Annotated in this window: 66 protein-coding genes and 2 pseudogenes (1 of these 68 cut by a window edge); 37 read left to right on the top strand and 31 right to left on the bottom strand. The window is 62.2% G+C overall.

The genetic code is table 11. The features are described 5' to 3' along the window. Window positions 1-670, top strand: the 3' portion of a protein-coding gene (locus AC1D1N_RS27095; RefSeq protein WP_436259407.1) for a Crp/Fnr family transcriptional regulator. The gene continues 50 nt to the left of window position 1, outside the view; 670 of the gene's 720 nt are visible here — the last part of the coding sequence; its start codon lies off the left edge, out of view; the stop codon is at window positions 668-670. Window positions 671-696: 26 nt separating this feature from the next. Here the strand turns inward: AC1D1N_RS27095 and AC1D1N_RS27090 are convergent, their stop codons facing one another. Both AC1D1N_RS27090 and AC1D1N_RS27085 read right to left on the bottom strand, forming a co-directional pair. Beyond that, window positions 697-990, bottom strand: coding sequence for a DUF982 domain-containing protein (locus tag AC1D1N_RS27090; protein ID WP_477352143.1), 294 nt, complete (start codon window positions 988-990; stop codon window positions 697-699). Window positions 991-1,175: 185 nt separating this feature from the next. Next, complete coding sequence (locus tag AC1D1N_RS27085) at window positions 1,176-1,352, bottom strand: hypothetical protein (protein WP_185970293.1); 177 nt, start codon at window positions 1,350-1,352, stop codon at window positions 1,176-1,178. A gap of 190 nt (window positions 1,353-1,542) precedes the next feature. Between AC1D1N_RS27085 and AC1D1N_RS27080 the strand changes: the two genes are divergently transcribed. Both AC1D1N_RS27080 and AC1D1N_RS27075 read left to right on the top strand, forming a co-directional pair. Then, window positions 1,543-2,508, top strand: coding sequence for an SDR family oxidoreductase (locus tag AC1D1N_RS27080; RefSeq protein WP_477352141.1), 966 nt, complete (start codon window positions 1,543-1,545; stop codon window positions 2,506-2,508). A gap of 102 nt (window positions 2,509-2,610) precedes the next feature. Next, window positions 2,611-2,811 (top strand): hypothetical protein, encoded by a 201-nt coding sequence (locus AC1D1N_RS27075; RefSeq protein ID WP_477352139.1) that lies wholly within the window; start codon window positions 2,611-2,613, stop codon window positions 2,809-2,811. On the opposite strand, the gene AC1D1N_RS27070 is transcribed toward AC1D1N_RS27075, so the two are convergent. Beyond that, a complete protein-coding gene (locus tag AC1D1N_RS27070; RefSeq protein WP_477352137.1) occupies window positions 2,800-3,411 on the bottom strand; it encodes an RBBP9/YdeN family alpha/beta hydrolase in 612 nt (203 codons plus the stop codon). The two genes, AC1D1N_RS27075 and AC1D1N_RS27070, sit on opposite strands and share 12 nt — an antisense overlap. A gap of 112 nt (window positions 3,412-3,523) precedes the next feature. On the opposite strand from AC1D1N_RS27070, the gene AC1D1N_RS27065 reads away from it, so the two are divergent. Then, the gene (locus AC1D1N_RS27065) at window positions 3,524-3,997 is read left to right on the top strand and encodes an Lrp/AsnC family transcriptional regulator (protein WP_352593134.1); all 474 of its coding nucleotides are present in this window, start codon (window positions 3,524-3,526) and stop codon (window positions 3,995-3,997) included. A gap of 118 nt (window positions 3,998-4,115) precedes the next feature. Further along, complete coding sequence (locus tag AC1D1N_RS27060) at window positions 4,116-4,529, top strand: DoxX family protein (RefSeq protein ID WP_477352135.1); 414 nt, start codon at window positions 4,116-4,118, stop codon at window positions 4,527-4,529. Between the two features lie 12 nt (window positions 4,530-4,541). On the opposite strand, the gene AC1D1N_RS27055 is transcribed toward AC1D1N_RS27060, so the two are convergent. The 4 genes from AC1D1N_RS27055 to AC1D1N_RS27040 form a co-directional block, all read right to left on the bottom strand. Continuing rightward, complete coding sequence (locus AC1D1N_RS27055) at window positions 4,542-4,847, bottom strand: hypothetical protein (RefSeq protein ID WP_112566876.1); 306 nt, start codon at window positions 4,845-4,847, stop codon at window positions 4,542-4,544. A 134-nt stretch (window positions 4,848-4,981) separates the two neighbouring features. Then, complete coding sequence (locus tag AC1D1N_RS27050) at window positions 4,982-5,251, bottom strand: hypothetical protein (RefSeq protein WP_192249196.1); 270 nt, start codon at window positions 5,249-5,251, stop codon at window positions 4,982-4,984. A gap of 223 nt (window positions 5,252-5,474) precedes the next feature. After that, complete coding sequence (locus AC1D1N_RS27045; protein ID WP_477352133.1) at window positions 5,475-5,669, bottom strand: hypothetical protein; 195 nt, start codon at window positions 5,667-5,669, stop codon at window positions 5,475-5,477. A 34-nt stretch (window positions 5,670-5,703) separates the two neighbouring features. Next, entirely contained in the window at window positions 5,704-6,144 is a 441-nt protein-coding gene (locus tag AC1D1N_RS27040) for a Ros/MucR family transcriptional regulator (RefSeq protein WP_477344758.1), read from the bottom strand. Between the two features lie 505 nt (window positions 6,145-6,649). Here AC1D1N_RS27040 and AC1D1N_RS27035 point away from each other — a divergent pair. The 7 genes from AC1D1N_RS27035 (at window position 6,650) to AC1D1N_RS27005 (ending at window position 11,590) form a co-directional block, all read left to right on the top strand. Then, window positions 6,650-7,066, top strand: coding sequence for a hypothetical protein (locus AC1D1N_RS27035; protein ID WP_477352131.1), 417 nt, complete (start codon window positions 6,650-6,652; stop codon window positions 7,064-7,066). Continuing rightward, complete coding sequence (locus tag AC1D1N_RS27030) at window positions 7,059-7,433, top strand: hypothetical protein (RefSeq protein ID WP_477352129.1); 375 nt, start codon at window positions 7,059-7,061, stop codon at window positions 7,431-7,433. The genes AC1D1N_RS27035 and AC1D1N_RS27030 overlap by 8 nt, the downstream gene beginning before the upstream one ends. Further along, on the top strand, window positions 7,360-8,127 hold the full coding sequence (locus tag AC1D1N_RS27025) for a terminase large subunit domain-containing protein (RefSeq protein WP_477352170.1): 768 nt from the start codon (window positions 7,360-7,362) through the stop codon (window positions 8,125-8,127). The genes AC1D1N_RS27030 and AC1D1N_RS27025 overlap by 74 nt, the downstream gene beginning before the upstream one ends. Window positions 8,128-8,259: 132 nt before the next feature. Then, complete coding sequence (locus AC1D1N_RS27020; protein ID WP_436259418.1) at window positions 8,260-8,406, top strand: hypothetical protein; 147 nt, start codon at window positions 8,260-8,262, stop codon at window positions 8,404-8,406. Continuing rightward, the gene (locus AC1D1N_RS27015; protein WP_477352126.1) at window positions 8,400-8,660 is read left to right on the top strand and encodes a hypothetical protein; all 261 of its coding nucleotides are present in this window, start codon (window positions 8,400-8,402) and stop codon (window positions 8,658-8,660) included. Before AC1D1N_RS27020 ends, AC1D1N_RS27015 begins: the two co-directional genes overlap by 7 nt. Before the next feature lie 409 nt (window positions 8,661-9,069). After that, on the top strand, window positions 9,070-10,677 hold the full coding sequence (locus tag AC1D1N_RS27010) for a phage terminase large subunit family protein (protein ID WP_477352125.1): 1,608 nt from the start codon (window positions 9,070-9,072) through the stop codon (window positions 10,675-10,677). A gap of 76 nt (window positions 10,678-10,753) precedes the next feature. After that, window positions 10,754-11,590: an FkbM family methyltransferase gene (locus AC1D1N_RS27005; protein ID WP_477352123.1), complete on the top strand. Its 837-nt coding sequence runs from the start codon at window positions 10,754-10,756 to the stop codon at window positions 11,588-11,590. 150 nt (window positions 11,591-11,740) lie between these two features. On the opposite strand, the gene AC1D1N_RS27000 is transcribed toward AC1D1N_RS27005, so the two are convergent. Then, on the bottom strand, window positions 11,741-12,589 hold the full coding sequence (locus AC1D1N_RS27000; protein ID WP_477352121.1) for a hypothetical protein: 849 nt from the start codon (window positions 12,587-12,589) through the stop codon (window positions 11,741-11,743). Further along, the gene (locus AC1D1N_RS26995; protein WP_477352119.1) at window positions 12,544-12,693 is read right to left on the bottom strand and encodes a DUF6471 domain-containing protein; all 150 of its coding nucleotides are present in this window, start codon (window positions 12,691-12,693) and stop codon (window positions 12,544-12,546) included. Before AC1D1N_RS26995 ends, AC1D1N_RS27000 begins: the two co-directional genes overlap by 46 nt. Here AC1D1N_RS26995 and AC1D1N_RS26990 point away from each other — a divergent pair. Continuing rightward, a pseudogene (locus tag AC1D1N_RS26990) lies at window positions 12,638-13,176 on the top strand (transposase). The gene AC1D1N_RS26995 and the pseudogene AC1D1N_RS26990 sit on opposite strands and share 56 nt — an antisense overlap. A 6-nt stretch (window positions 13,177-13,182) precedes the next feature. On the opposite strand, the gene AC1D1N_RS26985 reads toward AC1D1N_RS26990, so the two are convergent. The 3 genes from AC1D1N_RS26985 to AC1D1N_RS26975 form a co-directional block, all read right to left on the bottom strand. After that, a complete protein-coding gene (locus tag AC1D1N_RS26985; RefSeq protein ID WP_477352117.1) occupies window positions 13,183-13,596 on the bottom strand; it encodes a hypothetical protein in 414 nt (137 codons plus the stop codon). After that, window positions 13,562-14,053: a Panacea domain-containing protein gene (locus tag AC1D1N_RS26980; RefSeq protein ID WP_477352115.1), complete on the bottom strand. Its 492-nt coding sequence runs from the start codon at window positions 14,051-14,053 to the stop codon at window positions 13,562-13,564. Before AC1D1N_RS26980 ends, AC1D1N_RS26985 begins: the two co-directional genes overlap by 35 nt. 161 nt (window positions 14,054-14,214) lie before the next feature. Then, window positions 14,215-14,520 carry a hypothetical protein gene (locus AC1D1N_RS26975; RefSeq protein WP_477352113.1) on the bottom strand — a complete coding sequence of 102 codons (306 nt, stop codon included), beginning with the start codon at window positions 14,518-14,520 and terminating at the stop codon, window positions 14,215-14,217. Between the two features lie 628 nt (window positions 14,521-15,148). Between AC1D1N_RS26975 and AC1D1N_RS26970 the strand changes: the two genes are divergently transcribed. The 8 genes from AC1D1N_RS26970 to waaF all read left to right on the top strand — a co-directional run bounded on the left by AC1D1N_RS26970 (window position 15,149) and on the right by waaF (window position 19,861). Continuing rightward, on the top strand, window positions 15,149-15,850 hold the full coding sequence (locus AC1D1N_RS26970) for a glycoside hydrolase family 108 protein (RefSeq protein WP_477352112.1): 702 nt from the start codon (window positions 15,149-15,151) through the stop codon (window positions 15,848-15,850). Beyond that, window positions 15,847-16,050 (top strand): hypothetical protein, encoded by a 204-nt coding sequence (locus AC1D1N_RS26965; protein WP_477352110.1) that lies wholly within the window; start codon window positions 15,847-15,849, stop codon window positions 16,048-16,050. Before AC1D1N_RS26970 ends, AC1D1N_RS26965 begins: the two co-directional genes overlap by 4 nt. Before the next feature lie 96 nt (window positions 16,051-16,146). Beyond that, the gene (locus tag AC1D1N_RS26960; protein WP_477352108.1) at window positions 16,147-16,386 is read left to right on the top strand and encodes an ABC transporter permease; all 240 of its coding nucleotides are present in this window, start codon (window positions 16,147-16,149) and stop codon (window positions 16,384-16,386) included. Further along, window positions 16,371-16,562 (top strand): hypothetical protein, encoded by a 192-nt coding sequence (locus tag AC1D1N_RS26955; protein WP_477352106.1) that lies wholly within the window; start codon window positions 16,371-16,373, stop codon window positions 16,560-16,562. Before AC1D1N_RS26960 ends, AC1D1N_RS26955 begins: the two co-directional genes overlap by 16 nt. Before the next feature lie 4 nt (window positions 16,563-16,566). Beyond that, complete coding sequence (locus tag AC1D1N_RS26950; protein ID WP_477352104.1) at window positions 16,567-16,890, top strand: hypothetical protein; 324 nt, start codon at window positions 16,567-16,569, stop codon at window positions 16,888-16,890. A 68-nt stretch (window positions 16,891-16,958) separates the two neighbouring features. Next, entirely contained in the window at window positions 16,959-17,477 is a 519-nt protein-coding gene (gene msrA / locus AC1D1N_RS26945) for a peptide-methionine (S)-S-oxide reductase MsrA (RefSeq protein ID WP_192251480.1), read from the top strand. A gap of 510 nt (window positions 17,478-17,987) precedes the next feature. Further along, entirely contained in the window at window positions 17,988-18,842 is an 855-nt protein-coding gene (locus AC1D1N_RS26940; protein ID WP_477352102.1) for a glycosyltransferase, read from the top strand. Continuing rightward, the gene (gene waaF, locus AC1D1N_RS26935; protein WP_477352100.1) at window positions 18,839-19,861 is read left to right on the top strand and encodes a lipopolysaccharide heptosyltransferase II; all 1,023 of its coding nucleotides are present in this window, start codon (window positions 18,839-18,841) and stop codon (window positions 19,859-19,861) included. Before AC1D1N_RS26940 ends, waaF begins: the two co-directional genes overlap by 4 nt. 74 nt (window positions 19,862-19,935) lie before the next feature. Here the strand turns inward: waaF and AC1D1N_RS26930 are convergent, their stop codons facing one another. Next, window positions 19,936-20,130, bottom strand: a complete 195-nt coding sequence (locus AC1D1N_RS26930; protein WP_112562371.1) for a hypothetical protein — start codon at window positions 20,128-20,130, stop codon at window positions 19,936-19,938. 168 nt (window positions 20,131-20,298) lie between these two features. On the opposite strand from AC1D1N_RS26930, the gene AC1D1N_RS26925 reads away from it, so the two are divergent. Further along, a complete protein-coding gene (locus AC1D1N_RS26925; RefSeq protein ID WP_162712175.1) occupies window positions 20,299-20,568 on the top strand; it encodes a hypothetical protein in 270 nt (89 codons plus the stop codon). Here AC1D1N_RS26925 and AC1D1N_RS26920 read toward each other — a convergent pair. The 5 genes from AC1D1N_RS26920 to AC1D1N_RS26900 form a co-directional block, all read right to left on the bottom strand. Beyond that, a complete protein-coding gene (locus AC1D1N_RS26920) occupies window positions 20,565-21,125 on the bottom strand; it encodes a hypothetical protein (protein ID WP_477352098.1) in 561 nt (186 codons plus the stop codon). The two genes, AC1D1N_RS26925 and AC1D1N_RS26920, sit on opposite strands and share 4 nt — an antisense overlap. A 394-nt stretch (window positions 21,126-21,519) precedes the next feature. After that, window positions 21,520-21,999 carry a GFA family protein gene (locus tag AC1D1N_RS26915; protein ID WP_477352096.1) on the bottom strand — a complete coding sequence of 160 codons (480 nt, stop codon included), beginning with the start codon at window positions 21,997-21,999 and terminating at the stop codon, window positions 21,520-21,522. A gap of 149 nt (window positions 22,000-22,148) precedes the next feature. Beyond that, the gene (locus AC1D1N_RS26910) at window positions 22,149-22,355 is read right to left on the bottom strand and encodes a hypothetical protein (RefSeq protein WP_436259431.1); all 207 of its coding nucleotides are present in this window, start codon (window positions 22,353-22,355) and stop codon (window positions 22,149-22,151) included. A gap of 100 nt (window positions 22,356-22,455) precedes the next feature. Continuing rightward, the gene (locus tag AC1D1N_RS26905; protein ID WP_023694668.1) at window positions 22,456-22,623 is read right to left on the bottom strand and encodes a Thivi_2564 family membrane protein; all 168 of its coding nucleotides are present in this window, start codon (window positions 22,621-22,623) and stop codon (window positions 22,456-22,458) included. A gap of 156 nt (window positions 22,624-22,779) precedes the next feature. After that, window positions 22,780-23,076 carry a hypothetical protein gene (locus AC1D1N_RS26900; protein WP_477352093.1) on the bottom strand — a complete coding sequence of 99 codons (297 nt, stop codon included), beginning with the start codon at window positions 23,074-23,076 and terminating at the stop codon, window positions 22,780-22,782. Between AC1D1N_RS26900 and AC1D1N_RS26895 the strand changes: the two genes are divergently transcribed. Next, window positions 23,075-24,757, top strand: a complete 1,683-nt coding sequence (locus AC1D1N_RS26895; RefSeq protein ID WP_477352091.1) for a sensor histidine kinase — start codon at window positions 23,075-23,077, stop codon at window positions 24,755-24,757. The genes AC1D1N_RS26900 and AC1D1N_RS26895 overlap by 2 nt on opposite strands. A gap of 60 nt (window positions 24,758-24,817) precedes the next feature. Here AC1D1N_RS26895 and AC1D1N_RS26890 read toward each other — a convergent pair whose 3' ends face one another. After that, entirely contained in the window at window positions 24,818-25,105 is a 288-nt protein-coding gene (locus AC1D1N_RS26890) for a hypothetical protein (RefSeq protein WP_477352089.1), read from the bottom strand. Window positions 25,106-25,378: 273 nt separating this feature from the next. Here AC1D1N_RS26890 and AC1D1N_RS26885 point away from each other — a divergent pair, with 273 nt between their 5' ends. Together AC1D1N_RS26885 and AC1D1N_RS26880 are read left to right on the top strand one after the other, a co-directional pair. Then, window positions 25,379-25,624 (top strand): hypothetical protein, encoded by a 246-nt coding sequence (locus AC1D1N_RS26885; protein WP_112562378.1) that lies wholly within the window; start codon window positions 25,379-25,381, stop codon window positions 25,622-25,624. Between the two features lie 658 nt (window positions 25,625-26,282). Beyond that, window positions 26,283-27,510, top strand: a pseudogene (locus AC1D1N_RS26880) (anion transporter). Here AC1D1N_RS26880 and AC1D1N_RS26875 read toward each other — a convergent pair. Further along, window positions 27,507-28,097 (bottom strand): TetR/AcrR family transcriptional regulator, encoded by a 591-nt coding sequence (locus AC1D1N_RS26875; RefSeq protein WP_352559536.1) that lies wholly within the window; start codon window positions 28,095-28,097, stop codon window positions 27,507-27,509. The pseudogene AC1D1N_RS26880 and the gene AC1D1N_RS26875 sit on opposite strands and share 4 nt — an antisense overlap. 85 nt (window positions 28,098-28,182) lie before the next feature. Here AC1D1N_RS26875 and AC1D1N_RS26870 point away from each other — a divergent pair, with 85 nt between their 5' ends. Then, on the top strand, window positions 28,183-29,082 hold the full coding sequence (locus AC1D1N_RS26870) for a crotonase/enoyl-CoA hydratase family protein (protein WP_477352087.1): 900 nt from the start codon (window positions 28,183-28,185) through the stop codon (window positions 29,080-29,082). 56 nt (window positions 29,083-29,138) lie between these two features. Here AC1D1N_RS26870 and AC1D1N_RS26865 read toward each other — a convergent pair whose 3' ends face one another. Together AC1D1N_RS26865 and AC1D1N_RS26860 are read right to left on the bottom strand one after the other, a co-directional pair. Next, on the bottom strand, window positions 29,139-30,212 hold the full coding sequence (locus AC1D1N_RS26865) for an HPP family protein (protein WP_477352085.1): 1,074 nt from the start codon (window positions 30,210-30,212) through the stop codon (window positions 29,139-29,141). Window positions 30,213-30,436: 224 nt separating this feature from the next. Next, window positions 30,437-31,606: a cystathionine beta-lyase gene (locus tag AC1D1N_RS26860; protein ID WP_477352083.1), complete on the bottom strand. Its 1,170-nt coding sequence runs from the start codon at window positions 31,604-31,606 to the stop codon at window positions 30,437-30,439. 473 nt (window positions 31,607-32,079) lie between these two features. On the opposite strand from AC1D1N_RS26860, the gene AC1D1N_RS26855 reads away from it, so the two are divergent. The 5 genes from AC1D1N_RS26855 (at window position 32,080) to AC1D1N_RS26835 (ending at window position 37,113) form a co-directional block, all read left to right on the top strand. Continuing rightward, window positions 32,080-33,108: an amino acid ABC transporter substrate-binding protein gene (locus tag AC1D1N_RS26855; protein ID WP_352590233.1), complete on the top strand. Its 1,029-nt coding sequence runs from the start codon at window positions 32,080-32,082 to the stop codon at window positions 33,106-33,108. Between the two features lie 62 nt (window positions 33,109-33,170). Further along, the gene (locus AC1D1N_RS26850; RefSeq protein ID WP_436259438.1) at window positions 33,171-34,358 is read left to right on the top strand and encodes an amino acid ABC transporter permease; all 1,188 of its coding nucleotides are present in this window, start codon (window positions 33,171-33,173) and stop codon (window positions 34,356-34,358) included. A gap of 4 nt (window positions 34,359-34,362) precedes the next feature. Beyond that, entirely contained in the window at window positions 34,363-35,520 is a 1,158-nt protein-coding gene (locus AC1D1N_RS26845; RefSeq protein WP_436259439.1) for an amino acid ABC transporter permease, read from the top strand. Window positions 35,521-35,541: 21 nt separating this feature from the next. After that, window positions 35,542-36,345 carry an amino acid ABC transporter ATP-binding protein gene (locus AC1D1N_RS26840; protein ID WP_023671483.1) on the top strand — a complete coding sequence of 268 codons (804 nt, stop codon included), beginning with the start codon at window positions 35,542-35,544 and terminating at the stop codon, window positions 36,343-36,345. 102 nt (window positions 36,346-36,447) lie between these two features. Beyond that, window positions 36,448-37,113, top strand: coding sequence for a TIGR02117 family protein (locus AC1D1N_RS26835; protein WP_477352080.1), 666 nt, complete (start codon window positions 36,448-36,450; stop codon window positions 37,111-37,113). A 28-nt stretch (window positions 37,114-37,141) separates the two neighbouring features. On the opposite strand, the gene AC1D1N_RS26830 is transcribed toward AC1D1N_RS26835, so the two are convergent. Together AC1D1N_RS26830 and AC1D1N_RS26825 are read right to left on the bottom strand one after the other, a co-directional pair. Beyond that, window positions 37,142-38,365 carry an FAD-dependent monooxygenase gene (locus tag AC1D1N_RS26830; protein WP_477352078.1) on the bottom strand — a complete coding sequence of 408 codons (1,224 nt, stop codon included), beginning with the start codon at window positions 38,363-38,365 and terminating at the stop codon, window positions 37,142-37,144. 19 nt (window positions 38,366-38,384) lie between these two features. Further along, entirely contained in the window at window positions 38,385-38,630 is a 246-nt protein-coding gene (locus tag AC1D1N_RS26825; RefSeq protein WP_436259442.1) for a zinc-finger domain-containing protein, read from the bottom strand. 236 nt (window positions 38,631-38,866) lie between these two features. Between AC1D1N_RS26825 and AC1D1N_RS26820 the strand changes: the two genes are divergently transcribed. Together AC1D1N_RS26820 and ppx are read left to right on the top strand one after the other, a co-directional pair. Continuing rightward, window positions 38,867-41,068, top strand: a complete 2,202-nt coding sequence (locus AC1D1N_RS26820; RefSeq protein ID WP_477344700.1) for an RNA degradosome polyphosphate kinase — start codon at window positions 38,867-38,869, stop codon at window positions 41,066-41,068. Further along, on the top strand, window positions 41,068-42,600 hold the full coding sequence (gene ppx / locus AC1D1N_RS26815) for an exopolyphosphatase (protein ID WP_477352076.1): 1,533 nt from the start codon (window positions 41,068-41,070) through the stop codon (window positions 42,598-42,600). Before AC1D1N_RS26820 ends, ppx begins: the two co-directional genes overlap by 1 nt. 11 nt (window positions 42,601-42,611) lie before the next feature. Here ppx and AC1D1N_RS26810 read toward each other — a convergent pair whose 3' ends face one another. The 5 genes from AC1D1N_RS26810 to betI form a co-directional block, all read right to left on the bottom strand. Beyond that, a complete protein-coding gene (locus AC1D1N_RS26810; protein WP_436259445.1) occupies window positions 42,612-43,025 on the bottom strand; it encodes a DoxX family protein in 414 nt (137 codons plus the stop codon). Window positions 43,026-43,166: 141 nt separating this feature from the next. Further along, on the bottom strand, window positions 43,167-43,589 hold the full coding sequence (locus tag AC1D1N_RS26805; protein ID WP_477352074.1) for a DoxX family protein: 423 nt from the start codon (window positions 43,587-43,589) through the stop codon (window positions 43,167-43,169). Window positions 43,590-43,820: 231 nt separating this feature from the next. Then, a complete protein-coding gene (fumC, locus tag AC1D1N_RS26800; protein WP_477352072.1) occupies window positions 43,821-45,218 on the bottom strand; it encodes a class II fumarate hydratase in 1,398 nt (465 codons plus the stop codon). 271 nt (window positions 45,219-45,489) lie between these two features. Next, a complete protein-coding gene (locus AC1D1N_RS26795) occupies window positions 45,490-46,266 on the bottom strand; it encodes an SDR family NAD(P)-dependent oxidoreductase (RefSeq protein WP_477352070.1) in 777 nt (258 codons plus the stop codon). Window positions 46,267-46,376: 110 nt separating this feature from the next. Continuing rightward, window positions 46,377-46,979, bottom strand: a complete 603-nt coding sequence (gene betI / locus AC1D1N_RS26790) for a choline-binding transcriptional repressor BetI (RefSeq protein ID WP_162712182.1) — start codon at window positions 46,977-46,979, stop codon at window positions 46,377-46,379. A 111-nt stretch (window positions 46,980-47,090) separates the two neighbouring features. On the opposite strand from betI, the gene choX reads away from it, so the two are divergent. Both choX and AC1D1N_RS26780 read left to right on the top strand, forming a co-directional pair. After that, window positions 47,091-48,029, top strand: a complete 939-nt coding sequence (gene choX / locus AC1D1N_RS26785; protein WP_477352068.1) for a choline ABC transporter substrate-binding protein — start codon at window positions 47,091-47,093, stop codon at window positions 48,027-48,029. Beyond that, on the top strand, window positions 48,026-48,877 hold the full coding sequence (locus AC1D1N_RS26780) for an alpha/beta fold hydrolase (protein WP_477352066.1): 852 nt from the start codon (window positions 48,026-48,028) through the stop codon (window positions 48,875-48,877). The genes choX and AC1D1N_RS26780 overlap by 4 nt, the downstream gene beginning before the upstream one ends. Before the next feature lie 9 nt (window positions 48,878-48,886). On the opposite strand, the gene AC1D1N_RS26775 is transcribed toward AC1D1N_RS26780, so the two are convergent. Next, on the bottom strand, window positions 48,887-49,666 hold the full coding sequence (locus AC1D1N_RS26775; RefSeq protein WP_477352064.1) for an NIPSNAP family protein: 780 nt from the start codon (window positions 49,664-49,666) through the stop codon (window positions 48,887-48,889). An 83-nt stretch (window positions 49,667-49,749) separates the two neighbouring features. Between AC1D1N_RS26775 and AC1D1N_RS26770 the strand changes: the two genes are divergently transcribed. Beyond that, window positions 49,750-50,436, top strand: a complete 687-nt coding sequence (locus AC1D1N_RS26770; protein WP_477352062.1) for a TetR/AcrR family transcriptional regulator — start codon at window positions 49,750-49,752, stop codon at window positions 50,434-50,436. Window positions 50,437-50,454: 18 nt separating this feature from the next. Here AC1D1N_RS26770 and AC1D1N_RS26765 read toward each other — a convergent pair whose 3' ends face one another. Beyond that, window positions 50,455-51,048 carry a hypothetical protein gene (locus tag AC1D1N_RS26765; protein ID WP_477352060.1) on the bottom strand — a complete coding sequence of 198 codons (594 nt, stop codon included), beginning with the start codon at window positions 51,046-51,048 and terminating at the stop codon, window positions 50,455-50,457. 124 nt (window positions 51,049-51,172) lie between these two features. Here AC1D1N_RS26765 and AC1D1N_RS26760 point away from each other — a divergent pair, with 124 nt between their 5' ends. After that, a complete protein-coding gene (locus tag AC1D1N_RS26760) occupies window positions 51,173-52,291 on the top strand; it encodes a metallophosphoesterase (protein ID WP_477352058.1) in 1,119 nt (372 codons plus the stop codon). Window positions 52,292-52,317: the final 26 nt, after the last annotated feature.

Here is a 52,317-nt window from a genome sequence, read left to right as displayed (position 1 = left end):
AGAGGAGAAGGGGCTGCTCGCCGGCGCCATGACCGTCGAGCTGGATTTTGCGACGGGCCAGGACATCGTCTCGGAGGGATCGAGACCCGGCTACAGCACGCTCATCATCGAAGGTCTGGCGGCGCGCTACAAGGTGCTGGAGGATGGCGGCCGGCAATTCACCTCGTTGCAGGTGCCTGGCGATTTTGTCGACCTGCACGCCTTTCTGCTCAAGACCATGGACCATGGCATCATCGCGCTCTCGCCATGCCGGGTCATCGCCGCCGACCACAGCCGGCTGCGCGCCATCACCGAACAGGCGCCTCATCTCACCCGGTTGCTGTGGCTGGACACACTCGTCGACGGCGCCATCCACCGTGAATGGATCGTGGCCATGGGCAGGCGATCCAAGACCTCGCATCTGGCGCATCTGGTGTGCGAGCTGTTCGTCCGGCTTCAAGTGGTCAAGCAGACCAATGGCATGAGTTTCCGTCTGCCTTTGTCGCAGGCCGAACTGGCTGACGTGCTGGGGCTGTCGATCGTTCACATGAACCGGGTCATCGGCGCGCTGCGCAGGCTCGGCGTAATCGGTTGGGCAAACCACATGGTGACGATCCTGGACTGGCAGCGGCTTGTCGAGATCGCCGAGTTCGACCCGACCTATCTCAGCATGAACCGCGAGCCGAGATAGGTCATCGGCGAAGGGACGACGGCCTTTTAGTGATGCCCGCCCAGCGACGCCAATTCGTCGAGCATGGCAAGGGCGGCACTTGGCTTCGCCGGCTTCAGCAAGCCCTGTTGAGCGGCGGCATTCTTGAAAGCGGCAAAGGCGACGGCCGGGCGGCAAATTCCGTTCAGCGCATCATCCACCAGCCTGACGGCCGCCTTGTAGGCCTGAGCGTCCTTGTTCTTCCACTTTCCGTGCAGCGCCCTGTTGGCGTCGGCAATCGACGACACCGTCATCGTACTGCCGTCCACGAATTTGATCGTCAGGGGAAGAAATCGGCTCATGAGAAATTCACCATCCGAACCATTCCCGCGTCCGCCACAAAAGCCCGGCGAAAGGCGCGACCAGGAAGGCAGCGGCGCCCAGAACCAGGACGGGGTTGTTTGTTGGTATCGATTTCATGGATAGCCTCCGTGAATCGGGATCGCCATAAACGAGGAAATCGCGAAGTGGTTGCAGCTTGCGAAGGCTACATGTTGCTGGCCGGCCGGATCGGTTGGCGTGGCCGGTAGGGCGGTCGCGACTGCGACTTCAAGGGGATGTCGGCGAGCGAGTTGCGGATTGGTCTGAACAGTATTGGCGGCGATGCGGCGCGCCGGCGCAGCAGTGCGGCCGACAGTTTGGCAACCAGATTTCGAACCTCCATGGACTCCTCCCTAGAGTTTTAGAGTCCCCCTTTCGCACTCACCTAGCACCTGACGCCTGTGCCTCGCATTTAACTTTGATGTAGTCCGGACGAATGCGACCGCTTGTGCGCAATGCCTGCCGTCAACCTTTTTGCCCGGCCAACCTTTTTGCTCGGAGCGCGTTGTCCTCCGACACGGAAGGAGAATCCCATGCTGACCAAAACCTCGAAGGCGGTGCGCAAGCAGCGCAGCGTGCAACGCAAGGTCGACGCCGACGACCGCAACAAGGCGAAAGCCAAACCTGACGCCGCCATGCAGGCCGGCGCCCGGCTCTATCCCGAGCCGCCTTTTCCGAAGCAGCACCATCCCAAGCCCGGCGAGGAAGGCGAGATCAAGCCGGCGCCGCTTTATGATGCGCCGTTCTGGCAGGGCTCGAGGAAGCTCGACGGCAAGGTGGCGCTGATCACCGGCGGCGATTCCGGCATCGGCCGCGCCGTGGCAGTCTTGTTTGCGCGCGAAGGCGCCGACGTCGCCATCGTCTATCTCAGCGAAGACAGGGATGCCGAAGTGACCAGGCAGGCGGTCGAGGCCGAGGGCCGGCGCTGCCTGGCGCTGCGCGGCGATGTCGCCAGCCGCGCCTTCTGCCGCCGCGCGGTGGAGCGCACGGTCAAGCAACTCGGCAAGCTGGACGTGCTGGTCAACAACGCCGCCTTCCAGGTCCACGCGGCCGATTTCGCCGACCTCACCGAGGAGCATTTCGACACCACGCTGAAGACCAACCTCTACGGCTATTTCCACATGGCTCAGGAGGCGGTGGCGCATATGAAGCCGGGCTCGGCCATCGTCAACACCGGCTCGGTCACCGGCATAGACGGCTCGAAGGAACTGGTCGACTATTCGATGACCAAGGGCGGCATCCACGCCTTCACCCGCGCGCTGTCTGGCAATCTGATCGGCAAGGGCATCCGCGTCAACGCGGTGGCGCCGGGGCCGGTGTGGACGCCGCTCAACCCGTCCGACAAACAGGCGGCCGATGTTTCGCAGTTCGGCGCCAAGACGCCGATGAAGCGCCCGGCCCAGCCCGAAGAGATCGCACCGGCCTATGTGTTCCTGGCCTCGCCGCAATGCTCAAGCTACATCACCGGCGAAATCCTGCCGATCGTAGGCGGCTATTGAAGGGCAGGGCTGGCCCGGCTCTTTCGGAGCGCAAGATACGCGTCCGAGCAGCGCCGTCGCAGACGCTGCTGCAACCGGATGAGTTTTCGTGCATTCTTGTGCATGGCCACGACGCTTCGCTCCGACACCCCGGCAAAATGCTGCTCCTATTGCGGTTCGCGCGACCACGACTACGAGGATTGCCCGAAGCGCAAGGCCGACGCCGAGCGGCAGCGGGAAGAGCAGCAGGAGCAGCACGAGCAGCAGGAGCGGGAGAAGCAGCAGGGGCAGGGCTCTTCGCGTGAGAGATTTCTAGCCAGCTGAACTCAGGACATTGTGCGCAGACGAGCGGCCGCCGGCGTCAGCCGATGCTCGACCATCGCCCTTCAAGTCGATGCTTCCGACGAAAGCCATCAGCAGTGCCATTCCCGCAGGCCAGTCGCCAAGACCGCTGTCGCTGTTGATGTGGCCGAGCGGCCCGGCGATGTGCAGCGCGCTGCCCCATTGCCCGGCCTTCGCGACGGCATAGCCATGCGGGTCGTAAGGGTCGTCAGTACTGGCAACGACCAGCGAGGGAAAGCGGAGCGGCCCGCGCGGCGTGTCGGCGAAGGGAACTGCGTAAGCGGGATAGGCGGGCGATGCCGGATCGGGAACCGCAACCAGGAACGCACCGCCGACCTGGCGGCTCGACGCTGCCTGCCAATGCGCCACCAGCAGGCAGCTGAGGCTGTGGGCGATGAGCATCGGCGGCGTTGTTGCCTGTGACACCGCGGTTTCCAGCGCTGCCACCCAGTCGTCGAAATCCGGCAGGTCCCAGCTCGCCGGGCTGAAGCGGCGCATCGCCGGGTTGGCCTGCTGCCAGCGTGTCTGCCAATGGGCCTCGCCCGATCCGCCGCTGCCCGGCAAGATGATGAAGTCGGTCATGGAATGTCCTGTCTCCTGGTGAACGATGGCGTCAATTCTAGGTCTTCTCCTCGTCCGCGGAATGAGAGATCATCGGAAAGCGGCGAAGAATTCCGATGGATTGAAGGTGCTCATGGCAAACGGCGATTACCGGCCACGGCTCGACCCCACCGACATGGCGATCATCGAGATCATGCAGGAGGATGGCCGCATCGGCATTTCCGAACTCGGCCGCCGCGTCGGCCTGTCCCAGCCCGCGACGTCGGAACGGGTCAAGCGGCTGGAGGAGCGGGGCATCATCGCCGGCTACCGGGCGGCGATCGATCCCGCCGCCCTTGGTCTCGGCACCATGGCCATGATCCGCCTGCGCACCACGCACGAGCACATCCAGACCTGCCTGAAGAAATTCGCTGCCATGCCGGAGGTGGTCGAGGTGCTGCGGGTGACCGGCGAGGACTGCTTTCTGGTCAAGGTCGTCGTCCCGTCGCCGCCCGACCTCGAAAGCATCGTCGACGCCATCGGCCGCTACGGCGCGGTGACGACCAATGTGGTGCTGCGGGCAGAGCCGCCGAAGCGGTTGGGACGGGAGCTGATGGCGAAGCTCTGAGCGGGATTCCCAGGCGCCGCCAAGAGGTCTCGTTTTACCAGCCAAGAATTTTTGCGGGATGATGTCGGATCGGCGGCGTGCCGCCCGTCCTTGGAGCGAAACCCCTCAGGAGGACATTATGGAAACCGTTCAATCGCCGTGGCAGACTGCGGCCATTCTCATCGCTCGCCTCATCCTGGCCGCCATGTTCGCAATGGGGGCGGCCTTCAAGTTCATGGACATGGGCATGACCGCCGGCTACATCGCCGCCGCCGGCTTTCCGTTCCCGCTGTTTCTGGCCTGGTGCGCCGCGATCCTCGAAACGCTGCTGGTGATTGCCCTCCTGACCGGCGCGTTCTTCACGCCGGCGGCCCTGGTCGCCGCCGTCTACGTGGTCTTCCTCGGCTTTGCCTTCCACGGTCCGTCGCACTGGGCCGGCAACCAGGCCGAGTTCGGCGCCTTCATGTCGCATTTCCCGTTCGCCGCCGGCCTGCTGTTCGCCGCCGTACACGGACCGGGCACCGTGCTCGCCTCCAAGCTCGGCCGAGGGTGAGGCCGGCAAGTCTCACATCTGGTCGTTGTAGGGCTCCTTCATCTGGCCGACCATGCGGGCCAGTTTCGAGAAGGAAGGCATGTCCGTCTCCGGCTGGCACTGATTGGCCAGTTGCAGCAACCGGATCGGGAAGTTGACCGCGTCGCGGCTGGACTCCGACATGCCGCCGGACCGTTCCTCGCCGGTTTCGATGGCCTCGGCCTTGCGCAAGGCGATGTCGATGTCCTCGACCGACAGCACGCCCTTGCGGACCAGAACCTGGTTGATCGAGGCGACGGCCATCAGCAGGCCTTCGAGTTGCAGGTTGGCGACATTCATGGCGTTTGCTCCCATTGGCTAAAGCAATTCCAGGAAAAGTGTGAAGCGGTTTTCCGTCCGGAATTGCGTCAACAAAACTCCAGCGTCAACGCATGAGCGCCTGTTCCGATCCAGAGGGAGGCGTAGTCCTGGTCCTACTCTTCCATCCACCGACGGCCGTATTCGGCCCACAGCGCCTTGACCTCCCTGCTGCCGAGGCGCGGGGCCGAGCCGTCGCCAAAGGCGATCGAGACGGCGCTGATGTCGTAATGGGGGTGGGCGTCGATGACGAAGCGGATCGCCTCGCCAAGCGGCCTCCTGCCGATGACCGGATCGGCCTGGCCCCGGCCGACGCTGCGGACGCCCGAAACAGTGGCTGGCGCATGCCGCATCCTGAACACGGATGCCATGGCTGGTTTGTCCATGCTGCATTCTCCCCGAGTCGGAGCGGGATGATTCCATAAGCGCCAGCTAATGACCAGCCGGTCGATGCCTGTCGAAGGCTGCGCCCTGCGATCCGCCGCGATTGCCGGGTGAGGGCAGTTATGCTATGATTTGCCTATGGTGCTGATTTGCGCCAGCGACCCGCCGCCGAGGCGGGTTTTTCGTTTCGGGCGATATCCCGCAGCCGGCTGACAGTCATCACGCTCAGGCCAGCGGATCCTCCGCCGGCGGCCTTGCGGGCAGGCCGAGCCTTGTCCGCTCGCTATCGGCAAAATCCTCGGCCGCTTCCTGGGCTTCGAACAGGCGCTGGGTCACCGTGCCGTTCTCGGCAACCAGCACCGCCCATTGGCGGCGATGGACGCTTTCGACACGAACGTCATTGGGCTCGTCGGCCACCATGATCGACCTCCCGGACGGCGCAGAGGGCGTCGCGCTACGCCTTGGTCTTGCGCTTGGCCGGCGCCTTGGCGGCGGGTGCCTCTGTCCTGATGCCGAGCCCGAATTCCTTTGCCAGCTCAGATCGCTTGGCGGCGTAGCTGGGCGCCGTCATCGGATAGTCGCCGGGCAGGTCCCATTTGGTGCGATAGGCCTCCGGCGTCATGCCATGGGCGGAGCCAAGGTGGCGCCGCAGCGACCTGAATTTTTTGCCGTCCTCGAGGCAGTAAATGAAATTCGGCGTCACCGAGCGCTTGCGATTGACGGCAGGCTCCGGTGCCGGTTGCGGCGGAGCAACGGGATTGTCCACGGCCGCGAGCGCCGAGTTGACGCTCTCGATCAACGCCGGCAAGCCTTCCGGAGGCACTGAATTGTTGCTCACGAAGGCCGCGACGATGTCGGCGGTCAAATTTATATTTCGGATTTTGTCGTCAGACATGGCTTCTCGCGCCCCCTTGATGCCAAAGTACAAATTATCAGACAAACTTCCCCTACGGCATGGCACTTTAGCACATATGCATATGAATTGACGATAAATATGGTAGCGCTAACACCGCTGGGTCCTTGACCGGTATAGGAATTGTTTCTTATTTCCTATTGACGGATGAGGGCAGCTATCGTATCATTTCTCCATGGTGCTGATTTGCGCCAGCAACCCGCCGCCGAGGCGGGTTTTGTTTTTCAGGCAATCTGTTGCCAGAACCGAATGCCGGCGGGACAGCGCCCCCCTCTGTCCTGCCGGACATCTCCCCCACAAGTGGGGAGATCGGCCGTCACCCATGGTAGCGCCAATCTCGACCGTCGGGCCCAATCTCAGTTGCTGGAGATCGAGGCAGGGCGGACGAACTGCTGATCTCCCCCCTCGTGGGGGAGATGTCCGGCGGGACAGAGGGGGGCGCGAAGGAACGCTATCCTCGGTTCATTCTGCAATTTCGCGAGGGCCCATGTCCAACCGCTATGCCACCATCATCATCGACGATGACGGCCGCGAGCTCGTCAGCGCCATCGGCCTGTTCGAAGGCACTGCCCCGCAGGCGCGTATCGGCCGCGTCGAGCCGGTCGTGCCGGGCGTGCTGATCGGCATGATCCGCGGCGGTCCCGTCGACGCGATCGGCGGCTTCGGCTTTCCGCGCGGCACGCACGACGGAAGCGCGATCGGCCTTGTCAGGGCAAGCTTGAAAGGTGCGCCTGCCGAAAGGGGCGAAGCGCCGGCCGATGCTGCTGATGCGGCCAACCGCAAGACCACCCGGAAACCGGCGAAGGCAAAACGGCGCAAGGCCGGCAAAATCAAGCGGGCGAGACCGGCAAAGCAGGTTGCCGCCAGCAAGGCTGAGCCCGCCGGGATCCCGGATCATGGCTGACCGGACGGCGCCGCGTGCGCGCCCTGGCCGCAAGGCGCCAGCCGCCGCTGCCACAACGAAGCGGACGAAGAAGACGCTTGGCGACGATTTCCTCAACGCCGTGCGCGCCGATTTTCGTGCCCACGGCGCCGGTGTGATTGCCGCGGTCAGGGCCGACAAGCCCGACCAGTATCTGAAGATCGTGCAATCGGTTCTGCCCAAGGATTTACATGTCTCCCTCGACCATCTGGAAACCCTGAGCGATGACGAGATCCGCCGCCGTATCCGCGGCCTCGAAGCCGTCCTCGGTCCGTTTGGCGACCAGCCGGGCGGCGCGCCGCCACTATCTGGCGCTGCTGCAGGAACTGGACCGAAGACGCAGGACTAACCTGCTTGCATCTTACACGCCGTATGAACGCCAGGCGGAGTTTCACGCCGCCGGTGCCAAAAACCGCGAGCGGCTGTTCATGGCCGGCAACCAGCTCGGCAAGACCAGGGCCGGCGGCGCCGAATGGGCCATGCATCTCACCGGCCGCTATCCCTCGTGGTGGCAAGGCAAGACCTTCGACACCGCCGTGCGGCTATGGGCGGCCGGCGTGACCGGCGAGGGCACGCGCGACAACCCGCAGCGCGTGCTGGTCGGCCCGCCGCAGCAGCAGGCCGCCTGGGGCACCGGCATGATCCCCGCCGACGCCATTGTGCACACCACCATGGGCCGCGGCGCGCCGGGCGCGCTCGACAGCATCGTGGTGCGCTGGGGCGGTGGCGGCGACGTGCAAGCCGATGAGTCCGTGCTGTCTTTCAAGAGCTATGAGAAAGGCCGTGAAAAGTGGCAGGGCGAAACGCTGCACGGCGTCTGGTTCGACGAGGAGCCGCCGCTGGATATCTACTCCGAAGGATTGACGCGAACCAATGCGACGGGCGGGATAACGATCGTCACCTTTACGCCGCTGCTTGGGATGAGTGACGTGGTGCTGCGGTTCTTGGACGCGCAGGCGGTGGCCTCTCGGGACTTGGGTTCCTCGCCCCCGCCCTGGCGGGGGAGAGGTGGCCGCGAAGCGGACGGAGAGGGGGCTTCGTAGAGCTTTGGCCTGGAGGTGGGTTCAACTACGCTTTACCTTGCTACGTCTGCGCCATCCCCCTCTCCGTCTCGGCTTCGCCGAGCCACCTCTCCCCCACATTCGTGGGGGCGAGGAACCCAGTTCGGGGAAGACATGAAGCCGTCCGACATGGACGATGGCAACGTGCTGGTGAGCTACAATCATCCGGCCTTCAATGTCGTGCTTTCCGATGTTGCGAAAGCGCATTGGCAAGAGATCGAGGCCCGCCACCAGGATGGCTGGCGACGGGCGAGGTGCTGATCACGCCGCTGGGGCAGAAAGTGTTCGACGAGCTGGGCAAAAAAGCGCTGCTTGGCAGGTGCTACATGTTCATGGACGCGCAGGCCAAAGGTGATCCGTATCAAACGCCAGGCTGTCTGATCGCGGGCTGGCAAGCTTTCCCGGGCGCCGGTGCTGCCGCAGCCACGCCCGGTATCTGCCTCAACGCGGAAGAAGTAGAGAGATCTTTACACGAGGTGCAAAGAAGCAACGCAAATACAGCTGATTGGTTATGACGTAGGTACCTTCGCAGATATGGTATTGGCCGTCTGGGGATTCCTGCACGCGGCCCGGTGGGATGATGAAATTATCCGGCAAATAGATGTAACCACCGTCGATCCTGGACCGCACCGAAGACTGAGGTATGGCGCGACAATCAGAACCACCGCAACACTTGAATTTCGTCTGTGGGTCAACCCTGTCTTCGTACCAGTCGTGGGCACTGGCGGCTGTCGCGGTGGCGATACACATCGCCGTGAAGATGAATCTTCTCATGGCATTCCTCAAGCATCCGGCAGGCGCTGCTTGCTGGAGCGCGTATGTATATTAGCGTCCCGTTGAGAATACCATTGGCCGCCGGCTGACAGACGCAGATCCGGCAAGATTGGTTTGACCCTTCCTGGCCATCAATGACCGAGGTGAGGCATGTCACGTCACGTCACCTTCATGACCATCGACGATGCCGAACACTATTCGCCGGACGAGCGCGCCGCGATCATTGCCGCCTATCCCGAGCACGAGCGCGAAGCCCGCGCGCGCGGCATTCCGGTGCTGGGCTCCGGCCGCATCTTTCCGCTTGCCGAAGAGCTGATCGCCTGCGAGCCGTTCCGGCTGCCGCGCTACTGGCCGCGGATCGGCGCGCTCGATTTCGGCTGGGACCATCCGTCGGCCGCCGTCGAGCTCGCCTGGGATACGGAGGCCGATGTCGTGTATGTCACGAAGGCGGCGCGGGCCTCGCAGCAGACGCCGGCGATGCAGGTGCTGGCGCTGAAGCCGTGGGGCGAGTGGCTGCCGTGGGCCTGGCCGCGCGACGGCCGCCGCGAGACGCTGGAAGGGGCGGGCACCGCGCTCGCCAGGCAATACGAGGCACATGGGCTGAATATGCTCACCGGTCACGCCCGCTTGGCCGACGGCTCGGTCTCGGTCGAGGCCGGGCTGATGGAGATGCTCGACCGCATGCAGTCCGGCCGCTTCAAGGTGTTTTCGACGCTGCTGTCCTGGTTTGACGAATTCCGCCTCTACCACCGCAAGGACGGCCAGGTGGTCAAACTGCGCGACGATCTGATGGCGGCGACGCGTTATCGCAAGCTGACGCTCGCCTATGTCAGCGGCGCAGGCACCTTACCGACGACAGCCAATGGCATCTGGCTGATGTTCGACCGCGCCGGCGACAGGGGCGCCGACGGGACAGGGACGGGGGATTTTTCGGGGCCTGCGTCTTCGGTGACCGACAACATCGTCACCTTCGCCGGCACGACGGGCAAGGTGGGGAAGGATAGCGGCATCAAGGCATCCGACCTGATCGCCGGTCCGGCCTCGGCGATCGCCGACAACATCGCCACCTTCAACGGTACGACGGGTAAGCTGGCCAAGGACAGCGGTGTTGCAGTGTCGAGCCTGGCGCCAAAGGCCAGCCCGACATTTACCGGGACACCGGCCGCGCCTACGGCGGCGCCTGGCACCAACACGACGCAGCTTGCGACGACGGGGTTTGTCGCTGCGGCCGTTGCCGCTCTGTCAACAGTGTATCAGTCGGCTTCGGCCGTGCTCACGGCTCTGGCCGGCATCGGCACGGCAGTTGCCGGCGACATCATCTATGCAAGCGGTGCGGGAACATGGGCGCGCAAGGCCAAGGGGTCGGATGGGCAGATCCTTCAGCTAGCAAGCGGTCTGCCGGCGTGGACAACGATGCCGTTCACGAAGTCGTTTGAGAGCACTCCGCAAACTATTGCATCGGGGGGCTCGATCACATTGGCTCACAACCTGGGGGCTCAGCCAAAACTTTATCTATGCTTTCTTGTGTGCACAACGGCTGAGGGTGGATATTCGATTAACGATGAAGTCCCCCTAGTCATTGGACCCCAGGAAACCAGCACACAGCGAGGCCTTAGTGTCGTGCCAGACACCACCAATCTTGTTGTCCGTGTGGGCTCTCAAGCGGGCAGCGCATTCCAAATCTTCCGTAAGGATACCGGCGCTTACGCTAACATTACAAATACCAGTTGGAGGCTTGTTGTGAGGGCCTGGGCCTAAACCTCAAAGAGGCGACACGCAGAACCGAGCAGCGGGGAGACTTGCAAAACCAAATGTTGCAGCCAATAAGCGGCGTATGAAATTTCTCCTGCCAATCGAAACAGCGGCGCACCGCGTCCGAGCTAAAATATTCGCAAGGCTGATGTCATTTGGTTGGTTCCGCTCCCTCAGCCTTCTGACGATGAAAGAGGACATCCTGCTGCTCACCAGGCAGTTCGGGGACCACAAGCTAATTTTTTCGCCACACGAGACCATTGGCCGGGATTTGTTCCGAAAGGGTCACTACCAGCGTGACCTAGCGACCAGGGTTTTGGAATTGATCGGGACGCCACCCGGAAGCACCCTGCTGGAAATCGGCGCCAACATCGGAACGCACAGCGTTTATCTGATGCTCAGTGGCAAGTTCGAGCGCGCAATTTGCATTGAGCCAGACCCGCGCAATTTCAAGCTTCTGCAGCAAAATCTGGAGATGAACGACCTCTCCGGCGCGGTGACGGCCTTGCAGTATGCCGCCGGTGACAGGGAGGGGTCGATCGATCTCTACTTCGAGGATGCCAATTTCGGCGCGAGTACCGTCATCAAGCCGGAGGGAAAGCAGCGCTCGGTCCAGGTACCGCTTCGCCGCGTCGATGGCATCCTTTCGGAAGCCGGCACCAGCCCGGATGACATCGGCCTGGTGTGGATGGACATCGAAGGCGCGGAGCCGGAAGCCTTGAGTTCGATGGCCGATTTGGTGCAGCGTCAGGTTCCCATCCTAATGGAATACAGCCCGCAACGATATGACCCGGCAAAGACCCAGAAAATAATCGAGCTGGCCAGCGCGTACCGGCGGTGCATCGTCTTCGGCAGATCCGAAAGTGAAATGGATATTCGCGGCGTAACTGAGCAGCGCGACGTTCTACTGCTGCCGTAAGGTAAACGCCTTGACGCTGCGCGCCTAGGTAGACCGCGAGCGCTTGTGGCGCCAAATGTCCGGTCAAGCAAACGCACCAAACCCCGGAAACCAAGGGGCGGCGCGGTGATCGCGCGGGCGGCACTGGCCGCGTTGGCAGTGACAGTCTTGCTAGGTGGACTCGTTCCCTTCCTTGCAGAGGAGAAAGGAGTCCGTGTCCTTCACCCCTTCAGGGTTGACGTGGAGTTGAAGTCGATACCGGGTTTCACGATGCTCGCCGAATGCGTCCAGATACGTAATCCGGCCAAAAACGAAGAGTGTCACCGCTCGCTTGGCGAGACCTTCGCGAAGTCCAGTAATAGAGTTGAAGGAGATATGGGTGGTTGTAGTCGTCTCCTGACCTGGCCCGAGATCGGTACCCCGTTCAATCTCTTTTGGAACCTTCTCCTTGAAGGACGGCGGGCCGAGCAAATTAAAGCTCAAGTTCAAATTGTTGATCACATGCCGAGCCGGACTTTGCCCAAAATTCTTGTAAATCACATTCACTGCTGGGGCGTATTCGTCATCGGCATGTTCAAGCTCGACACGGACGAGATGCACGTAGGCTCGCACTTGCCGCTCACCGATTCGGCGAGTTTCGATGACGGTATCCTGAGTAGCAAGAAGGGTGCGCCAAATGAGGAAGGCGCCAAAGCCGGTGAAGGCTACGGTAGCCCATGCGGCCCAATGCATCCCACGGGTCGACTCAGCCATGCTTTGCTGGGCTGCAAGATCACACCAATCAGGCTGCCGTTTATTGGAGTCGTCGCCATCGCTAGTTTCTTGATCGCCGGCCGGGGATGCGACGTTGGCGGACGGCGCGGCGTCGGATTGGTTTTGCTTGGCGCATTTATTGGCGTATTCGGTACTTTGCTCTATTCGGGTATATTGTGAATGATAGACAGCGCCCGCTAGCAGCGCGAAGATGATCGTCGCTACCCAGCCAAATGTAATGTAGCCGTGCCGATTGCTGTCATACATTGAAGGAGAAACGCCGCTGTAAACTTGCCCCTCGCAAGTTTGTTGCGAATGTTTACCTCTTTTTCCTCGACTCCAATAGCCGCCAGTTTTTCGACCAGTTGCATAGAGGACCGCAAGGACCGTCGCGTGAAGGCGAACCAGTCAGACCGTCGCCGCGTTGTAATCGCCCTGCGCGAGAGCGCTGGCCGCACCCTGACGTTCGTCCGCAACCGCGAAGCCGAAGGCGTCGATATCGCCCGCGCTCGTATGCTGGCTGGTTCCAAGCTGTTTGCCGATGAGGCGAGCCACTGGGACGTGTTGGAAGGCGAGTTCGCTTCGACCGCATCAACCACTCGGAAAGCTACAGCGACGGCCACGGCAAGCATACCAACATGGTGGAAAGCTATTTCAGCCGCCTTCGCCCCATGGTTGCTGGTCAGCACCACCACGTGTCACACCGCTACCTCTACCAGTACGCCAATCATGCCGCATGGCTGGAAGATCATCGTCGCCGGTCAAATGGCGGCAACGCCTTTGCCCTGCTTGGTGGCGCGCTCAATCATTCGGTGTCGCGCGTTTGGAAAGGCTATTGGCAGCGGGCCGAATAGTCCGTGTTAGCCCTTGAGAATTGCGTGATTGCGGTCAAGCCAGACGAGGTAGAAATGACCGGACAGAAAAAACCCGTGAACGCGGGATTTTGCACCAACGTCTAGCCCGTACATTTTAACGTCTGGGCTGACTTCGGCTGGTAGCTGCTTGGTCTTACCTTGGTGAGCATGGCAAGTTAGCGTGGTCCCCGTTATCTGGGCTTCCGTGCGACCAGCCATCTTTTCGACCCAGCCCGAAAAAGCCTTCAGGTCGCCTTTGACCCATTCTGAGAAACATTCATGCCGTTTCTGGAAATATCTAAGGCTCACACCAATCCGCTGGTTGGAATGATCCACCAGCGGCACAGCGGCATTGATTGGCTTGGGTTCGCCAGCCGCCTTGCTTTCAATGCGAAAGTGATTTGACTTCTTTTTTGCCAAGACGAGCCGCGTAGTAATTGCGCATCAACAACTTGCTTATCGGCTTTTCACACTTTGCCTCTGGAGCAAGATCCCCACGAGTTATCTTCCAAGGGTCTTCTTCATGAGTCAAGCGTTCAAGCTTCTTTGCGCTGAACTGAGCATATTCCGCGTGAACTGCCTTCAAGAACGGCTCTATGGATGAGGGGACCGTTCTTGCCTTTTCTGGCGGCAATGGATCATAGCCACAATCGCGATATTTCGCGAAAACTGGGCGACAGACAGGCCCATGCGCCCACGCTTCAAAGTTCTCTTTTATCAAGGGTCGATTGTAGTTAGCGAGAAACCACGCGTCAGCGTAGTAGACTAGCTTCTGAACTTTTAGATGAGTAATGACCTCGCCTGCGGCCCTGTCAGCTTGGTTTATGAACCAAGCCGCCAACCCCGTAGGGGTCACATAGTGCCCTTTTTCGATCATATCATCTTCGCTCTTTCTTCGGCACTTCAGCCGAAGAAGCTCCCCCGAGCTTCGAATCGGCACAGTATGCCTAATGTGCTATACGCACAATACGAGGCTTTTGTGCGGCGCACAATGAATTGCCCGCACTCTCCTGACACGGTTTACAATGCGCTGTGAGATTAAAGGAACCGTTCACGCCTCCGTCTGCGCCGCACCTTCGCGGTATTGATGCACTGCCTGACCCGCTCGACTAGCGACGGTTCCCAGCCCTTCATTGCGACAATGCGCTGGGCCGTCTCCTTGTTGGCCTTGCTGCCTTCTGCCTCGCACTTCAGAATCAGCCGGTAAAGCTCGCCCTTGCGGAAGCGGCTGGGCTGGCGTCGCAATGGCGTGATCTGTGCCGGGTCGCCCTTGTAGCCTAGGATAAGCAGCACCGCGTCTATGTGCTGAAGCTCGTCAGCCAGGCTCGCACCGTTGAACCGCATAGCGCCGGATATCTCCGCGCGCTTGGCAACCAGCGTGTTAATGGCGTGTTCATATCGGGTGGAGCGGACGATAGGGGCAACTCTCGGCATCCCCGGATTTTATGGGAACCCACTCTTCAGGTCGTGCGAGAGGTTGGTGCGTTTGCTACATAAGACCGCAAATGTCTACAGGAGTTCGCCACAAGCGATATCGGGCTGCCTTCAAAATCTGCTGGCTGGCCGGGGCGGATCCATGGGTGTCAAAAAAATTCGTGGACGCGCGGCTTCGCGAATGCCTTTTGCCCCGCGTGTTGTAGTTCCGGATTGGCAACTGTGTGGGCTGATCGCCCGCCCCTCACGCATCGCCCCGGCCTTGATGCCAAAGTGGTAGAGGCCTCCGAAAGACCATTACTCCTTGTGTTCGGGCGTCAGCAGTAGCGTCTCCACTGAATACCCAGCGAACTTTTCGGAGCGATCGGTCGCGACGATAATTCTGGCACCAGGGCAATAGTGCAAAAGCTTGAGGGCGCTCAGTAGCGCTCCGCGATGGTAAAGCTCGCTGTCGCCATAGGCGATGTAACAAAGACGTCAGTAGGGGCCATTGGCCGTTCTACTTGGAAACTTCCCCACAACCCAAAGAGGTACTTCCATGGACCGCAATTTCGCGCGGGCGCTTGCGCTCGTCCTCAAATCGGAAGGCGGCTGGTCCGACAATCCGGCCGATCCGGGCGGCGCCACCATGAAGGGCGTGACGCTGGCCAACTTCCGCCGCTATGTGAAGGCGGACGCCACAAAAGCTGATCTGCGCGCGATCACAAACGATCAGGTAGCGACTGTCTATCGCCGCTTCTATTGGGACGCCGTTGTCGGCGCCGAGCTTCCCGGCGGCATCGACTATGCCGTGTTCGACTTCGCCGTGAACAGCGGGCCGGGCAGGGCGGCGAAATATCTGCAGGCGGCGGTGGGCGCGGTGCAGGATGGCAGGATCGGCCCGGCCACGCTGAGCGCCGTCGGCGCCAGGCCGTCGGGCGCCGTCATCGACGACCTCTGCGACGCCCGGCTGGCATTCCTGCGGCGGCTGCCGGCCTGGCCGGTTTTCGGCAAGGGCTGGAGCGACCGCGTCCGGTCGGTTCGCGCCCAGGCGCTGTTGATGTCTGCCCCTCAGCCCGCTCCGCCACCTTCGCCGGATCCATGGGGCCCACAACATCCGCCCGGCCCATCCACCGCACCCGGCTTTACGCCATCGCCTGCGCCGGCCGGGGCTCCCGTTGCGCCTCTCGTCGAACGCCTGCCGTTCTGGGCTGCGCTGCTTCAGATCCTGAAATCCATTTTCGCAAGGAGTTCGACATGATCGCCGTCTTCATCCGCATCGGCTTGCGTTACGGCGCCGGCGTTCTGGTCGCACGTGGCCTGCTCGGCGCCGACGACGCTGCAGCGTTTTCCTCCGATCCCGACATCCAGGCGGGACTGGAGGTCGCCGCCGGTGTTGCCATCGCCTCGGTCACCGAGACCTGGCACTGGCTTTCCCGCAAATTCGCCTGGGCGCACTGACATGGAAGGGTTGCAACAACTGCTCATCGCCTATCTCGAAGCCGCCAAACCCTACGCCATCGGCTTTGCGGCCGGGCTCGTGGCCGGGTGGCTGCTGTGAGCGCGCTCCTTGCCGTCCTGCTTAGCAACAAGGCGCTGCTGGGCTTCCTGGCATCGGTCATCGGTGCCCTTTGCTGGGGCTTTCACCAGCGCCTGGCTGGGGCCAGAGCCGAGCGCGGCAAACAGGCGGCCGCTGAAGCCGCGGCGCGCGCGGTCGCCGACCAGGTGCAGAACGATATCGGCGCACTGCCGGCGGACGCTGTTCGAAAGGAGCTGAAATCATGGGCAAGGGACTGATGCTTGCGCTGCTCGTGGCGCTGGCCGGTTGCACGACGGCTTCGGGCGGCTTCTGCACGGTCTCGAGCCCGCTGCGCCTGTCGGCCAAAGCCGTCGATGCACTGTCGGACGCCGAGGCGAGAGCGCTTTTGACGCACAACCGCAAGGGACAAAAGCTCTGCGGATGGAGGCTTTAAGCCGATGCACGACCTCTTCGACATGCTTGGCATCAAGGGCCCCGTCGTCGCCGCCGGACTGGCCGGCGGCGTGCTGCGGGCGCTGTCACGCCATCGCTACAAGCTGCGCGAGATGATCGCCTCGCCGATCTGCGGGGCACTCGCCGCCGCCTATCTGACGCTGCCCGCGGTCGCCTGGTTCAAGGCGACGGGGATGCCTATTCCAGATCCCGCCGACGACACCACGACGCTCGCCGCCGCCTTCCTGATCGGCGTCTCGGCCATGTGGATTTCCGACATCGTCTTCGAGGTGATTGTGCGGCGGTTCAGGCCGGCTGGCGACAAGTGATGCACTTGAGGTGCTGGAAGAAGCCAGCGACAATGCCTACTTAAGGAGCAATCCAAAGGAGGTATGATATGGCGACGTCCACCGAACGTGCAGTGCTTGCCGGCGGTTGTTTCTGGGGCATGCAGGATCTGATCCGGCGCTATCCGGGCGTGATCTCGACCCGCGTCGGCTACAGCGGCGGCGATGTGCCCAATGCCACCTACCGCAACCATGGCACCCATGCCGAAGCCATCGAGATCATTTTCGATCCGGCCAGGATCAGCTTTCGCACGCTGCTCGAATCCTTTTTCCAGATCCACGATCCGACCACCAGGAACCGGCAGGGCAACGATGTCGGAATGAGCTACCGCTCGGCGATCTTCTACACCAGTGACGAGCAGAAGCGCGTCGCCGAAGACACCATTGCCGATGTCGATGCCTCGGGACTGTGGCCCGGCAAGGTGGTCACCGAACTTGCTCCGGTGGGCGATTTCTGGGAGGCCGAGCCCGAACATCAGGACTATCTCGAGAAATATCCCAACGGCTACACCTGCCACTTCGTCAGGCCGGGCTGGAAGCTTCCGGTCCGCGAAAAGGCCGTTTCGTAACACAGCCATAACCGGCCGATACCGGTATCGCTTCAGAGCGCCGCACCCGAAAGGGTGGGGCGTTTTTTGCGTTTGTTCGCGGCGTTTCCGCTGCGAGCGTATCCGGAGAGGGTGGCCTAGAAGCCGAAGAATTGCCGGCCGATCATGTATCCAAGCGCGGCGACGACCAGCGGAAACAGGGCAGGCGCCAGCCGATCAATAGCGGACCTCTTCGGCTGTTGCCTGGGGATGGTCCTGGATGCATTGCCGAGATTCTTGGTCATTGGGCATAGTAGCAAGCGCTGATTAACGATTCCGTAACCCGGTGATAGAGGCGCAACACTGACAATGGGCGCGGCTTTTCGCGATTCCGGCGCGACCTTGACAATGCCCAGCCCGTGACGCAACTGAGACCGGCTTTGAGAGGACTGTGAGGCAAGATCAATGCGGGTGACGCTCGTTTTGAAGGGCGTAATACCCTGCCGGGGTTACGGTGGGATTCAGCGTCAGGTTGAATGGCTGGCAACGGAGATGGTTCGTCTCGGCCACCATGTCGTGGTGGTCGCCGGTCCTGGCTCCAGCCATCCGCTCTTCGAAGTCCGGCACGCTTCGACCGAGGCCGAATGCCGGGCGGCCATTCCGCGCGACACGCAAATCGTCCACACGCACAGCTGGCCCGTTGAAGTGCCATTTCCAACGCTGAATACGCAGCGCGGCTTTATGCCGGACCAGCCCATGCCGGTTGCGAACTGGAGCTTTATCAGCGCCAATCATGCCCGCCAGCATGGGCGCAAGACCTTCGTCTACAATGGCTTTCCGGTAGACGACTATCGTTTGTCGGCGGCAAAGGGCGACCGCCTGCTGTTTCTCGCAGGCATTGCGCGATCGAGCAAAGGCCTCAACCGCGCCGTCGATCTCGCCAAAAAGTTCGATTTCGGTCTCGATATCGCCGGTGGTTCGCGTTGGAAGCTGCTGGGCCGAAGTCAGACGCGCCGCGAAGGTCTGTTTTTCAAGAGCCTTGGCAGCCGATACCGTTTCCACGGCATCGTTGACGGCGAGCCCAAGCTTCGCCTTCTAGGGGAGGCGCGAGCCTTCCTCAATCCGATCGCCTGGGAGGAGCCGTTCGGCAACGCACCGGTCGAAGCCATGCTGTGCGGCACTCCGGTGCTGACGACTCCGCGAGGCGCGTTGCCCGAGACCGTCGATGCCGACAGCGGCCGCTTCTTCGAGAGCGATGAAGAATTTGCGGCCGCTTTCGAAGCCGTCGCCGACCTTACGCCTCAGCAATGCCGCGAATCGGCTGCGACGCGATTTCCGATTCAGAAAGCGGCGCGTAGCTATCTGGATCTCTATGCCCGCATCCTTGACGGCGAAGCGCTTCCTTGACGACCACCGATCCAATCCTCTTCGTCGGCTTTCCGGCAGTCGGCGACTTCGTCCGTTGCCACTCCGCCATCCAGATCATTGCCGAGCGATTTCCCGGTCGCGCCATCGATGTCGTCACCTCGCCGGTCGCGGCACCATTGGCGCGCCTGATGCCGCATGTCCGGAAAGGCTGGTCGCTCGCCAAGCGTCATCAGCGGCCCGGTTTTGCAGAGCGCGGCCGCCTTGTCGGCGAGTTGCGAAAGGAGAACTACGGGACGGCCTATCTGATGACCAGCAGCACCAAGGCGGCGCTGATGGCGTTTATGGCCGGCATTGAGGAGCGCATCGGCTATCCGCAGGAGTTGCAATTCGGCCTCCTCAATCGCTTCCCCGCCGGCTGGCTGGCACATCTATGGGCTTTCGGTCCGCGCAAGACGCGGCTCTTCGAGGAGGTCTGCTCGATTGCCTCTCTTGGCGAAAAGCCGGCTGCGGGGACAGAATGGCCGGCGCCCCGGCTTGTGGTCGATCCGGCCGAGCTGGGCGAATGGCGCCAACGCCACAAGATCGATGCCGGACGGCCGGCGCTGGCGCTCTATACGGCAGACATCGAAAATTTCCGCTCGTGGCCCATAGAGCGCTTCATCTCGGTGGCCAGAGACCACCATGATCGCGGCTGGGCAATCTGGATTGTCGGCGGACCGCGCGAGCGCGCCGGTGCTGTAAAAATCCGCGCCGCCATCCCTGAGGCAATCGACTTCACCTCGACCCCATCGATTGCTGATGCGATGTGCCAGATCGCTGCGTCGACCATGTTCCTGGGGGTTGACGGCGGCATTTCGCACGCCGCCGCTGCCCTGAACGTCCCATGTGCGCTCATCTACGGGCTAAATCGCCCCTACGTGCACGGTCCGGTAAACAGCCATGTTCGCTTTATCGAGCCGCCGCTCTCGACGCCCAGCTGGGTCAAGGATACGCGCGGGATCAGCGAAAACCGGGTGAGGGAGGTGCTGGCTAGCCTTTCAGCCGGTATTCACAACTGACGGTGGTCTGGATGGCCTCCGGCGCCTGATCCAAAACACGCCCGTGAGGGCGCCACCATCGCTCCGTTTCGGCTTTACCCCTTGGCCCTGCGGCTTTCGGGCTCGTGATTGCCGACCCAATGCGCGCGAATGCGATCACTGGCTTCAAGGTAAGCCATGTCGATGAGATAGGTCAGAAGCTTCTCGCCGTCGGCTTCGGCTTTCTGCCGAAGTTCCCGCAGTATCCCTTGCGCGAACTGCAGGTTCTCCATCTTGCTCGGCTGGTTCATCGGTGCCCCCAATGTCTGCGCATGAACTTTGCGCTGACTATGCTTGCATGAAGATTGCGGTGAAGCTCACGGTGGAGCTGTATCAGGTTGTATTAGCGCTTGATCAACGACCCTATTGCACTTTTTGCGAAAATGTCGATATTTTACGCCGCCAATCGGACCGCGACGATGCACGAAGACGAGGGCAGTTTCCCCGACAAGTTGCAGGCCATGATGGATGTCATCGCCGGCAGCGTGTCGTCCAGCCGGGACGGACACGCCGACCTTGGCCGGCTCAGGGTCGACGCCGCCAGCGCAGCGACGGTGTTGGTCGAGTTTTACGGCGACGCTGCTCTTGAGCGCGCCAGCTTGCTGGAGCGCCGTTCGCCTCAAAGCCATTTTGCCCGCATGGTGACGGCTGAACTCCGCGGCCGCGGTGAGATTGCCCGCAAGAGCTAACAAGGTCTGCTCCAAGCCGATTTGCGCCTTATCGCCCTGCCGTCAAGGCGTTGCTGCGCCTCTTCCTGGGCATTTTCGAGAAGATAGAACAGCAGGTCCTGTCCCATCGACTGTGAGATCTCCTTGGCCTGTTCGATATGGCGGTGGATCTCGCGAAGTGCTGTCTCGCCCGAATCGACATTGCGGGTCAGATCGATGAACCAGCCGGGGTACAAGGCTGCTTCTCCCTGACCGTCCACATAGCATTGGCCAACCGCCAGTATCCGGCGAAGCCCCATCTTGTCTGAGTGGACCTGATAGATCTCCCTGAACCCCGCTCTGCGCTCCACCGCCTTGCGGATCGCGATATGCACCCGCAGCCGATCTTCGGCGTCGATGCTCTGCATGCATCTTTCCATGGATGCGCCGTGCGAGAACTCTTCGAGCGTCAGCCCGAAATAGTCAGAAAGATTGGCGTCGCCGTAAACGCGGTCACGCTTGATGTCCCAGGTCCAGAACCCATCAATCGGTGGATATTGCACGTGCGGACTGCGACCCTGCCCATGCGCTGACTGCATGAAAACCGCCTCATTCGGCTTCAAGATTCGCCACACTATGTAACAAAAAAGGAAACAAACAAGTTGTCCTTTTGTCCGAGCTGGCAAGATTTCTTCATGTCACGCTAAAACATACTTGGACAGCATAGTTGGCGTAACGATATTACGTGGTCTTAAGCTCTCGTTTTTAAATAAACCAGCGCCGCTCTGCAACCGCAAGACGAATTCCAACTGACCCGCTGCCCCGGTAAATCGATTGCCGTTACAAAAAGACAGCGAGCGTCGAGCCAGACATGGGCAACAATGGTTCACGGTAACCGCAGCACTAGCCCGACAATCGACCGCCCGCCTTTGGCTCGACGCCAAGGCGGGCCTTTTTTGCGCTTCGACTGGCTAAGGCTCTGCGGTGGGTACACTACGCAGATTTGCGTCGCGACAAATGGCTTAACGGCGTTTCAGCGCCTTCAGCAACCGGTTCAGCTGTCAGGCCATCATTTGTCGACCCGTCTTCCACCCGGTCATGCTCGAACTGCTGGGCGCCGGGCAATGGTTGCAACCAGTGTTCGCGGCGGTTGACCCAGAGCTCATAGCTGGGCTCCAGTGCTTCGGTGGGGACCTCATCGAGGCTGCCAATTGTCACCTCCACCTCGTTCTCACGAACCAGCGGGACCCGGCCGCCGCAGGTTGGACAAAAGCTTCTGTCGCCATAGCTGCAGACGATACCCGTCGTTTCAAACGCCTCGAGCGGCCACACCGCGAACGCCGAAAAAGTCGACCCACTGGCCTTGCGGCAGTCCTTGCAATGGCAAAGGCCAATCCGAAAGGGATCTCCCGTCACCGAAAACTGGATGCCGCCGCAAAGGCAGCTGCCGCTTCGCCTTGTATCATTGGGCATGACCGCTCCTCCGTCTTGTTGGGCATCACACCGCTATACCTCGCAGCGCCATGCGCAGAATCAATTCACGCGGAGCGCAAGGGTTCCGCGTTGCCTCGCGCAGTGCATTTGCTGGCGCGCGCAGTTGCTGGCGCGCGCAGTTGGCTCCGTCAGTTCGGGAAGTCGAACACCGGCTCCCGGCACCAATAGACGCGGCATTGTCCATCACGTGTTGGAACGGAGGCGGCAACCGGCACCTCCGGCCAGTCGCAGTCGTTGCCAAATTGACGAACGTAGCGATCGTAAGTGTTGCGGCCTGTCGTCAGCACGGCCGAGTGATGGCTCTGGATCAGGCGCTGTGTCTCCTCGCAGGTCATCGTTCGCGTGTCCGGTCGAGCGTAGGCCGTGGTTGTTGCGACAAACAACGCTGTTCCGACGATCCATACGAGCCTTTGGAATCTCATAGCGGTCCTTATTCTAGAATACCGCCAGATATTTCAGCAACGAAATGATGCCGATGATGATGACAACGATCTGCGCGATCTGTCTCGTGCGGCCGTCGAGAGGCAGGCGCTGAACGAGATAGAGCACCAGGATGATCACCAGAAAGGTGATCAGAATGCCGATAAGTACCGATGAAGCCATGTCCCTCACTCCGTTTGGCCAGGTCTGAAAATGAAAAAAGTACGCAGCGGCAAACGCTCTGGCCGTTGATTGGTTCCTGTCGGTGCGAACTGACCGGTTAACAGCAAGGCCGCGAATTCCGTTCCGCGGCCTATGAAGCTGGATGCCGATTGCGACTTACTTGCCGCAATGATTGTCGTTCACCGTTGGCGACACAGTTCCAGGCGACTTGGTGCTGGCGTCAGGCTGTGCGCCCTGCGGGCTGGCGGCACAGTTTTCATCGGCATTCGAGTTTAGCGCGCCGTCCATGCCGTTGGTGCTGTAGGTTGCGCTCGGATCAACGCCGTTGGGATCGGCCGGATCGGGCGTGACCACAACCGATTTGCCGCTGCCACCGCCGTCAGCGCTCTGCGCCATCGCCGAGGTCGCCAGACCGACGGCAAGGGCTGAAGCTGCAAGGATTTTCATAAACATGGTGTTTCTCCATTTTTCGAAACTCGTCGCATTGCGACCTAGGGGGGGAACCGCTCGGGTTGACGAAGGTTCCGACAAAGTTGACCTCGGTTGCGCTTGGTGGTCGGCATTTTGCGCGAGCCCCGAAATCGACGCCGCCCGCGTAGGCAATCGCCCTTCCGCAGGAGAACGACGGTCGCTCCAAGGGTGCGACGGGAACCGAAACCTCGCGCGTGCATTTCAGCTGTGGCAGCAAGCTGCAAAAATCGAGCGTGCAGGGGAATTCGTGGCAGGGGAATATGCTGATGTCGTCCAACAGCTGGAGCCTGGAATTCCAGGAGTCTCCTCTGCCCATTTGATGGAGGCGTTGCCCGTTGCCGTCTACACGATCGACAGACAAGGCCGTATCACATTCTTCAACGAGGCCGCGGCTGATTTGTGGGGGCACCGTCCGGTAATAGGCAGAGACCTTTGGTGCGGCTCCTGGAAGCTGCGACATCTCGATGGCCGGCCGATGGCGCATGGCGAGTGCCCAATGGCAATCTCCATGCTTGAAGGACGCGATATCCCGTGGGATCAGGCGATTGCCGAGCGACCGGACGGCGAACTCATTCCGTTCAGAGCCCACCCGCGCCTGCTTCGCGACGAATCGGGCAATATTGTCGGCGCCATCAACACCTTGCTCGATCTGCGCACGCAGACGCAGGCCGACGAGGCCCGCATGCGACTTGCCGCAATTGTCGAGTCGTCCATGGATGCGATCGTTTCGAAGGACATCAATGGCATCATCACCAGTTGGAACGATGCCGCCGAACATCTGTTCGGCTATACCCCGGCCGAGGCGATCGGCCAGCCGGTAACGATGCTCATTCCGTTCGATCGCCTCGGCGAGGAGGCCTCGATCATCTCCCGCATACGCGCCGGCGAGCGCGTGCCATCATATGAAACCATGCGCATGCGCAAGAGCGGCAGCCTCGTCCCGGTATCGCTGACCATCTCGCCGATCCGCGATGGAAACGGGCGGATCATCGGCGCTTCCAAGATCGCGCGCGACATCAGTTCCCACAAGGAGAGCGAGGGACGCATCCGTCTGCTTATGCGCGAAGTCAACCATCGCGTGAAGAACCAATACTCGGTGATCATTTCGATGATCCGCGAAACCAGCAAATCGGCGAGCACGCCGGCAGCTTTCCTTGAACAGGTGCGAGAGCGCATCACGGCGCTTTCGCAATCCCATGATCTCCTGGTCGACGCCGAATGGCGGGGCGCCACGGTCGGCGACCTGATCCAGGCACAGCTCAAAGCGTTCGCGGAGCCCGATCGTCTGTCGGTGGCAGGACCGGCGATCACACTTCAACCAAATGCCGTCCAGTATCTGGGCATCGCCTTCCATGAGCTGGCCACCAACTCGGCAAAGCACGGAGCGCTGTCGCGCCACGGCGGACGTGTCGAAATCGAATGGAGTGCGACACCGGGAGCCAACGGCACCGATATCTTTCGCCTGATATGGCGTGAGCTTGACGGGCCGAGCCTGGGGGGGACCACGCACCCCGGTTTTGGATCTGTCGTCCTCAAGCGGGTTGCACCACAGGCGCTCGGCGGCACCGGACTGATGGAGTTCAGGGAACAAGGTTTTGTCTGGACGCTCGAAGCGCCGCTACGCTCCGTTCAAGCCTCTCTCGCCGATATCGTAATCGATTGACAAAGATGCGTGGGTCGCGTCGGCGGCCAAGCCTTGTCCCTGTAACAGGGCAGGCGGCGGCTATCCAAGACTGTCGATGCCAGACAGTTCGCGCCGAATGTCGGGAAGCGATGTAAATCGCGCCGCCTCGACGGCGGCCAGGCCATCGAGTTCCATCGCTGCGCCGTAGAGTTGGGCCACCTGCATCACAAGCAACTCGACGTCTTCGAGAGCGAGGTTCTCGTCAAGATTGCGCAATCGCACTTCTTCGGCAACCACGGCGATATTGACCATTCCATGGGAGCCTAGGGCGGCAAGAACCCGTGAATTGAGGTCCTCTCTTAATTGGGCCGAATATCCGTAACGCATGGAAGCCTCCTTTCCAGGAGTGAGCTGTCCCTCACGAAACAAGATGCGTCTGGTATTTTCAAATGACAAGGAAAATCTTGAAAATCACCATACAAATCAATTAGTTAGTATAGAGCGTTGGTTGCGCAATCGACGCCTCATTATCATAGCACGTCTTGTGTGTGACCTGCCTATCGGTCGCTCTTGACGCACTATGCGGGGACCCCTAACTGTACTGTTAATGAGACACATACTAACTCATGGTATTTCTGGTCCAAGCGGTTGGAGGCGCGTATGGCCGAGTTGGAACGACCCGAGCGACTGCAGATCATGCTGACGGCTGAAGAATTGTCTGCCTTGGAAAATTGGCGCTTTGAAAAGCGTATGCCAAGCCGTTCGGCCGCGGTGCGGGAATTGCTGCGGCGCGGTCTCGACGCGGACGGATTCCTGACAGCCGGGCAAGGAGCGAAGTCGCAGGACTTTGGAATTCTACGCAGTGCGAATGGGGACGGATCGTCGGGCGAACAAGCTGGCGACTAACAACCAGTCGCTTCATCTGAACCTGCCGCTATCATGGTTGCAAGCCCGCTCCGGTTTTGCCGGGGCGGGCTTTTTTGCGTTTCCGGGACTTTTGAACGGGAATATCTGGGTGTCCCTGGGGGTTGACCGTTCCGCTCAAAATTCCCCGTCACCGCACTCCCGGCATACGACGCTGTGGCCCGGGCAGCTGAGCCGGTGGGTTCCCCCGGGGCAGCAATGACCGTTCGAACTCATCCATCTTGCGCAGACAAAGATCTTGCGGGCGCCGCGGCAGAGCGGACATTCCATCGGGCGGGTCAGCAGGTTTTCCCTCTCCGAAGCGCGGCACTCTCTCTCAAGACTCTGGCCCATCTGGAAACCCCCAGGCCGAAATACGGCTACGCCATCTATATCCGAAAAGCCTGAATTAGAATTTAACCATATAAGTCACGAGCGAGGCGACGGGGGAGTTTCGCTATGGCCTGTCAGGTGCGGGGACCCGCTACATGATGGCTCGCTCCGTTTGCTCTCCGCACCACGATTTGCCCGCCAATTTTCACACTCGGATCTCCATGGACGCTTTCGCTTTTCAGGGGCGACGCTAAAAGCTGCATGGCTGAGGACGTGAGCGGGAAGGATCCGTTCCGGCGTCGGTTTATTTGAACAGGATGATTTGCCAATGACATTGATGGGCGCAGCGGCATTGCTGATCCTCATCCTGACATATGCAGGCGTCGCCATCGGCCGCATCCCGGGACTCCGTCTCGACCGGGCAGGGATCGCGCTGCTTGGCGGCGCGGCGATGATCGCCATCGGCGCGCTCAGCATGGAGGACGCCTATCGCGCCATCAATTTCGACACCATCACGCTGCTGCTCGGCATGATGATCGTGGTGGCGCATCTGAAGGTCTCGGGCGCCTTCCGGGCGCTCGGCGCCTACGCCATCGAGCACGCGCACGCGCCTTTCATGCTCCTGGTGATGGTGACGCTGCTGACCGGCGTGCTGTCGGCCTTCCTGGTCAATGACGCGATCTGCCTGGTGATGGCGCCGATCGTCGTCCACGTCACCCGCGTCATCAACCGCAATCCCATCCCCTATCTGATCGCCACCGCCACCGCATCCAACTGCGGCAGCGTCGCCACCATCACCGGCAACCCGCAGAACATGGTCATCGGCGCGCTGTCGGGAATTTCCTATCCGGCCTTTTCGGCCGCGCTTGCGCCGGTTGCCTTGTTCGGCCTTGTCGCCGTCATCGTCATCGTGCGCATCGTCTACCGGGCCGAATTCGCGCGCAGTGCCGAACTCAGCCCGGAAGTCTATCGCGGCCGCATGCTGCCCGGACAGGTGCTGAAGGCGGTGGTCGTCTGCATTGGCCTGGCTTGTCGCCTTTTTCGCCGGCGTTCCGGTGGCCAAGGCCGCGCTCATCGGCGGCGCCATCGTGCTGCTGACCCGCGCCATCAAGCCGGGTCGCATCTATCGCGAGATCGACGGCCCGCTGCTGTTCATGTTCGCCGGCCTGTTCATCGTCGTCGCTGGCGCCGAAAAAACACTGCTGACGCCGGATATCATCGCCCAGGCCAAAGGCCTGGGGCTGGACGATGTTTGGCGGCTCTCCGGCTTCACCGCTGTGCTTTCCAACATCATGAGCAATGTTCCGGCGGTGCTGGCGTTGAGGCCGTTCATACCCAGGCTTGAAAACCCCGAGCGTGCATGGCTGGTGGTTGCGATGAGCTCGACGCTGGCCGGCAACTTCACCTTGCTCGGGTCGGTCGCCAATTTGATCGTCGCCGAACAGGCGCGGGCCGCCGGGAAACAGCTGTCCTTCTCAGCCTTCTTCAAGGTCGGCCTGCCGCTGACGCTGCTGACCCTCGCTGCCGGCACGGCCTGGCTGGCGGCTGGTTTCTAGGAAATGGTCGCTGACACCAACCGTGCCCGAACCAGCGTTGCAGCGGCATGTCCCGCCGCCTTGATATAGTCGGGGTTGTGGTGGATCAGCATGCTGGAGAAGGCGCCGTCCATCAGCAGCATGATCTCGCGCGCCAGCATATGCGGCGCTGCGACGCTGTGGGCCGACAGTTCCGCCGCCAGCCATTTTTCGAAATTTGCCTTGTGTCGCGACCCCGCCTTGACCGCTGGGTGTCCGGGCATCGAGGCAAGCTCCGCGGCCGTGCGCAGGAATCCGCATCCTTTCCACTTGGGATGGCGTGCCACCCGCGCCAGATTGGCGAAGATCGCTTCGACCTTGCGGTCGGCACCGCCTTCCGCGGCCTCGAACCAGCCGGCCATCTGCTTCAGATTGGGCTGGTCGCGGCCATCGAGATAGGCGGCGATCAGATCGTCCTTGCTCTTGAAATGATAGTAGAGCGTCCGTTTGGTCAGCCCCGCTTTTTCGGCGATGGCATCGACGCTGACGCGGCCGATCCCTTCCGCATAGAAGAGCTTCGTCGCGGCATCGACAATGCGTTTGCGGGTCGGACTTTCAGCTTCAGGCATGACGCTATGTATACCGACTAGTGAATATACATGCAATCGAAAACCCGATCCACTTCGGTCGACAAACGACGGGAAGGGAACAGACATGACCGAGCTTGTGCTCGCCGAGGCCCGCAATGGGATCGCCATCCTCACACTCAATCGCCCCGAAAAGCTCAACGCCTTGAATTATGCGCTGATCGATCGTTTGCTTGCGGTCCTCGATGCGGCCGAGACCGACGATGATATCCGTGCCATCATACTCACCGGGGCAGGGGAGCGCGCCTTCTCCGCCGGCGGCGACATCCATGAATTCTCAGGCAGCGTGGCCAACGGCGCCGACGACGCGCTGCGCGATTTCGTCATGCGCGGCCAGCGTTTGACCGCGCGGCTGGAGGCCTTCCGCAAGCCGGTCATCGCCGCCGTCAACGGCATCGCCTTCGGCGGCGGCTGCGAGATCACCGAAGCCGTGCCGCTCGCCATCGCCAGCGACCGCGCCTTGTTCGCCAAGCCTGAGATCAACCTCGCAATGCCACCTGCTTTCGGCGGCACGCAGCGGCTTCCGAGACTGGTCGGGCGCAAGCGAGCGCTCGAGCTGCTGTTGACCGGCGATTGGTTCCCGCCGCCGCGCGCCCTTGAGCTGGGCCTCGTCAACCAGGTGGTGCCGCACGAGGAGCTGATGCCGGCCGCGCTCGATCTCGCCCGGCGCATCGTCACGCACTCCCCGGCGGCAATTGCTGCGATCCTCACCGCAGTGGCGCGCGGCCTCAACCACAGCATAGCGGAGGGGTTGCTGGTCGAGGCCGAGCAGTTCGCCCGCATGGCCCCGACCGCCGACCTGCGCGAAGGCCTCGACGCCTGGATCGAACGGCGCAGGCCCGCCTACGATGGCTCATGGGGCCATATCACGCGGCCGGACGAGGCAAGGCGCGCCTCGCAACGGCTCGACCGCGCCGGGCAGGATGGCGATCCGCAGCCATCCATACCGCGATCGAAGTCGGGATAACGACGGCACGAAACGGGACTGACGCGGTGGCAGCCGGTTCGGCGATCTCGCCAGCGCTAGGCCGTCACCAGAGGCGTCGTCTGTATCCGGGCGGCTGCCGCCAAGAGGTCGGTCTGCGTGATCAGGCCGAGGATGCGGCGCTCGCTGTCAATGATCACCACTGCATGGCTGCGCCCGTCGGTGAGCACGGGAAGCAGGCTCATTGCCGGTGTGTCGGGGGAGGCGGTGCCGGCGTTCGACATCACGCCTTTCACTGTTTCGGTAGCCCGTGTCAGCTCGCGCAGGCCGACGGCGCCGACCAGCCTTGCCTCCGCGTCGACCACCGGCAAGGTGCGGACGTTGTGGTCGAGGAGTTGCTGTCGCGCCTGATCGGGCGAGGCGTGCTCAGGCACCGACACCACGTCGCGGGACATAATGTCGGCGCACAGCAACGTCCGGTGCGAGCGAACCATGGCCTGCAGTTCGACCTGGCGCAGCAGCAATTCGAGATCGCTGCGATCGATATCGAAAGTCTCGTCCAAAGCACAAAGCGCGTCATCGATATCCTCGGGCCGGAAGCCGACGCGCTGCACGGCCGGCGGATCTGCCGTTCCATGGCTGTTGGCGGCAGAGGCGGGCCGGTGCGGGTAGCTGCGTCGCGACAGCCTGTGGAAAGCATAGCCGAGTGCGACCAGAATGATGGAATTCAGCGCCACCGGCACGAAGGGAAACAGGAAGCTGGCGCTGGTCACCGCCGGTCCGCCAAGGACAGCGGTCAACGCGGCGGCTCCGCCCGGCGGATGCAGACAGCGCGTGAACGACATGGCGGCGATCGCCAGCGCCACGGCCATGCCCGTGACGAGAGCCGGCTCGTGCACGAAATGCGCAACGATCACGCCGATCAGCGCGGATATGGTGTTGCCGCCGATGATCGACCATGGCTGCGCCAGCGGGCTCGCAGGCACCGCAAACAGCAGCACCGCCGACGCGCCCATCGGCGCCACAAGCAGCGGCACATGCGGGCCGTTGCCGAGCACCAGCGCGCCGATCGCCCCGGTCAGCGCAATGCCGACCATTGCGCCGATACAGGCGATGAGGCGCTCACGCAGCGTCGCACCGGCGAGAATGGGGACGAAGAGACGAAAGGCCACGGCAAGCTCAGTCTGGCTGGAAGTTGCGGCTCGAAGCGCCTTGCAATGCGGGCTGACTGCCCGCTTTGAAAGTCGATCCAATCCGAAAAACCGCATACTGGGGAAATAACATTGCGCACGGCCGAGCAATGAGCGGCTTTGCGACATCGGGCGTCTCACAATGCTTCCCAGCCAGTCTTTTCAGGCCTTTGTGCCGGTTTGCGGATTCGGCTTGGTAGGTTGGTTCATACTGCCGCGGCAGCGGCCAGTCCGCGCAGGATGTCGGCCTTGAGGTCCTCGACATCCTCGAGCCCGATCTGCAGGCGGATGAGCGGGCCGTCATAGGGACCCTTGGCGACGATGCGGTCGCCGAGGAAGACCGGCACGGCAAGGCTTTCATAGCCGCCCCAGGAATAGCCGAGGCCGAAGATCCTCAGCGCATCGAGGAAGGCATGCTGCTGTTTCTGGCCACCGCCCTTGAGCACAATGGAAAAGATGCCGCTCGAGCCGGAGAAATCGCGCTTCCACAGCGCGTGATCGGGATGGCTGGGCAGCGCCGGGTGCAGCACGCGTGCCACGCCGGGCTGCCCTTCGAGCCAGGCGGCAATGGCGAGCGCGCTCTTTTGATGGTGATCCAGCCGCACGCCCATCGTGCGCAGGCCGCGCAGCACTTGGTAGACGTCGTCGGGGCCGGCGCAGCAGCCCATTGTGTAGAACGTCTCGCACAGCTGTTTCCAGCAGTCGGCATTGGCCGACGCGGTGCCTATCAGCACGTCGGAATGTCCGGCCGGGTACTTCGTCGCCGCATGGATCGAGATATCGACGCCGTGGTCGAGCGGGCGGAAATAGAGCGGCGTCGCCCAGGTGTTGTCCATCATGACGATGGCGCCGGCCGCATGCGCCGCCTTGACGATGGCCGGGACGTCCTGCACCTCGAAAGTGTTTGAGGCCGGCGATTCCGTGAACACGACCTTGGTGTTGGGCTTGATCAGCTTGGCGATGCCGGCCCCGGCATGCGGGTCGTAATACTCGACCTCGACGCCCAGCCGCTTCAGCATCGTGTCGGCGAAATTGCGGGTCGGATGATAGACGGAATCGACGATCAAAACGTGATCGCCCGCCGACAGGAAAGCCAGCAGCGGAATAGTCACCGCCGCCAGGCCCGACGGCACGATTATCGTGCCGGCCGAGCCTTCCAGAGCGTCGATCGCATGCGCCAGCGCGTCGGTGGTCGGCGTACCGCGCGTGCCGTAGGTGTATTTCTGGCTGCGCGCGGCCATCGTCGCGGCATTGGGGTAGAGCACGGTCGAGGCATGCACGACCGGCGGATTGACGAAGCCGAAATAGTCGTGCGGGTTGTTGCCGGAATGGGCAAGCCGCGTGTTGATGCCCAGTTCGCTGCCGTCTGTCGCCATGGTTCGCCGCCTGTCAAAGGATGTAAGGAGATCAGCCATAAAGCGGTGGCAAAGCCCGCGCAACAGCCGTGGACCCGCCAAGCGGTGGGGTTTACATGGGCCAATCCATCGCGGTTCGCGCCCTCCAACAAAGCATCGCTATAGTGACGGCGGAGTCTGTCGCGAGCTATAGACTTGTGCGGCTGCTTCTTTGACTGATTTGTTTGCACGGGTTGCCGATTTCCTGGTGCTCTTGTGCGCATTTCAGGCATTCGCGGCAATTGGTTTTCAAAGCTGTCGTGAATCGGTCATTTCCCTTGACCTCACAGGAATAATCGCCTTCGATGCAGTTCGTGAATGGGAGGAGCCGGGCGTCGGTTACGACGCGGGGTTCCGGGAATGAGCCGGATGGGAGCCGGGTTCACGCGGGAAAAAGATCAGGATTTGCCTGAGGATCAGGGTTTACCTGAAAAACAGAAAAGGGTCTGTGGGTTATGAAACACATTGCAATTGGCATTCTCGGCGCCGCTGCGCTTGGATGGATGGCTTCGGCCGCGTCGGCGACCACGCTCGACGACGTCAAGGCGAAGGGCTTCATCCAGTGCGGTGTCTCGACTGGTCTGGCCGGTTTCTCGGCGCCTGACGACAAGGGCGACTGGAAAGGCATCGATGCTGATTTCTGCCGCGCTGTCGCGGCTGCCGTCTTCGGCGACGGCACCAAGGTCAAGTTCACCCCGCTTAGCGCCAAGGAGCGCTTCACCGCGCTGCAGTCGGGCGAGATCGATATCCTGTCGCGCAACACCACCTGGACCATCAATCGCGATACCGCGCTTGGCCTGAACTTCATCGGCGTCACCTACTATGACGGCCAGGGCTTCATGATCAACGCCAAGAAGCTGCCGGGCGTCAATTCCGCGCTGCAGCTTTCGGGCGCGGCGGTCTGCGTGCAGAGCGGCACCACGACCGAGCTCAACCTCGCCGACTACTTCAAGGCGAACAAGATGGAGTACAATCCGGTCGTCTTCGAAAAGCTGGAAGAGGTCAATGCCGCCTATGACGCCGGCCGCTGCGACGTCTACACCACCGACCAGTCGGGTCTCTACGGCATCCGCCTGACGCTGAGCGCGCCAGCCGATCATGTCGTGCTGCCCGAGATCATCTCCAAGGAGCCGCTCGGTCCGGCCGTGCGCCAGGGTGACGACCAATGGTACCACATCGTCAAGTGGACCTACTTCGCGCTGTTGCAGGCCGAGGAACTCGGCATCACCCAGGCCAATGTCGAGGAGCTGAAGACCTCGGATAATCCGGAGATCAAGCGCGTGCTCGGTCAGGAGGCCGAAACCAAGATCGGCACCGACCTCGGCGTGAGCAATGACTGGGTCGTCAACATCGTCAAGGCCGTGGGCAATTACGGCGAGATGTTCGAGCGCAATGTCGGCACCGGCAGCCCGCTGAAGATCGCGCGCGGCATCAATGCGCTGTGGACCAAGGGCGGCCTGCAATACGCGCCACCGATCCGCTGATCGAAATGTGATCCGGAAGGCAGATCGTCTGCCTTCCGGTTTCTCTTTCCAGGGATGGTCCAATGGCGTCGCAGGAAATTCTTCGCGAGGAGCCGAGCCGAGGTTCCTTCATCAACGATCCAAAAGTCCGCGGGATTTTTTTCCAGGCGGTGGTTGTCATCTTGCTGGTGGCGGGCGTCTGGTGGATCGTCCACAACGTTATCGAGAATCTGCAGCGCCTGCATATCGCTTCCGGGTTCAGCTTCCTGAAAAACCGTGCCGGGTTCGACATCCCAGTCAGGCCCATCGCTTATACTTCGGACTCGACCTATGGCGATGCCATTATTGTCGGGCTGATCAACACCCTCATCGTTGCCGGTGCCGGCATCATCACCGCGACCATCATCGGCTTTGTCGTCGGTATCGGCCGCTTGTCGCGAAACTGGCTGATTCGCAAGATCTGCACCGTTTATGTTGAGGTGTTCCGCAATATCCCGCCGCTGCTGGTGATCTTCTTCTGGTATTCAGGCGTGCTGGCGGTGCTGCCGGCGCCTCGCGACAGTTTCAATTTGCCGTTCGGCTCTTTCCTCAACCAGCGCGGCTTCTATTTTCCACGGGCTATCTGGGGCGAGGGGTCCTGGCTGATCTTCGTCGCTTTGCTTGTCGGCATCGCCATGGCGTGGTTCGTAGCCCGCACGGCGCGCCAGCGGCAAATGGCGACCGGCCAGCAATTTCCGGTGTTGTGGACTTCGTTGGCGCTGATCGTCGGCCTGCCATTGCTGGCCTACGCGCTGAGCGGCTTTCCGCTGAGCTTCGATTTTCCCAAACAATCGACCTTCAACCTGACCGGCGGCTTCCAGATCGGACCCGAGTTCCTGTCGCTCTATCTGGCGCTGTCATTCTACACGGCTTCCTTCATTGCCGAGATCGTGCGCGCCGGCATTCTCGGCGTCAGCAAGGGCCAGACCGAGGCGGCTGGCGCGCTTGGGCTGCGGCCGGGATCGATCCTGCGGCTTGTCGTCGTTCCTCAGGCCATGCGCATCGTCATCCCGCCGCTGACCAGTCAGTATCTCAATCTGACCAAGAACTCGTCGCTGGCCATTGCCATCGGCTACCCGGACCTGACGGCAATCGCCGGCACTGTGCTGAACCAGACCGGCCAGGCGGTCGAGGGCGTGCTGATCATGATGGTCGTCTACCTCATAATCAGCCTGGTGACCTCGGCAGTCATGAATGTGGTCAACGCCAGGATGGCGCTGGTGGAGAGGTAAGGCCATGCAGGAACATGATACCTCCTGGGTACGCACCGAAATGGCACTGGCGCAACAGGCGCCGGCAGGCGTGCGGGGGCCTTTGGCCTGGGTTCGCAAGAACCTGGTCGGTTCGGTGGGCGACGTCATCCTAACTGTACTGGCTATTGCGCTGGTGGTGATGATCGTGCCGCCCATCATCAATTGGGCCTTCATCAACGCCCAATGGGTGGGGCCGGATCGCACGGTATGCGCCACGGCAGCGCAAGGCGGCATCCAGCCGGACGGCTGGTCCGGCGCCTGCTGGGCCTTCGTCAACGCCAAGTTCGGTCAGTTGATGCTTGGCCGTTATCCGATCGAAGAACGCTGGCGGCCGATCCTGGTCGCCATCCTGTTCGTGGCGCTGCTGGTGCCGCTGCTGATCCCACGCGTGCCGCGCAAGGGATTGAACGCCATTCTTCTGTTCCTGGTGCTGCCGATCGTCGCCTTCGTGCTGCTGGTTGGCGGTTTGTTTGGCCTGCCCCATGTCGAGACGCAGCTGTGGGGTGGGTTGCTGGTGACGCTCAGCTTGTCCTTTGTCGGTATTGCCGTGTCGCTGCCGATGGGGATCGTGCTGGCGCTCGGCCGACGCTCCAAGATGCCGATCGTCAAGACGCTGTGCGTGATCTTCATCGAGTTCGTTCGCGGCATCCCGCTGATCACGGTTCTATTCTTCGCCAGCGTCATGCTGCCGCTGTTCCTGCCTGCGGGCGTTTCCTTCGACAAATACCTCAGGGCGTTGATCGGTGTGTCGTTGTTTGCCGCTGCCTACATGGCCGAAGTGATACGCGGTGGTCTGCAGGCGATCCCCAAGGGTCAGTACGAGGGCGCGGATTCACTTGGCCTCGGCTACTGGCAGAAGATGACGCTGATCGTACTGCCGCAAGCGCTAAAGCTGGTCATTCCCGGCATCGTCAACACCTTCATAGGCATGTTCAAGGACACCAGCCTGGTGATCATCATCTCGATGTTCGACCTGCTTGGCGTCGTCAAGCAGAACTTCGCGGACGCCAATTGGGCGACGCCGCAGACCGCGAGATCTGGCCTCATCTTCGCAGCCTTCGTCTTCTGGCTGTTCTGCTTCGGCATGTCGCGCTATTCGATGTACACGGAACGCCGGCTCGACACCGGCCACAAACGCTAAGAACAAAAAGGGGAACCTGCCATGGTCATAGAAAACGCCGTCAGCGCCGAAGAGATCAAGGTCGATGCCAAGAAGATGCACATCTCGACCACCGATGTCGCCATCGACATCATCGGCATGCACAAATGGTATGGCGAGTTCCATGTGCTGAAGGACATCAATCTGAAGGTGATGCGCGGCGAGCGCATCGTCATCTGCGGTCCTTCGGGCTCCGGCAAGTCGACCATGATCCGCTGCATCAACCGGCTGGAGGAACACCAGAAGGGCAAGATCATCGTCGACGGCAAGGAACTGACCAACGATCTCAAGAAGATCGACGAGGTGCGCCGCGAGGTCGGCATGGTGTTCCAGCACTTCAACCTGTTCCCGCATCTGACCATCCTGGAGAACTGCACGCTGGCGCCGATCTGGGTGCGCAAGACGCCGAAGAAGCAGGCCGAGGAAATCGCCATGCACTTCCTCAAGCGCGTGAAAATCCCGGAACAGGCCAACAAGTATCCGGGCCAGTTGTCCGGCGGTCAGCAGCAGCGCGTGGCGATTGCCCGCTCGCTGTGCATGAACCCGCGCATCATGCTGTTCGACGAGCCGACCTCGGCGCTCGACCCTGAAATGATCAAGGAAGTGCTGGAGACGATGGTGGGTCTGGCCGAAGAAGGCATGACCATGCTGTGCGTCACCCACGAAATGGGCTTTGCCCGCAAGGTCGCCAACCGGGTGATCTTCATGGATCAGGGCCAGATCGTCGAACAGAACACGCCGGCCGAGTTCTTTGACCATCCGCGCCACGAGCGCACAAAGCTGTTCCTGTCGCAGATCCTGCACTGAGCATTTTCATCCCAAACCAGAAGAGCCCGGCCGCAATGCGGCCGGGCTTTTTGCTGTCTGGGGCCGGACGATGACGTCGGGAGACCGCAAAGCCGCCGCCGCATGAGAAAAGCCCTGCGTTTTCTGGCCATGCTGATTGTCGCGGTCGCGCTTGCCGCCACGCTCGGCACTTTGGTGCCGCGCCCGCTCTGGCCGGCGTCGGCGGCGGGTGAGGGCACGCGCCACATTCTGGTGCTGAAGAATCCGATCCACACCGACATCGCCATTCCGGTCGATGATGCCGTACGCCAACGCTTCCATTTCCTGGTCGATGCCGGCATCGCTGCGGATGCTCCTGAGGTGCGCTACATCGTCTTCGGCTGGGGCGGCCGCGCCTTCTATCTGGAGACGCCGACCTGGTCTGAGCTGAAAGCAGTGCCTGTGCTCAAGGCGCTGACGCTGGACGCCTCGGTCATGCATGTCGATATCGCCGGCGCCATCGCCGAACCGCATCCCGCCGTCACCGGCTTCGACATCGATGAGGCGCGTTTTGCAGCGTTGCTCGATTACATCGACGCGAGCTTCCAGCAAGGGCCGGACGGCCCCATCGTCATCGAGAATGCCGCGTATTCGAGGTTCGACCGCTTCTTTGAGGCGAACGGCCATTTCAACGCGCTGGTCGGCTGCAACACCTGGACGGCGGCGGGTCTGCGCACCGCCGGTCTGCGCACCGGCTGGTGGAACCCGCTACCTGCCTCGCTCCGCCTGTCGATGCGGCTTTACAACTAGCTGAAAACGGTAGGCATCCCGGCGACGTCTAGCGCCGGATGATTTTCTGCGGCTCCCAGCCATAGAGCCAGTCGAGATCGGCGGCTAGCTTTTCGGGCGAGCGCATGGACAGGAAGAGATTGCGGGCGACAGCCACCGGGCCGGCGGCATGCCAAGCCAACCGGTTGACGGCGCCGCGACGTGCTGCCTTGGCGACCCGGGGCCGCCGCAGGTTTTCCCAGATCTGAAGACTCCTCGCCGGATCGGCAGGGAAATCGGCAATGACGTCAGCCAGCATCACGGCATCCTCGATCGCCATGGCCGCGCCTTGCGCCGCAAACGGTGTCATCGCATGCGCGGCGTCGCCAATCAGGGCGATGCCTTGCGGGCTTGTCCACCGCTGCTGGACGACCGTATGGATCGGAAAGGCCGTCCAGGGACCGGCCAGCGCCACAAGCTTCACCAGGCCCGGCGCTGTGCCGCGCGTGGCGCCGTCGAGAACAGCTGGGTCGGCATGGCCCGACCAGCCTTCGGCTATGCGCTCGCCCTTGGTGAAGGCGGCGAGATTGAAGGCGCGGCCGTTGCTGACGGGATAGGCGACCATGTGGAAGCCGGGATGCAGGAAGGTGGTGACACAGTCGGCGGCGCCGATCGCGGTAAAGGCTTCTCCGGCGGTGCTCTCAGCCGCGACCGTTGCCCGCCAGGCGAGTTCACCCGAAAAACGGCTTTTGCCGAAGCCTGCGAGTTGCGCCCGGACCGACGACCAGACGCCGTCGGCGCCGACCAGGAGCCGGCCGCTTGCCTCGATCGCGCGGCCATCCGCTTCGGCGGTCACGGCGACATCTGACGCATTGACGGCGATGCTGTTGACGCGTGCACCCGTGACAAGCTCAATTCCCGGCCGTTCAACCACTTGCGCCAGCAGCGCCGCCTGCAGATCAGCGCGGTGGGCGACGAGATAGGGCGCCTGCCAGCGCGCTTCGGCGGCTTGCCCAAGTGGCACCCGCGCCAGTTTGCGCAGCGTTCCGGCATCCTTGAGCACCACCGCTTCCGGTCGCAAGGCCGCCGGCAGCAGGCGCTCAAGCACGCCGAGCTTTCGAAGTATGCGTGTTGCGTTGGGCGAAAGCTGGATGCCGGCGCCGGCGGCCTCGAGGCGCGACGCCTGTTCGAACAGCCTTACCGCATATCCGCGTTCGGCAAAGGCAAGGGCAGCCGTCAACCCGGCGACGCCAGCCCCGGCGATTATGACCTGCCGGGCCTGTGTGTCCTGCATCGGGCTGGTCGCGAAAGGTTCAGGCGGCCTGGTCGATATAGAGGCAACCGGGCGGCTGGGTTTCCGTCGCCTTCAGCTTCGCCGAATAGCGATAGAGCGTCGAGCAATAGGGGCAGACCTTTTCATTGTCGTCGCCCATGTCGAGGAAGACATGCGGATGATCGAAGGGCGGATTCGCGCCGGTGCACATGAATTCCCTGACACCGATGTCGATCGCCGGGTGGCCGGCATCGTTCTGGAAATGGGGAATGGAACCGCCTGCCATCGTCGTCTCCTTAACGCAGTCTCGTCTGCATCTGGATCATAACAGCTCTCTTTGCAAGATCGATGAAATGAAACTGTCGCAAAAGGCTGGCAGAGGATAAGTTGAGCCGGTTAAGCGCATGACCGGGAAGCCGAGCGATTCCGCGACGGATCATGCGTCACAAAGACATGGTAGAGCGTCCATGGCCATCTCGGCATTTGCGGCGCTTCAAAAGGAACGGTTGCGGGCAGGAAACCATGAATGAACTGAAGCCGGTGCTGAACGAATTCATCAATATCGAGGCGGCAAGCCCCGAGGGCGGCAATCCCGACCGTTTCGTCAACCGTGAATTCTCCTGGCTGCAGTTCAACCGGCGCGTTCTCGAGGAATCGCAGAACGAACACCACCCGCTACTCGAACGGGTCCGTTTCCTGTCGATCTCGGCCGCCAATCTCGATGAATTCTTCATGGTCCGCGTCGCCGGTCTTGCCGGCCAGGTTCGCGAAGGCATCGCGCTCAAGAGCCCCGACGGGCGCACGCCCGAGCAGCAGCTCGAACAGCTTTTGCGCGAGGTCGAGCGGCTGCAGGAGGACCAGCAGAACAGTCTGTCGGCGCTGATGCTGCTGCTCAACAAGGAAGGTATTGAGAGCATCACCCGCGATGCACTGACCAAGGATGAGAAGGTCTGGCTGGAAGATCATTTCCAGGATCAGGTCTTCCCGGTGCTGACCCCGCTGTCGATCGACCCGGCGCATCCGTTTCCGTTCATTCCCAACCTCGGCTTCTCCATGGCGCTGCAATTGCGCCATCGCAAGAATGGCGAGGAGATGAGTGCGCTTCTGCGCCTGCCGGTGGCGCTGAAGCGCTTCATCCGTCTGCCGGACCGCAAGCAGCATGTTCGCTTCATTCCGCTCGAGGAGGCGGTCGGTCTCTATATCGGCAAGCTGTTCCCCGGATACGAGGTCAAGGGCTCCGGCACCTTCCGCATCATCCGGGACAGCGATATCGAGGTCGAGGAGGAGTCGGAGGATCTTGTGCGCCTGTTCGAGACGGCGCTGAAGCGCCGCCGCCGCGGTTCGGTCATCCGCATCGAATTCGACAAGTCGATGCCCGGCGAATTGCGCGAGTTCGTTGCCGGTGAGCTTGGCGTCTCTTCGAGCCGCATCAGCGTTCTGACCGGCCCGCTGGCGCTCAGCCAGATTTCGGAGATCGTCTCCGTGCCGCGCGACGACCTCAAATTCAGGCCCTACAATCCGCGCTTTCCCGAGCGAATCCGCGAACATGGCGGCGATTGTTTCGCGGCCATCCGCGAGAAGGACATCGTCGTCCACCACCCCTACGAATCCTTCGATGTCGTGGTCCAGTTCCTGCGCCAGGCGATGGCCGACCCGGAAGTGGTGGCAATCAAGCAGACACTCTATCGCACCTCCAACGACAGCCCGATCGTGCGTGCGCTGGTCGATGCGGCCGAGGCCGGCAAGTCGGTGACCGCTCTCGTCGAGCTCAAGGCGCGCTTTGACGAGGAAGCCAACATCCGCTGGGCGCGCGACCTCGAGCGCGCCGGCGTCCAGGTCGTGTTCGGCTTCCTCGAGTTGAAGACCCATGCGAAAATGTCGCTGGTGGTGCGGCGCGAGGACGGCAAGCTGCGCAACTATGTGCATCTGGGCACCGGCAACTACCATCCGGTCACCGCGCGCATCTACACCGACCTGTCCTTCTTCACCACCGATCCGACGATCGCGCGCGATGTCGCGCAGCTCTTCAACTTCATCACCGGCTATGCCGAGCCGACCGATGAGATGCGGATCGCCATCTCGCCGTTTACCCTGCGCAGCCGCATCCTGAAGCACATCACCGACGAGATCGGTCATGCGCTGGCCGGCCGGCCGGCGCGCATCTGGATGAAGATGAACGCGCTGGTCGATCCGAACATCATCGACGCGCTCTATGACGCCAGCCGCGCCGGCGTCGAGATCGATCTTGTCGTACGCGGCATTTGCTGCCTTAGGCCGCAGGTGCCGGGCCTGTCGGAAAACATCAGGGTCAAGTCGATCGTCGGCCGCTTCCTCGAACATAGCCGCATCTACTGCTTCGGCAACGGCCATGGCCTGCCCTCGGACGAGGCGATCGTCTACATCTCCTCGGCCGACCTGATGCCGCGCAATCTCGACCGCCGCGTCGAGACCATGGTGCCGATCACCAATCCAACTGTGCATGAACAGATACTTGGCCAGATCATGCTGGGCAACATCATGGACAACCAGCAAAGTTTCGACGTATTGGCTGACGGAACCTCCCGGCGCGTGGCGCTGGAGGAGGGTGAGGAACCGTTCAACGCGCAGGAATATTTCATGACCAATCCTAGCCTGTCCGGACGGGGCGATGCGCTGAAGTCGCATGCGCCCAAGCGCATCGCGCAGTTCAAACGCCGCAAGAAAAACGCTGCAGCGTCCGGCTGATGATTTCAACTTCCCAGGGCCGGCTGCAGGATCGCCGACCGCTGTCCATCATCGACATCGGCTCGAACTCGATCCGCCTTGTCATCTATGAAGGGCTGGCGCGCTCGCCGACCCTGCTGTTCAACGAAAAGATGCTGGCCGGCCTCGGTCGCGGCATTGTGTCGACCGGCAAGCTCGATCCCGAAGGCGTGACCCGCTCGATGGAAGAGTTTCGCCGCTTCCGCGCGCTGTCCAACCAGGCCGGTGCCGAGCACATGTATGTGCTGGCGACCGCCGCTGCCCGCGAGGCGATCAACGGCCCCGATTTCATCCACCGCGCCGAGGATGTGCTCAAGACCGAGATCCGCGTGCTGACCGGCCGGCAGGAGGCGCATTATTCGGCGCTCGGCGTCATCTCTGGCTTCCACCCGGCCAACGGCATTGCCGGCGACCTTGGCGGCGGCAGCCTGGAGCTCATCGACATCAATGGCGAGGCGATCGGCGACGGCATCACGCTGCCGCTGGGCGGCCTACGGCTGCAGGACATGGCGAAGAATTCGCTCGCCCAGGCGGCCAAGATCACGCGCGAGCAACTGGCGCGGGCCAAGCTTCTGAAGGGCGGGCAGGGCAGGCCCTTCTATACCGTCGGCGGCACCTGGCGAAACCTCGCCCGGTTGCACATGGAAATGAGCAACTATCCGCTCGGCGTCATGCACCACTACGAGATCTCGACCGAAAGTGCTTTGAGTTTCCTCAAGCAGGTGGCGCGGCCCGAGATCGAGAAGGTCCGCGGTATCGAGGGCGTCTCCAAGAATCGCCGCTCGCTGCTGCCCTATGGCGCGGTCGTGCTGCAGGAGATCATGGCGACGATGCAGCCGTCGAAGATCATCGTCTCGGCGCTTGGCGTGCGCGAAGGGTTCCTTTATTCGCTGCTCGACCAGGCCGAGCAGAAGGCCGATCCGCTGGTCTCCGCCTCGGAGGAACTGGCCCGGCTGCGCTCGCGTTCCGTCACCCATGCGCATGAGCTTGTCGAATGGACGGGCAAGACCTTTGCCGCCTTCGGCATCGACGAGACCGAGGATGAGGCGCGCTACCGCCACGCCGCCTGTCTGCTGGCCGATATAGGCTGGCGCGCACACCCGGAATATCGCGGCAAGCAGTCGCTCAACATCATCGCCCACGCCTCCTTCATCGGCGTCGACCATCCCGGCCGTGCCTTCCTGGCGCTGGTCAGCCTGTTCCGCCATGAGGGTGTGTTCAACGATGCCGCGCCGGAAATTCGTGGGCTGGCGACGCCGCGCTATCTCGAGCGCGCCCGCATCCTGGCGGCGGTGCTGCGCGTCGTCTATCTGCTGACGGCGGCGATGCCCGGCGTCATGCCGAGACTGAAATGGGAAAACCGCGGCAATGGTACGCTGGCGCTGGTGCTGCCGGCTTCGCTCTCGGACCTCTACGGCGAGCGCCCGGCCGGCCGTCTGGCGCAGTTAGCGCGGATCACCAACCGCCGGCTGGTGCTGGCGGTCGAAGGCGGACAGAGCGTTTCGGTGAAGTAGTCCAGACGCGCTCAGCCGCGGCCAGCAGCGATCCGCCCATCGATCGACCAGGCGCCTGCACCAGCCATGGCCAGCGCCAGGAAGCCGCCGGCGATGGCAATGTCCTTCATCAGCATCTGCTGGTGCATGAAGGCGAGCATTGGATCGTCGCCACCCTGGCCGTAATGGCCGATGGCGCCCGCGACGATGCAGAAGGCGGCAAGCAACAGGGCCACGACCGGCGTCTGAAAGCCGACCAGGATCAACAGCCCGGCGATCAGTTCGAACAGCCCTGTGCCCCAGGCGGCAAGCGTCGGCAGCGGCATGCCGAGGCCGGCGAAATAGCCTGATGTGCCGGCAATGTCGGCAAGTGCATGGAAACCGGACGGGATGAACAGCGCGGCGAGCAGCAGCCGGGAAAGCAGGAGCAGTGCATCGCGGGGCATGGTCGTCTCCGTTGTCTGTCCGCCGGCTGTTCTGCCACCGATCCTAGCAGGGGTGGGACGCGGGCGCGCGTTTAGACAGATAACGAAAAAGCGGCGCGGAAAATTCCGCGCCGCTTTTTTCAGGCTTGGGAGGGGAAAAGCTCAGCCGCGCTTGGCGTCGATCGAGTAGGCGCCGGGGCCCGAGGAAGCCAGCACAAGGAAACCGCCGGTGATGGCGACGTTCTTCAGGAAATGGATCATCTGATTCTGGTCGGCCCAGCCGGTATGGGCCACAAGAGCCGTCGCGATGGTGAAGATGGCGAGCACCCAGGCGGCGATGCGGGTCTGGAAACCAACGAGGATGGCAATGCCGCCGAGCAATTCGATCAGGCCGACGACAATGGCCGTTACGGTCGGCACCGGCAGACCCATGGCACCGAAGTAGCCGGCGGTGCCGGAAATGGCGGTGAGCTTGCCGAAGCCGGAAAGCAGGAAGATGGCGGCAAGCAGGATGCGGCCGAGCAGGATGGTGGTGGAACTGTTGGACGCGGTGCTGGCGCCGGCAGTGGAAGTGTTGATGGACATGGTGGCTCTCCGAAAAGGGTTGATGCCCCTTCAGATAGACCAAGCCGACTGTTCACCAAAGCCGCCAGACCGGCGACACATTGTTCACAGAGCTTACATTTCCGTGATCGGACGAAGGGCGCAAAATTCGTGTCGGATCAGCCTTTGACGGCAGTAAATTTTCCCGCCGTCAAATTCTCTGATGGCTAGTCGACGCAATTCCCCAGGGAATCGCGACGCGACTGGAACTGCCTATCCCGGATGCGTCATGTCCTCGGGCCGGACCAGCCGGTCATAGTCGGCGGCGCTGACCAGCCCGGTGGCCAGCGCTTCCTCGCGCAAGGTCGTTCCTTTCTTGTGCGCGGTCTTGGCGATCTTGGCGGCATTGTCGTAGCCGATGGTCGGGGCGAGTGCGGTTACCAGCATCAACGAGCGGTCGAGTGCCGCCTTGATGTTGTCTTCGCGCGCTTCAATGCCGACGACGCAATTGTCGGTGAAGGAAATCGAGGCATCGGAGAGCAGCTGCACCGACTGCAGGAAATTGTAGGCCATCAGTGGGTTGTAGACATTGAGCTCGAAATGACCCTGGCTGCCGGCGAAGGTCAACGATGCATTGTTGCCGAACACCTGCACGCAGACCTGCGTCATCGCCTCGCACTGCGTCGGGTTGACCTTGCCCGGCATGATCGAGGAGCCAGGCTCGTTTTCCGGCAGCGACAGTTCGCCGAGGCCCGAGCGCGGGCCGGAACCGAGGAAGCGGATGTCGTTGGCGATCTTGAAGAGTGCCGCGGCGGCTGCGTTGATGGCGCCATGCGAGAACACCATGGAATCGTGCGCGGCAAGGGCCTCGAACTTGTTCGGCGCGGTGACGAAGGCGATGCCGGTGATGGCGGCGATGCGGTCTGCCACCTTTTCGGCGAAGCCGACCGGCGCGTTGAGGCCGGTGCCGACGGCGGTGCCGCCTTGCGCCAGTTCCTGCAGGCCGGGGAGCGTCATCTCGATGCGCTTGATCGAGGAGGCGACCTGCGCGGCATAGCCCGAAAACTCCTGGCCAAGCGTGAGGGGCGTGGCGTCCTGCGTGTGGGTGCGGCCGATCTTGATGATGTGGGCGAAGGCCTTGGTCTTGGCCTCGAGCGCGGCGTGCAGATGCTTCAGCGCCGGCAACAGGTCATGCACGATGCGCTCGGCGCAGGCGATATGCATGGCCGTCGGATAGGTGTCGTTCGACGACTGGCTCATATTGACGTGGTCGTTGGGATGCACCGGCTTCTTGGAGCCCATGACGCCGCCCAAAAGCTCAATCGCCCGGTTGGAGATCACCTCGTTGGCATTCATGTTGGACTGCGTGCCCGAGCCGGTCTGCCAGACCACTAGCGGGAAATGATCGTTGAGCTTGCCGTCGATGACCTCTTGCGCCGCCTCGATGATCGCCTTGCCGACGGCCGGATCGAGCCGCTTCAGCTCCATATTGGCTTCGGCTGCGGCCCGCTTGACGATGCCCAGCGCTCGCACGATCGAGGCCGGCTGCTTTTCCCAGCCGATCTTGAAATTGCCGAGGGAACGCTGCGCCTGCGCGCCCCAATAGCGGTCGGCGGCGACCTCGATGGGGCCGAACGTGTCGGTTTCGGTTCTGGTCTTGGCAGCGGTCACTTGTCTCTCCGACGATCGAATTCGGCAACGGCGTATCGCGTTGCACAAATCGCTTCAAGCGAAGATTGCGAAGGGCGAGGATGCGAATCGGTTGAAGGGCGCTGGCAATCTCCCCCCTCGAGGGGGAGATGTCGCCAAAGGCGACAGAGGGGGTCGGTACGTCCTGATGCGACCTTCTATCATCGACAGAGGAGGCTAGCGCTCCGTGCGCGGCGACCCCCCTGGCCTGCCAGCCAACTCCCCCTCGAGGGGCGGAGATAAGCAGCTCCACTCACCCCGCCGTATATCCCCCATCCACGGCAAATATCCCACCGCTGGTCCACGCCGCCTCATCGCTGGCGAGATAGACCGCAATGCCGGCCAGATCGCTGGTCTGGCCGATGCGGCCGAGTGGATAGCTTCGCTCGACATAGGTCTTGAGTTCGGCTTGCGCTGCCGCCGGCAGGTTTTCGATCGACTTGCGCCGCATGGCGGTGTCAACCGTGCCGGGTGCGATCGCATTGACCCTGATGCCGCGCGGGCCAAGCTCGAAGGCCAGCGACTTGGTCAGTGAGTTCAGCGCGCCCTTGGATAGGGAATACAGGCTCGACGGCCGCTTTGGGATCATCTTGCTGGCGAAGTAGGACGAGATGTTGATCACCGATGCGCCCGCGCCGAACTGCGGCAGTAGCCGCTGGGTAAGGAAGAACGCCGCCGTCACATTGAGCGCGAAGGATTGCTGGAACTGGTCCCCGGTGACGGTCTCGAACGGCACCAGATAGGCGACGCCGGCATTGTTGACGAGGATGTCGAGCGGTTGGCCGGATGCTTTCACCCGGGAAACCACCGCATCGATGCCGGCCTCGGTGGCGAGATCGGCCGACAGCGTCTCGATTGTAGCGCCATCCTTCGCCTCCCTGGCCAGCATGTCGCGTGCCGCCTCCAGCTTGTTGCCGTCGCGGCCGACGATCAGCACGTCGGCGCCTTCGCGCGAAAACGCCCCCGCTATCGCCAGGCCGATCCCGTCCGACCCGCCCGTCACCAGCGCCCGTTTGCCATGAAGTCTCATGGGATGCTCCCGTGATTTTGGTGCAACGAGTGCAGCGCTGACGGGCAAGCGCGGTCAAGCCGAAGGCGTATCGCACAGTATGAACTTCGGCTGGCTCGGGCAGGCTGCGCCTAAGCGCCGGCTGGTACAGGCTCCCGCATGGCCAGTCGCCCCCCGACATAGTTCTTCACTTGGCGGATCGCCTGTTCGCGCGTGACGCTGCCCGGCTGCAGGCCGAGCCTCAGCCACAGCCCGTCGATCAGCGCCGTGACGCCGAGCGCGATCTCGTCGGCCTCTTGCGGCGACGCGAGGCCGCGCAGGCCGGACAAAAGGTTCGAACGCATGCGGGCGTGGATCACCCTTTGGATACGCGCCAGCTTTTCGTCATGCGGCACCTCCGCGCACAGCGAAAGCCAGGCGTGGCAAAGGGGCGGCCGGAACTGATCCGGTTCGAAATTGCCCTCGATCACCGCGTCCAGGCGTTCGAGCGGTGTCCGCGCCCGCTTCAGCCTTGCGATCACGGCGTCGCGCAGGACGGCGTTGCCCTCGCGCATCGCATGCTCGAACAGTTCCCGCTTGTTGCGGAAGTAGTGCAGCACGATGCCCTTGGAGGCGCCGGCCTGGGCCGCGACCTTTTCCAACGTGGCTCCGGCAATGCCTTCGCGCTCAAGCAACGTGAGAGCAGCTTGCCGCAACTCCTTGCGGCGTATGTCGCTGAGACGCGTGAGCTTCAATGGATCGATCCCTGGTGGCGAATCCATGTTGACATCTTCGCCCGCTCAGATCAATGATTGACCAATGGGACAATAAAATGACCTGTTGGTCAATCTAAGAGGAGAACCTGGATGTTGCGCGTGCTTGCAAATGGCGTTTGCCTCGCCACCCTCATACTGGCCCCACCGCTGGCCTGGGCCGCCGAGGCTGAACAGTGCAGGGCGGTGCGGATGGCGGAGCCAGGCTGGAACGACCTGGCGTTTACGACGGGGATTGCTGGCGTGTTGCTGGAAGCTCTCGGCTACGAGACGAAAAGCGATGTGCTCGGCATCAACGTCATTTACGAGGGCATGAAGAACAAGGATTTGGACGCGTTTCTGGGCTATTGGGATCCCGCCGGGGTCACCTATTTCGAACCCTACAAGAAAGACGGTTCGATCGAGAACGTGCGCCTCAATCTTACCGGCGCCAAGTTCACCTTCGCGGTGCCCACCTACGTCTGGGAAGCCGGCGTCAAGGACTTCTCCGACCTGCACAAGTTCGCCGACAAGTTCGGTAAGAAGATGTACGGCATCGAGCCGGGATCCAACAAACTGATGATGGACGCCATCGCCGACCCGTCACTCGGCCTCGACGGCTGGCAGGTGGTCGAGTCCAGCGAGGCAGGCATGCTCTCGGAGGTCGGTTACGAGATCAAGGAAAAGCACTTCATCGTCTTCCTCGGCTGGGCGCCCCATCCGATGAACACGATGTACGACATCAAGTACCTGACCGGCGGCGACAAGTTCTATGGCCCGAATTTCGGCGCCGCGACGGTGACGACCCAGGTGCGCAAGGGCTACCTGCAGGAATGCCCGAACGTCGGCCAGTTCCTGAAGAACCTCACCTTCGACGTGGATCTCGAAAATGTCGGCATAGGCTACCTCATCAATGACGGTATGCAGGCGAAAGAGGCTGCGTTGAAGGCGATCACTCTGAACAAGGGACGCCTCGACGCATGGCTCGCCGGCGTCACCACGTTCGATGGCAAGCCAGGTCTCGCCGCTGTCAAGGAGAAGCTCGGACTATGAGGCCTGCGGTTCCGGGAGCCCCGCCGGAGAACGAGGCGCTCGCGGCTGAGCAGGACGCCTGGGCCGGCCGCAAGAAGGTCATCGATGTCGGTGGGCTCGACCTTGCCTATGTCGAGATTGCCGGCGTGGAGCCGCCGCTGCTCTTGCTGCACGGTTTCACCGACACCAGCCGCAGCTTTTCGCTGCTGGCGCCGCATCTTTCCGGCCGCCGGCTGATCATGCCGGACCTGCCCGGCCACGGCGCCTCGCAGGCAGGCAGGGGGTGCAGCGTCGCAGATTTCGCCGAAGACATTGCGGTGCTGATCCGGCGCCTGCGGCTCGAGCGGCCAGTCGTCGTCGGCCATTCGCTTGGCGCCATGGTGGCCATCGCATTGGCCGCGCGGCATGGTCAGCTTGTCGGTGGGCTGGTTGTCATGGCCAGTACGTTGAAGCCCGAACAACCGCCTGATCATCCGCTGGTCGTCGGCGTGGCGGCGCTCCACGACCCGATTTCGCCCTCCGATCCATTTTTCGAATGGTGGCATGCCTGCGGGCCAGGAGTGCCTCAGGCTTTTCTCTCCAGCTTGGCCAGGGACGCCTCGGCGATGCCTGCTGCGCGTTGGCGGGCGATCCTCGAGGAAGTCCGCCGCACGGATCTGGCCGCCACTGCGCGGACGATCCAAGCCAGGACGCTGATCATAGCTGGCGCCTGCGATCCGCTTTTCGGCGAGGCGCACCAACAGGCTCTGGCCGAGGCGCTGGCCGGGTCACGTCTTATCTGGGCACCGGGCTGTGGCCACAATCCGCACTGGGAGGATCCAGCGCTCGTCGCCGCAGCCATTGCCGGCAAATTAAGGGCAGGGGCCTGATACGAGGGGCTACCTCAGTAGCGATTGCGAGGTCGCCGACAGGCGCAACGTTTCGCTTGGTTTGGCGATGGCCGACTGCGCCGCTTGCAGGAACGCCTGCCACTGCGGCGCGTTCGCCGGGGCTGCTTCGTGGCGACCATGCGCCTCGAGACTGTCGAAACCCGTCACGGCGATGAAGACGTTTTCGCCCAGGCGGACCGGCAGGAGGGGAAAGCTGTTTTCGGCGTGTTCGGTGATGAAGGCGCCGAGCAATCTCCCACCGGCGGCCGCAAGGATCGGAACGGCATCTGTTTCGAAGCGGCCGACGAAATCGGCCTCGGCGCCAGGCCGCAGATGATGAATCTGGATGACAACGATGCCAGTCAAGCTATTGTCTGTGCTCGACTTTCCATGCTCCGGCAAAGCGTCCCGCTGTGCGCCCGACAGGTCGAACCCGGCGCCTGGCCAGGCCGGCTTCAAGAGCAGCACATCGTCGGAATCGATCATCGTCGCATTGGCCGCGTCGCGGTGCGCCGCCCACACCGGCCCGTCATAGAACGCAGTCAGCGCCTCCTTCCGCGCTTCCATGTCGCTAAAACCGCGCAGCCAGACGAACATGTCGGGCCGGTCGAGGTCGCGAAACTGGCCGATGATGGTCATCCCGGCGTCTTCCTGGCCTTCGATGAACTGACCGTCGAAGATATCGATCAGCGTCTCGCGCCGGCCTGGTTTTAGCGTGTATTGCCGCAACTCGACGACCGGCGAGGCAAGCAGACTTGCCGTCGCACGCGCATTGAGGGACAGGGGCATTGCGTTGTCTCCAAAACAGGATGATCATCCGGTTTATAAAACAGACCGGTTGTCCTGTTTTGTCAATCTGCTATCGTTCGCAAATGTCAGCAGAGATTGCTCAGGTCCCAAAAGGGCAGCCGCGAAAACGCACCAACGATCCCGAAGGCCTGCGCAACAAGGTGCTCGATGTCGCTGAAGCGTCGTTCCAGGCGCGCGGCTATCATGGCTCCGCCCTTGGCGAGCTGATGGCTGCCGCCGGTGTCACCGGCGGCGCGCTGCATCACCATTTCCCCACCAAGAAGGCGCTCGCCTTGGCGGTGATCGAGGAGCGGGTGGCTGCCGCCCTGGAGGAGACCTGGATCGGTCCGGTAAGGGCGGCTGATACGGCGCGCGAAGGCGTGCGCGCAGTCTTCGAGGCGGTGGCGGCTGAATTGGAGCAGCAGGGCTTCGTTCGCGGCTGTCCGCTCAACAATCTGGCGCATGAATTGTCGCTCGCCGATTCGGATTTCCGTGCCGCCCTTGCACGAATCTTCGCCGACTGGCGTCAGGCGATCGCCGACAAGATCAGGGCCGATCAGCAGGCGGGGAGGGAGCAAGGCACCGATCCCGAACGCTTTGCGGCCCTCGCCATCGCCGCCTATTCCGGCGCAATGTCGATGGCCAAGACGGCGCAGGATGCTTCCGTATTGCGCGATTGCCTGGCCGAACTTGAGGGCAGCCCAACGCCGCCATTCCCGAGCAGAGCGAAGCGGCGTCGCAGGATTATGCTGCGGCCGGGAAAACCTTGAGGCCAGACCAGCGCTGTTCTAGTTGGGAAGCGGTTTGATCGTCGTGTAACCGTTCACCGCTTCCGCGCTGGTGCCTTCATCGTAGCGCCGGGCGAGTGCCGCTTGCAGATCGGGCGCATAGAGCGCGGTGAATGTGTCGAGCGTCTCGCCGTTGCCGTTCTTGAACGTCTCCTTGACGGCCAGTACGTTGTATTTGCAACCGCCGACGCTGAACGTCTCCTTGCCCTTCACGACCAGGCTCAGCGTCTTGGTGCTCTTCGGCTGCTTGTTGGGCGACAGCTCGACGAATTCTATCGTGCTCTTGGCCCCCGTCTTCAGCGGAAACAGTTTTCGCAGATCGGAAAACGGGATCATGGCCACCCGACCGGTGTCGCTGTCGCGAAACACCTCGACCAGGCCGCAGAACAGGAACTGTGTCTGTGGCGACTGCGATTCATAGGTGTTGGCGACGGAGACCATGCCGCCAGCCACCGGCCGAAACTCGCTACGGATGCCAGGCATTTCCAGCACGAAGCCGGCCTTGGCCGATTTTGCGTCGACGCAATCGGCGGCATGCACCGCACCCGCCGGCAGAAACCCAGCCAGCACCATGCCTATCGAAGCACCTTTCATGAAGTCCTCCTCTGCCCGCGCACTGTGCACCGGCGCGGAAAAAATGCCAGAGCCACAGTGCTGTGTCGACCTGCCATGCGTGGCAACTGGACGGCGGGGCGCCGGTTGTGCTGAAACTCACACCATGAATCGCATCTCGACCCGGCGCAAATTCCTCGCACAGGCAGCCGGCCTTGCCATGGCTGGCATGCTGCCGCGCGCGGCTCTCGGCCAGACCGGAAAGCGTATCCAGCCGATCGACGCCACCTTCTTGTTCATCGCCGATGTCCATGCCTGTCGCATGGCGAGCGGCCTGAGCCCCAATTGCCTGCAGGAAGGCAAGACCGATGCCGCGCTGTTGCGCAATGTCGCGGCCCTCAATGGCTTGGCCGACCGGCAATGGCCGGCGGAGATCGATGGTGTTGCGACCGGCCTGCGTTCGGCCGGCAGCCGCATCGGCACGCCACTCGGCCTCGTCGTCGGCGGCGACATCACCGACGATGGCGGCGGCCAGATCACAGAACCCAGCGAAGGCACGCAGCTCTTGCAGTTCAGCCAGCGCTACAGCCAGGGCATCGGCCCCGACCGTGTGCACATGCCGGTCTATGTCGGGCTGGGCAACCACGATCTCGACCAGAACGGCTCGCCGCCGCATGTCGACTGGTACCGGCGTGAATTGCGCGACTATGTCGAGGTCAACCACCGCCCGGGCGTGTTCTTCAAACCGCCAGTGCCGGCCACCGAATACGATGTCGACACCGACTGCTATTCCTGGGATTGGGGCGGCCTGCATATGGTCCAGACGCATCGATTTGCCGGCGACACCGGCCACGGCGCGGTGAGCAGCCTGCCATGGCTGAAGCAGGATCTGGCAACCTACGCCGCGGACGGCCGTCCCGTCATCCTGTTCCAGCACTATGGCTGGGATACTTTTTCGGTCGAGCGCTGGGACCCGGCCAAGCGCACCTATGACGATGACGGCTCAGGCGCGCCGCACTGGTGGAGCGAGGCCGACCGGCAGGCGTTGCTTGCAGCGCTGAAAGGCTACAACGTCATCGCCATCTTCCATGGCCACCAGCACGAAGTGCCGATGATCTACAACAGCGACGGTCTCGACCTGTTCAAGCCGAAGGCCGCCTATATGGGTGGCTTTGCGCTGGCGAAAGTAACCGGCGAGGCCATGGATGTGGTGCTGGGCGAGGCCACCGGTGACCATGGCGAGGTCAAGTTCACCAATGCCTTCAGCAAGAAACTGACCTTCTGACAGCGCGCACGAAGAAGGCGGCCTAG

It is taken from the genome of Mesorhizobium sp. P2_B5 (assembly GCF_056404775.1).
Note: the sequence above shows the minus strand (reverse complement) of the source record. Positions and strands in the feature narration are given on the sequence as shown.

Coding starts and splice junctions, on each gene's coding strand:
- AC1D1N_RS26765 (WP_477352060.1), bottom strand. CDS start 51,048: ATGAAAGGTGCTTCGATAGGCATGGTGCTGGCTGGGTTTCTGCCGGCG.
- AC1D1N_RS26910 (WP_436259431.1), bottom strand. CDS start 22,355: ATGACCTGCGAGGAGACACAGCGCCTGATCCAGAGCCATCACTCGGCC.
- AC1D1N_RS27065 (WP_352593134.1), top strand. CDS start 3,524: ATGGCAAACGGCGATTACCGGCCACGGCTCGACCCCACCGACATGGCG.
- AC1D1N_RS26965 (WP_477352110.1), top strand. CDS start 15,847: ATGATCGCCGTCTTCATCCGCATCGGCTTGCGTTACGGCGCCGGCGTT.
- AC1D1N_RS26915 (WP_477352096.1), bottom strand. CDS start 21,999: ATGCCCAATGATACAAGGCGAAGCGGCAGCTGCCTTTGCGGCGGCATC.
- AC1D1N_RS26835 (WP_477352080.1), top strand. CDS start 36,448: ATGAGAAAAGCCCTGCGTTTTCTGGCCATGCTGATTGTCGCGGTCGCG.
- AC1D1N_RS26955 (WP_477352106.1), top strand. CDS start 16,371: ATGGGCAAGGGACTGATGCTTGCGCTGCTCGTGGCGCTGGCCGGTTGC.
- choX (WP_477352068.1), top strand. CDS start 47,091: ATGTTGCGCGTGCTTGCAAATGGCGTTTGCCTCGCCACCCTCATACTG.
- AC1D1N_RS26900 (WP_477352093.1), bottom strand. CDS start 23,076: ATGTTTATGAAAATCCTTGCAGCTTCAGCCCTTGCCGTCGGTCTGGCG.
- AC1D1N_RS26875 (WP_352559536.1), bottom strand. CDS start 28,097: ATGCCTGAAGCTGAAAGTCCGACCCGCAAACGCATTGTCGATGCCGCG.
- AC1D1N_RS26825 (WP_436259442.1), bottom strand. CDS start 38,630: ATGGCAGGCGGTTCCATTCCCCATTTCCAGAACGATGCCGGCCACCCG.
- AC1D1N_RS27040 (WP_477344758.1), bottom strand. CDS start 6,144: ATGTCTGACGACAAAATCCGAAATATAAATTTGACCGCCGACATCGTC.
- AC1D1N_RS27055 (WP_112566876.1), bottom strand. CDS start 4,847: ATGAATGTCGCCAACCTGCAACTCGAAGGCCTGCTGATGGCCGTCGCC.
- AC1D1N_RS26920 (WP_477352098.1), bottom strand. CDS start 21,125: ATGCAGTCAGCGCATGGGCAGGGTCGCAGTCCGCACGTGCAATATCCA.
- AC1D1N_RS26890 (WP_477352089.1), bottom strand. CDS start 25,105: ATGCGTTACGGATATTCGGCCCAATTAAGAGAGGACCTCAATTCACGG.
- AC1D1N_RS26885 (WP_112562378.1), top strand. CDS start 25,379: ATGGCCGAGTTGGAACGACCCGAGCGACTGCAGATCATGCTGACGGCT.
- AC1D1N_RS26925 (WP_162712175.1), top strand. CDS start 20,299: ATGCACGAAGACGAGGGCAGTTTCCCCGACAAGTTGCAGGCCATGATG.
- AC1D1N_RS26975 (WP_477352113.1), bottom strand. CDS start 14,520: ATGCGGTTCAACGGTGCGAGCCTGGCTGACGAGCTTCAGCACATAGAC.
- AC1D1N_RS27050 (WP_192249196.1), bottom strand. CDS start 5,251: ATGGACAAACCAGCCATGGCATCCGTGTTCAGGATGCGGCATGCGCCA.
- AC1D1N_RS26795 (WP_477352070.1), bottom strand. CDS start 46,266: ATGAGACTTCATGGCAAACGGGCGCTGGTGACGGGCGGGTCGGACGGG.
- AC1D1N_RS26775 (WP_477352064.1), bottom strand. CDS start 49,666: ATGCCCCTGTCCCTCAATGCGCGTGCGACGGCAAGTCTGCTTGCCTCG.
- AC1D1N_RS27085 (WP_185970293.1), bottom strand. CDS start 1,352: ATGGAGGTTCGAAATCTGGTTGCCAAACTGTCGGCCGCACTGCTGCGC.
- AC1D1N_RS26895 (WP_477352091.1), top strand. CDS start 23,075: ATGGTGTTTCTCCATTTTTCGAAACTCGTCGCATTGCGACCTAGGGGG.
- AC1D1N_RS26770 (WP_477352062.1), top strand. CDS start 49,750: ATGTCAGCAGAGATTGCTCAGGTCCCAAAAGGGCAGCCGCGAAAACGC.
- AC1D1N_RS27070 (WP_477352137.1), bottom strand. CDS start 3,411: ATGACCGACTTCATCATCTTGCCGGGCAGCGGCGGATCGGGCGAGGCC.
- AC1D1N_RS26810 (WP_436259445.1), bottom strand. CDS start 43,025: ATGCCCCGCGATGCACTGCTCCTGCTTTCCCGGCTGCTGCTCGCCGCG.
- AC1D1N_RS26840 (WP_023671483.1), top strand. CDS start 35,542: ATGGTCATAGAAAACGCCGTCAGCGCCGAAGAGATCAAGGTCGATGCC.
- AC1D1N_RS26805 (WP_477352074.1), bottom strand. CDS start 43,589: ATGTCCATCAACACTTCCACTGCCGGCGCCAGCACCGCGTCCAACAGT.
- AC1D1N_RS26855 (WP_352590233.1), top strand. CDS start 32,080: ATGAAACACATTGCAATTGGCATTCTCGGCGCCGCTGCGCTTGGATGG.
- AC1D1N_RS27000 (WP_477352121.1), bottom strand. CDS start 12,589: ATGTATGACAGCAATCGGCACGGCTACATTACATTTGGCTGGGTAGCG.
- AC1D1N_RS27075 (WP_477352139.1), top strand. CDS start 2,611: ATGGCCACGACGCTTCGCTCCGACACCCCGGCAAAATGCTGCTCCTAT.
- AC1D1N_RS26950 (WP_477352104.1), top strand. CDS start 16,567: ATGCACGACCTCTTCGACATGCTTGGCATCAAGGGCCCCGTCGTCGCC.
- AC1D1N_RS27045 (WP_477352133.1), bottom strand. CDS start 5,669: ATGGTGGCCGACGAGCCCAATGACGTTCGTGTCGAAAGCGTCCATCGC.
- AC1D1N_RS26780 (WP_477352066.1), top strand. CDS start 48,026: ATGAGGCCTGCGGTTCCGGGAGCCCCGCCGGAGAACGAGGCGCTCGCG.
- AC1D1N_RS27060 (WP_477352135.1), top strand. CDS start 4,116: ATGGAAACCGTTCAATCGCCGTGGCAGACTGCGGCCATTCTCATCGCT.
- AC1D1N_RS26860 (WP_477352083.1), bottom strand. CDS start 31,606: ATGGCGACAGACGGCAGCGAACTGGGCATCAACACGCGGCTTGCCCAT.
- AC1D1N_RS26930 (WP_112562371.1), bottom strand. CDS start 20,130: ATGAACCAGCCGAGCAAGATGGAGAACCTGCAGTTCGCGCAAGGGATA.
- msrA (WP_192251480.1), top strand. CDS start 16,959: ATGGCGACGTCCACCGAACGTGCAGTGCTTGCCGGCGGTTGTTTCTGG.
- AC1D1N_RS26905 (WP_023694668.1), bottom strand. CDS start 22,623: ATGGCTTCATCGGTACTTATCGGCATTCTGATCACCTTTCTGGTGATC.
- AC1D1N_RS26940 (WP_477352102.1), top strand. CDS start 17,988: ATGGTTCGTCTCGGCCACCATGTCGTGGTGGTCGCCGGTCCTGGCTCC.
- ppx (WP_477352076.1), top strand. CDS start 41,068: ATGATTTCAACTTCCCAGGGCCGGCTGCAGGATCGCCGACCGCTGTCC.
- AC1D1N_RS26995 (WP_477352119.1), bottom strand. CDS start 12,693: ATGCAACTGGTCGAAAAACTGGCGGCTATTGGAGTCGAGGAAAAAGAG.
- AC1D1N_RS26820 (WP_477344700.1), top strand. CDS start 38,867: ATGAATGAACTGAAGCCGGTGCTGAACGAATTCATCAATATCGAGGCG.
- AC1D1N_RS26830 (WP_477352078.1), bottom strand. CDS start 38,365: ATGCAGGACACACAGGCCCGGCAGGTCATAATCGCCGGGGCTGGCGTC.
- AC1D1N_RS26850 (WP_436259438.1), top strand. CDS start 33,171: ATGGCGTCGCAGGAAATTCTTCGCGAGGAGCCGAGCCGAGGTTCCTTC.
- AC1D1N_RS26870 (WP_477352087.1), top strand. CDS start 28,183: ATGACCGAGCTTGTGCTCGCCGAGGCCCGCAATGGGATCGCCATCCTC.
- AC1D1N_RS26760 (WP_477352058.1), top strand. CDS start 51,173: ATGAATCGCATCTCGACCCGGCGCAAATTCCTCGCACAGGCAGCCGGC.
- AC1D1N_RS27035 (WP_477352131.1), top strand. CDS start 6,650: ATGTCCAACCGCTATGCCACCATCATCATCGACGATGACGGCCGCGAG.
- AC1D1N_RS27020 (WP_436259418.1), top strand. CDS start 8,260: ATGAAGCCGTCCGACATGGACGATGGCAACGTGCTGGTGAGCTACAAT.
- AC1D1N_RS27080 (WP_477352141.1), top strand. CDS start 1,543: ATGCTGACCAAAACCTCGAAGGCGGTGCGCAAGCAGCGCAGCGTGCAA.
- AC1D1N_RS27005 (WP_477352123.1), top strand. CDS start 10,754: ATGAAATTTCTCCTGCCAATCGAAACAGCGGCGCACCGCGTCCGAGCT.
- AC1D1N_RS27010 (WP_477352125.1), top strand. CDS start 9,070: ATGTCACGTCACGTCACCTTCATGACCATCGACGATGCCGAACACTAT.
- AC1D1N_RS26970 (WP_477352112.1), top strand. CDS start 15,149: ATGGACCGCAATTTCGCGCGGGCGCTTGCGCTCGTCCTCAAATCGGAA.
- AC1D1N_RS26980 (WP_477352115.1), bottom strand. CDS start 14,053: ATGATCGAAAAAGGGCACTATGTGACCCCTACGGGGTTGGCGGCTTGG.
- AC1D1N_RS27030 (WP_477352129.1), top strand. CDS start 7,059: ATGGCTGACCGGACGGCGCCGCGTGCGCGCCCTGGCCGCAAGGCGCCA.
- AC1D1N_RS27090 (WP_477352143.1), bottom strand. CDS start 990: ATGAGCCGATTTCTTCCCCTGACGATCAAATTCGTGGACGGCAGTACG.
- AC1D1N_RS26845 (WP_436259439.1), top strand. CDS start 34,363: ATGCAGGAACATGATACCTCCTGGGTACGCACCGAAATGGCACTGGCG.